Source organism: Streptomyces sp. NPDC088124, from assembly GCF_040685895.1.
In the GTDB taxonomy this organism is placed as follows: domain Bacteria; phylum Actinomycetota; class Actinomycetes; order Streptomycetales; family Streptomycetaceae; genus Streptomyces.
Map to the genome: position 1 here is coordinate 57,672 of NZ_JBFBJB010000016.1, position 52,758 is coordinate 110,429.

General features: G+C 72.3%; 72 protein-coding genes and 1 pseudogene (2 of these 73 running past the window's edge). 68 read left to right on the forward strand and 5 right to left on the reverse strand.

The window, feature by feature from the left end:
• Together AB0P17_RS15275 and AB0P17_RS15280 are read left to right on the forward strand one after the other, a co-directional pair.
• On the forward strand, window positions 1-156 hold the 3' portion of the coding sequence (locus AB0P17_RS15275) for a DeoR/GlpR family DNA-binding transcription regulator (RefSeq protein WP_365811100.1). The gene continues 696 nt to the left of window position 1, outside the view; 156 of the gene's 852 nt are visible here — the last part of the coding sequence; the start codon falls outside the window, past its left edge; the stop codon is at window positions 154-156.
• A gap of 25 nt (window positions 157-181) precedes the next feature.
• Window positions 182-646 (forward strand): SRPBCC family protein, encoded by a 465-nt coding sequence (locus AB0P17_RS15280; protein ID WP_365811101.1) that lies wholly within the window; start codon window positions 182-184, stop codon window positions 644-646.
• A gap of 125 nt (window positions 647-771) precedes the next feature.
• Here AB0P17_RS15280 and AB0P17_RS15285 read toward each other — a convergent pair whose 3' ends face one another.
• Window positions 772-1,869 (reverse strand): PLP-dependent cysteine synthase family protein, encoded by a 1,098-nt coding sequence (locus tag AB0P17_RS15285; protein WP_365811319.1) that lies wholly within the window; start codon window positions 1,867-1,869, stop codon window positions 772-774.
• Window positions 1,870-2,184: 315 nt separating this feature from the next.
• Here AB0P17_RS15285 and AB0P17_RS15290 point away from each other — a divergent pair, with 315 nt between their 5' ends.
• A complete protein-coding gene (locus AB0P17_RS15290; RefSeq protein WP_365811102.1) occupies window positions 2,185-2,502 on the forward strand; it encodes a hypothetical protein in 318 nt (105 codons plus the stop codon).
• A gap of 293 nt (window positions 2,503-2,795) precedes the next feature.
• Window positions 2,796-3,320 (forward strand): ATP-binding protein, encoded by a 525-nt coding sequence (locus AB0P17_RS15295; RefSeq protein WP_365811103.1) that lies wholly within the window; start codon window positions 2,796-2,798, stop codon window positions 3,318-3,320.
• 91 nt (window positions 3,321-3,411) lie between these two features.
• Here AB0P17_RS15295 and AB0P17_RS15300 read toward each other — a convergent pair whose 3' ends face one another.
• On the reverse strand, window positions 3,412-4,629 hold the full coding sequence (locus AB0P17_RS15300) for an ROK family protein (RefSeq protein WP_365811104.1): 1,218 nt from the start codon (window positions 4,627-4,629) through the stop codon (window positions 3,412-3,414).
• Window positions 4,630-4,748: 119 nt separating this feature from the next.
• On the opposite strand from AB0P17_RS15300, the pseudogene AB0P17_RS15305 reads away from it, so the two are divergent.
• Window positions 4,749-5,153, forward strand: a pseudogene (locus AB0P17_RS15305) (MFS transporter); the annotation flags it as partial.
• Window positions 5,154-5,216: 63 nt separating this feature from the next.
• Here the strand turns inward: AB0P17_RS15305 and AB0P17_RS15310 are convergent.
• Window positions 5,217-5,609 carry a helix-turn-helix domain-containing protein gene (locus AB0P17_RS15310; RefSeq protein WP_365811106.1) on the reverse strand — a complete coding sequence of 131 codons (393 nt, stop codon included), beginning with the start codon at window positions 5,607-5,609 and terminating at the stop codon, window positions 5,217-5,219.
• A gap of 141 nt (window positions 5,610-5,750) precedes the next feature.
• Here AB0P17_RS15310 and AB0P17_RS15315 point away from each other — a divergent pair, with 141 nt between their 5' ends.
• The 24 genes from AB0P17_RS15315 (at window position 5,751) to AB0P17_RS15430 (ending at window position 19,750) form a co-directional block, all read left to right on the forward strand.
• On the forward strand, window positions 5,751-5,972 hold the full coding sequence (locus AB0P17_RS15315; RefSeq protein ID WP_365811107.1) for a helix-turn-helix transcriptional regulator: 222 nt from the start codon (window positions 5,751-5,753) through the stop codon (window positions 5,970-5,972).
• 306 nt (window positions 5,973-6,278) lie between these two features.
• Window positions 6,279-6,662 carry a hypothetical protein gene (locus AB0P17_RS15320; protein ID WP_365811108.1) on the forward strand — a complete coding sequence of 128 codons (384 nt, stop codon included), beginning with the start codon at window positions 6,279-6,281 and terminating at the stop codon, window positions 6,660-6,662.
• Window positions 6,659-7,249 carry a hypothetical protein gene (locus tag AB0P17_RS15325; protein WP_365811110.1) on the forward strand — a complete coding sequence of 197 codons (591 nt, stop codon included), beginning with the start codon at window positions 6,659-6,661 and terminating at the stop codon, window positions 7,247-7,249. Before AB0P17_RS15320 ends, AB0P17_RS15325 begins: the two co-directional genes overlap by 4 nt.
• Window positions 7,246-8,274, forward strand: a complete 1,029-nt coding sequence (locus AB0P17_RS15330; RefSeq protein ID WP_365811111.1) for a hypothetical protein — start codon at window positions 7,246-7,248, stop codon at window positions 8,272-8,274. Before AB0P17_RS15325 ends, AB0P17_RS15330 begins: the two co-directional genes overlap by 4 nt.
• Window positions 8,271-8,555 carry a hypothetical protein gene (locus tag AB0P17_RS15335; protein ID WP_365811113.1) on the forward strand — a complete coding sequence of 95 codons (285 nt, stop codon included), beginning with the start codon at window positions 8,271-8,273 and terminating at the stop codon, window positions 8,553-8,555. Before AB0P17_RS15330 ends, AB0P17_RS15335 begins: the two co-directional genes overlap by 4 nt.
• Window positions 8,552-8,854 (forward strand): hypothetical protein, encoded by a 303-nt coding sequence (locus AB0P17_RS15340; RefSeq protein WP_365811115.1) that lies wholly within the window; start codon window positions 8,552-8,554, stop codon window positions 8,852-8,854. The genes AB0P17_RS15335 and AB0P17_RS15340 overlap by 4 nt, the downstream gene beginning before the upstream one ends.
• Entirely contained in the window at window positions 8,855-9,598 is a 744-nt protein-coding gene (locus tag AB0P17_RS15345; RefSeq protein WP_365811117.1) for a WhiB family transcriptional regulator, read from the forward strand.
• A complete protein-coding gene (locus AB0P17_RS15350) occupies window positions 9,591-9,758 on the forward strand; it encodes a hypothetical protein (RefSeq protein ID WP_365811119.1) in 168 nt (55 codons plus the stop codon). Before AB0P17_RS15345 ends, AB0P17_RS15350 begins: the two co-directional genes overlap by 8 nt.
• Window positions 9,755-10,084 (forward strand): hypothetical protein, encoded by a 330-nt coding sequence (locus tag AB0P17_RS15355; protein ID WP_365811120.1) that lies wholly within the window; start codon window positions 9,755-9,757, stop codon window positions 10,082-10,084. Before AB0P17_RS15350 ends, AB0P17_RS15355 begins: the two co-directional genes overlap by 4 nt.
• A complete protein-coding gene (locus tag AB0P17_RS15360) occupies window positions 10,081-10,269 on the forward strand; it encodes a hypothetical protein (protein ID WP_365811122.1) in 189 nt (62 codons plus the stop codon). Before AB0P17_RS15355 ends, AB0P17_RS15360 begins: the two co-directional genes overlap by 4 nt.
• Window positions 10,266-10,643 carry a hypothetical protein gene (locus tag AB0P17_RS15365; protein ID WP_365811124.1) on the forward strand — a complete coding sequence of 126 codons (378 nt, stop codon included), beginning with the start codon at window positions 10,266-10,268 and terminating at the stop codon, window positions 10,641-10,643. The genes AB0P17_RS15360 and AB0P17_RS15365 overlap by 4 nt, the downstream gene beginning before the upstream one ends.
• Window positions 10,640-12,442 (forward strand): hypothetical protein, encoded by a 1,803-nt coding sequence (locus AB0P17_RS15370; RefSeq protein ID WP_365811126.1) that lies wholly within the window; start codon window positions 10,640-10,642, stop codon window positions 12,440-12,442. Before AB0P17_RS15365 ends, AB0P17_RS15370 begins: the two co-directional genes overlap by 4 nt.
• Entirely contained in the window at window positions 12,432-12,758 is a 327-nt protein-coding gene (locus tag AB0P17_RS15375; protein WP_365811127.1) for a hypothetical protein, read from the forward strand. The genes AB0P17_RS15370 and AB0P17_RS15375 overlap by 11 nt, the downstream gene beginning before the upstream one ends.
• Window positions 12,755-13,234, forward strand: a complete 480-nt coding sequence (locus AB0P17_RS15380) for a LuxR C-terminal-related transcriptional regulator (RefSeq protein ID WP_365811129.1) — start codon at window positions 12,755-12,757, stop codon at window positions 13,232-13,234. The genes AB0P17_RS15375 and AB0P17_RS15380 overlap by 4 nt, the downstream gene beginning before the upstream one ends.
• Window positions 13,234-13,818, forward strand: a complete 585-nt coding sequence (locus AB0P17_RS15385) for a hypothetical protein (protein WP_365811131.1) — start codon at window positions 13,234-13,236, stop codon at window positions 13,816-13,818. The genes AB0P17_RS15380 and AB0P17_RS15385 overlap by 1 nt, the downstream gene beginning before the upstream one ends.
• A complete protein-coding gene (locus tag AB0P17_RS15390) occupies window positions 13,815-14,264 on the forward strand; it encodes a hypothetical protein (protein WP_365811133.1) in 450 nt (149 codons plus the stop codon). The genes AB0P17_RS15385 and AB0P17_RS15390 overlap by 4 nt, the downstream gene beginning before the upstream one ends.
• Window positions 14,261-15,160, forward strand: a complete 900-nt coding sequence (locus AB0P17_RS15395) for a hypothetical protein (RefSeq protein WP_365811134.1) — start codon at window positions 14,261-14,263, stop codon at window positions 15,158-15,160. The genes AB0P17_RS15390 and AB0P17_RS15395 overlap by 4 nt, the downstream gene beginning before the upstream one ends.
• Window positions 15,161-15,228: 68 nt before the next feature.
• On the forward strand, window positions 15,229-15,738 hold the full coding sequence (locus AB0P17_RS15400; protein WP_365811136.1) for an NUDIX hydrolase: 510 nt from the start codon (window positions 15,229-15,231) through the stop codon (window positions 15,736-15,738).
• The gene (locus AB0P17_RS15405) at window positions 15,735-16,058 is read left to right on the forward strand and encodes a hypothetical protein (RefSeq protein WP_365811138.1); all 324 of its coding nucleotides are present in this window, start codon (window positions 15,735-15,737) and stop codon (window positions 16,056-16,058) included. The genes AB0P17_RS15400 and AB0P17_RS15405 overlap by 4 nt, the downstream gene beginning before the upstream one ends.
• Window positions 16,059-16,061: 3 nt before the next feature.
• Window positions 16,062-16,343, forward strand: coding sequence for a hypothetical protein (locus tag AB0P17_RS15410; protein WP_365811140.1), 282 nt, complete (start codon window positions 16,062-16,064; stop codon window positions 16,341-16,343).
• A gap of 1 nt (window position 16,344) precedes the next feature.
• On the forward strand, window positions 16,345-17,676 hold the full coding sequence (locus AB0P17_RS15415) for a hypothetical protein (RefSeq protein ID WP_365811141.1): 1,332 nt from the start codon (window positions 16,345-16,347) through the stop codon (window positions 17,674-17,676).
• Window positions 17,676-17,942: a hypothetical protein gene (locus AB0P17_RS15420; RefSeq protein ID WP_365811142.1), complete on the forward strand. Its 267-nt coding sequence runs from the start codon at window positions 17,676-17,678 to the stop codon at window positions 17,940-17,942. The genes AB0P17_RS15415 and AB0P17_RS15420 overlap by 1 nt, the downstream gene beginning before the upstream one ends.
• Window positions 17,943-18,054: 112 nt before the next feature.
• Entirely contained in the window at window positions 18,055-18,879 is an 825-nt protein-coding gene (locus tag AB0P17_RS15425) for a hypothetical protein (RefSeq protein WP_365811144.1), read from the forward strand.
• Between the two features lie 154 nt (window positions 18,880-19,033).
• Window positions 19,034-19,750, forward strand: coding sequence for a site-specific DNA-methyltransferase (locus AB0P17_RS15430; RefSeq protein ID WP_365811146.1), 717 nt, complete (start codon window positions 19,034-19,036; stop codon window positions 19,748-19,750).
• A gap of 105 nt (window positions 19,751-19,855) precedes the next feature.
• Here AB0P17_RS15430 and AB0P17_RS15435 read toward each other — a convergent pair whose 3' ends face one another.
• On the reverse strand, window positions 19,856-20,893 hold the full coding sequence (locus tag AB0P17_RS15435; protein ID WP_365811148.1) for a helix-turn-helix domain-containing protein: 1,038 nt from the start codon (window positions 20,891-20,893) through the stop codon (window positions 19,856-19,858).
• 158 nt (window positions 20,894-21,051) lie between these two features.
• Window positions 21,052-21,360 carry a hypothetical protein gene (locus tag AB0P17_RS15440; protein WP_365811149.1) on the reverse strand — a complete coding sequence of 103 codons (309 nt, stop codon included), beginning with the start codon at window positions 21,358-21,360 and terminating at the stop codon, window positions 21,052-21,054.
• Window positions 21,361-21,554: 194 nt separating this feature from the next.
• Between AB0P17_RS15440 and AB0P17_RS15445 the strand changes: the two genes are divergently transcribed.
• The 39 genes from AB0P17_RS15445 to AB0P17_RS15635 all read left to right on the forward strand — a co-directional run.
• The gene (locus tag AB0P17_RS15445) at window positions 21,555-21,926 is read left to right on the forward strand and encodes a hypothetical protein (protein ID WP_365811151.1); all 372 of its coding nucleotides are present in this window, start codon (window positions 21,555-21,557) and stop codon (window positions 21,924-21,926) included.
• 156 nt (window positions 21,927-22,082) lie between these two features.
• Complete coding sequence (locus tag AB0P17_RS15450) at window positions 22,083-22,373, forward strand: hypothetical protein (RefSeq protein WP_365811153.1); 291 nt, start codon at window positions 22,083-22,085, stop codon at window positions 22,371-22,373.
• On the forward strand, window positions 22,366-22,527 hold the full coding sequence (locus AB0P17_RS15455) for a hypothetical protein (RefSeq protein WP_365811155.1): 162 nt from the start codon (window positions 22,366-22,368) through the stop codon (window positions 22,525-22,527). The genes AB0P17_RS15450 and AB0P17_RS15455 overlap by 8 nt, the downstream gene beginning before the upstream one ends.
• A gap of 112 nt (window positions 22,528-22,639) precedes the next feature.
• A complete protein-coding gene (locus AB0P17_RS15460; RefSeq protein ID WP_365811157.1) occupies window positions 22,640-23,143 on the forward strand; it encodes a hypothetical protein in 504 nt (167 codons plus the stop codon).
• 29 nt (window positions 23,144-23,172) lie between these two features.
• Window positions 23,173-24,432 (forward strand): helix-turn-helix domain-containing protein, encoded by a 1,260-nt coding sequence (locus tag AB0P17_RS15465; RefSeq protein ID WP_365811159.1) that lies wholly within the window; start codon window positions 23,173-23,175, stop codon window positions 24,430-24,432.
• Window positions 24,429-25,103, forward strand: a complete 675-nt coding sequence (locus tag AB0P17_RS15470; RefSeq protein WP_365811161.1) for a hypothetical protein — start codon at window positions 24,429-24,431, stop codon at window positions 25,101-25,103. Before AB0P17_RS15465 ends, AB0P17_RS15470 begins: the two co-directional genes overlap by 4 nt.
• A 12-nt stretch (window positions 25,104-25,115) precedes the next feature.
• Window positions 25,116-25,571, forward strand: a complete 456-nt coding sequence (locus tag AB0P17_RS15475) for a hypothetical protein (protein ID WP_365811162.1) — start codon at window positions 25,116-25,118, stop codon at window positions 25,569-25,571.
• Window positions 25,571-26,440, forward strand: coding sequence for a hypothetical protein (locus AB0P17_RS15480; RefSeq protein WP_365811164.1), 870 nt, complete (start codon window positions 25,571-25,573; stop codon window positions 26,438-26,440). Before AB0P17_RS15475 ends, AB0P17_RS15480 begins: the two co-directional genes overlap by 1 nt.
• 81 nt (window positions 26,441-26,521) lie before the next feature.
• The gene (locus AB0P17_RS15485; RefSeq protein ID WP_365811166.1) at window positions 26,522-26,734 is read left to right on the forward strand and encodes a hypothetical protein; all 213 of its coding nucleotides are present in this window, start codon (window positions 26,522-26,524) and stop codon (window positions 26,732-26,734) included.
• A gap of 242 nt (window positions 26,735-26,976) precedes the next feature.
• Complete coding sequence (locus AB0P17_RS15490) at window positions 26,977-27,738, forward strand: hypothetical protein (RefSeq protein ID WP_365811168.1); 762 nt, start codon at window positions 26,977-26,979, stop codon at window positions 27,736-27,738.
• A gap of 126 nt (window positions 27,739-27,864) precedes the next feature.
• Complete coding sequence (locus AB0P17_RS15495) at window positions 27,865-28,086, forward strand: helix-turn-helix transcriptional regulator (RefSeq protein WP_365811169.1); 222 nt, start codon at window positions 27,865-27,867, stop codon at window positions 28,084-28,086.
• Between the two features lie 29 nt (window positions 28,087-28,115).
• Entirely contained in the window at window positions 28,116-28,364 is a 249-nt protein-coding gene (locus AB0P17_RS15500) for a hypothetical protein (protein ID WP_365811171.1), read from the forward strand.
• 180 nt (window positions 28,365-28,544) lie between these two features.
• Complete coding sequence (locus tag AB0P17_RS15505) at window positions 28,545-28,757, forward strand: hypothetical protein (protein WP_365811173.1); 213 nt, start codon at window positions 28,545-28,547, stop codon at window positions 28,755-28,757.
• Between the two features lie 120 nt (window positions 28,758-28,877).
• Window positions 28,878-29,111 (forward strand): hypothetical protein, encoded by a 234-nt coding sequence (locus AB0P17_RS15510; RefSeq protein ID WP_365811174.1) that lies wholly within the window; start codon window positions 28,878-28,880, stop codon window positions 29,109-29,111.
• Window positions 29,112-29,189: 78 nt separating this feature from the next.
• Window positions 29,190-29,594: an HNH endonuclease gene (locus tag AB0P17_RS15515; RefSeq protein WP_365811176.1), complete on the forward strand. Its 405-nt coding sequence runs from the start codon at window positions 29,190-29,192 to the stop codon at window positions 29,592-29,594.
• 29 nt (window positions 29,595-29,623) lie between these two features.
• Complete coding sequence (locus AB0P17_RS15520) at window positions 29,624-29,848, forward strand: hypothetical protein (RefSeq protein ID WP_365811178.1); 225 nt, start codon at window positions 29,624-29,626, stop codon at window positions 29,846-29,848.
• A gap of 116 nt (window positions 29,849-29,964) precedes the next feature.
• A complete protein-coding gene (locus AB0P17_RS15525) occupies window positions 29,965-30,444 on the forward strand; it encodes a phage terminase small subunit P27 family (protein ID WP_365811179.1) in 480 nt (159 codons plus the stop codon).
• A complete protein-coding gene (locus AB0P17_RS15530) occupies window positions 30,416-32,218 on the forward strand; it encodes a terminase TerL endonuclease subunit (protein WP_365811181.1) in 1,803 nt (600 codons plus the stop codon). Before AB0P17_RS15525 ends, AB0P17_RS15530 begins: the two co-directional genes overlap by 29 nt.
• A 25-nt stretch (window positions 32,219-32,243) precedes the next feature.
• Window positions 32,244-32,471 (forward strand): hypothetical protein, encoded by a 228-nt coding sequence (locus tag AB0P17_RS15535; protein WP_365811182.1) that lies wholly within the window; start codon window positions 32,244-32,246, stop codon window positions 32,469-32,471.
• On the forward strand, window positions 32,471-34,438 hold the full coding sequence (locus AB0P17_RS15540) for a phage portal protein (protein ID WP_365811184.1): 1,968 nt from the start codon (window positions 32,471-32,473) through the stop codon (window positions 34,436-34,438). Before AB0P17_RS15535 ends, AB0P17_RS15540 begins: the two co-directional genes overlap by 1 nt.
• Window positions 34,435-35,397, forward strand: a complete 963-nt coding sequence (locus tag AB0P17_RS15545; RefSeq protein WP_365811185.1) for an HK97 family phage prohead protease — start codon at window positions 34,435-34,437, stop codon at window positions 35,395-35,397. Before AB0P17_RS15540 ends, AB0P17_RS15545 begins: the two co-directional genes overlap by 4 nt.
• 3 nt (window positions 35,398-35,400) lie before the next feature.
• Window positions 35,401-36,726: a phage major capsid protein gene (locus AB0P17_RS15550; RefSeq protein ID WP_365811186.1), complete on the forward strand. Its 1,326-nt coding sequence runs from the start codon at window positions 35,401-35,403 to the stop codon at window positions 36,724-36,726.
• Between the two features lie 12 nt (window positions 36,727-36,738).
• Window positions 36,739-36,951: a hypothetical protein gene (locus AB0P17_RS15555; RefSeq protein ID WP_365811188.1), complete on the forward strand. Its 213-nt coding sequence runs from the start codon at window positions 36,739-36,741 to the stop codon at window positions 36,949-36,951.
• Window positions 36,952-37,067: 116 nt separating this feature from the next.
• Window positions 37,068-37,505 carry a hypothetical protein gene (locus AB0P17_RS15560; RefSeq protein WP_365811189.1) on the forward strand — a complete coding sequence of 146 codons (438 nt, stop codon included), beginning with the start codon at window positions 37,068-37,070 and terminating at the stop codon, window positions 37,503-37,505.
• A complete protein-coding gene (locus tag AB0P17_RS15565; protein ID WP_365811191.1) occupies window positions 37,495-38,055 on the forward strand; it encodes a mobile element protein in 561 nt (186 codons plus the stop codon). Before AB0P17_RS15560 ends, AB0P17_RS15565 begins: the two co-directional genes overlap by 11 nt.
• Window positions 38,055-38,408, forward strand: coding sequence for a hypothetical protein (locus AB0P17_RS15570; protein WP_365811192.1), 354 nt, complete (start codon window positions 38,055-38,057; stop codon window positions 38,406-38,408). The genes AB0P17_RS15565 and AB0P17_RS15570 overlap by 1 nt, the downstream gene beginning before the upstream one ends.
• Window positions 38,409-38,420: 12 nt before the next feature.
• A complete protein-coding gene (locus AB0P17_RS15575) occupies window positions 38,421-38,708 on the forward strand; it encodes a hypothetical protein (protein ID WP_365811194.1) in 288 nt (95 codons plus the stop codon).
• Window positions 38,709-38,899: 191 nt separating this feature from the next.
• Window positions 38,900-39,124, forward strand: coding sequence for a hypothetical protein (locus tag AB0P17_RS15580; protein WP_365811196.1), 225 nt, complete (start codon window positions 38,900-38,902; stop codon window positions 39,122-39,124).
• 78 nt (window positions 39,125-39,202) lie between these two features.
• Complete coding sequence (locus tag AB0P17_RS15585; protein ID WP_365811198.1) at window positions 39,203-39,973, forward strand: Ig-like domain-containing protein; 771 nt, start codon at window positions 39,203-39,205, stop codon at window positions 39,971-39,973.
• A gap of 76 nt (window positions 39,974-40,049) precedes the next feature.
• The gene (locus AB0P17_RS15590; RefSeq protein ID WP_365811200.1) at window positions 40,050-40,394 is read left to right on the forward strand and encodes a hypothetical protein; all 345 of its coding nucleotides are present in this window, start codon (window positions 40,050-40,052) and stop codon (window positions 40,392-40,394) included.
• Entirely contained in the window at window positions 40,391-40,756 is a 366-nt protein-coding gene (locus AB0P17_RS15595) for a hypothetical protein (RefSeq protein ID WP_365811202.1), read from the forward strand. The genes AB0P17_RS15590 and AB0P17_RS15595 overlap by 4 nt, the downstream gene beginning before the upstream one ends.
• Window positions 40,757-41,213: 457 nt before the next feature.
• Complete coding sequence (locus AB0P17_RS15600; RefSeq protein WP_365811204.1) at window positions 41,214-45,749, forward strand: phage tail tape measure protein; 4,536 nt, start codon at window positions 41,214-41,216, stop codon at window positions 45,747-45,749.
• A 9-nt stretch (window positions 45,750-45,758) separates the two neighbouring features.
• The gene (locus AB0P17_RS15605) at window positions 45,759-46,631 is read left to right on the forward strand and encodes a hypothetical protein (protein ID WP_365811321.1); all 873 of its coding nucleotides are present in this window, start codon (window positions 45,759-45,761) and stop codon (window positions 46,629-46,631) included.
• Entirely contained in the window at window positions 46,631-47,791 is a 1,161-nt protein-coding gene (locus tag AB0P17_RS15610) for a phage tail protein (protein ID WP_365811205.1), read from the forward strand. The genes AB0P17_RS15605 and AB0P17_RS15610 overlap by 1 nt, the downstream gene beginning before the upstream one ends.
• Window positions 47,788-48,732, forward strand: coding sequence for a hypothetical protein (locus tag AB0P17_RS15615; protein WP_365811207.1), 945 nt, complete (start codon window positions 47,788-47,790; stop codon window positions 48,730-48,732). The genes AB0P17_RS15610 and AB0P17_RS15615 overlap by 4 nt, the downstream gene beginning before the upstream one ends.
• 14 nt (window positions 48,733-48,746) lie before the next feature.
• Entirely contained in the window at window positions 48,747-49,364 is a 618-nt protein-coding gene (locus AB0P17_RS15620; protein ID WP_365811208.1) for a hypothetical protein, read from the forward strand.
• Between the two features lie 3 nt (window positions 49,365-49,367).
• A complete protein-coding gene (locus AB0P17_RS15625) occupies window positions 49,368-52,031 on the forward strand; it encodes a right-handed parallel beta-helix repeat-containing protein (RefSeq protein ID WP_365811209.1) in 2,664 nt (887 codons plus the stop codon).
• Between the two features lie 54 nt (window positions 52,032-52,085).
• Window positions 52,086-52,310 carry a hypothetical protein gene (locus AB0P17_RS15630; protein ID WP_365811211.1) on the forward strand — a complete coding sequence of 75 codons (225 nt, stop codon included), beginning with the start codon at window positions 52,086-52,088 and terminating at the stop codon, window positions 52,308-52,310.
• Window positions 52,311-52,312: 2 nt separating this feature from the next.
• Window positions 52,313-52,758: the beginning of a peptidoglycan-binding protein gene (locus AB0P17_RS15635; RefSeq protein WP_365811213.1), read on the forward strand. It continues 454 nt past the right edge of the window; only the first 446 of its 900 coding nucleotides appear in the window; its start codon is at window positions 52,313-52,315; the stop codon falls past the right edge of the window.

A 52,758-nucleotide genomic window follows, 5' to 3' on the forward strand; every position in this document is an offset into this window, starting at 1 on the left:
GGACTGAGTTCCTTCGCGACGCTGGACCAGGTCGACACACTGGTGACCGACGCGGGGCTGTCGGAGCAGGCACGCGCGGAGATCGAGGAGCGGCTGCCGGGGCTGGTGGTGGCGGGCGACCGGGACGACTCCGCGGAGGGTCCGGGCGGCGACTGACACCGCCCCGGCCTACGATCACCGGATGAGCGTCTTCCGTATCGACCGGACCACTCCGCTCTCCGCCGAGGACGCCTGGCGCCGGCTCACCGACTGGCCCGCGCACGCCGCTCAGGTGCCACTGACCCGGATCACCGTTCTGACGCCGGGCCCGACCCGTGCCGGAACGGTCTTCGTCGCGCGCACCGGGCTCGGCCGCGTCGCGTTCGACGACCCCATGGAGGTCGTCCGCTGGCAGCCGCCCGCGCCGGGCCGCGCCGGCCACTGCCGGCTGGAGAAGCGCGGGACCGCGGTCACGGGCTGGGCCGAGATCCATGTGCGCCCGGAGGGCGGTGCCGGGGAAGCCGCGTACGGGGGCCCCGCCCGGGTGCGCTGGGAGGAGGAGCTGCGCGTCGGCCCGCTCCCCCGCCTCCTCGCCCCGCTCACCGCGCGCGCCGGCCGCCTGGTGTTCGGCCGGGCCGTCGACCGGCTGCTGCGCGGGCAGGGGTGACACCCGCGCGCGGAACGGGCGGGGAGCGCCCGTCAGCCCGAGGGGGACGCCGGTAGGCCCGGCGGGGAGCGCCGGTCAGTCCCGGGGCGGGGAGCGCCGGTCAGTCCCGGGGCGGGGAGCGCCGGTCAGTCCGGCCAGACGCCGGACTCCAGGAAGCGGTCGAGGGTCCGCGCGTACGGGGTGATGTCCAGGCCCTGGCCGGCGAGCCAGGCGTCGGAGTAGTACTTGTCGAGATAGCGGTCGCCCGGGTCGCAGAGCAGGGTCACCACACTGCCGGTACTCCCCCGCGCGACCATCTCCGCCACGATCCGCAGCGCGCTCCACAGCCCGGTGCCGGTGGAGCCGCCCGCCTTGCGTCCGATGGCCCCCTCCAGCGCCCGTACGGCGGCGACGCTCGCGGCGTCCGGGACCTTCATCATCCGGTCGATCGCGCCGGGCACGAAGCTCGGCTCCATCCGGGGGCGGCCGATCCCCTCGATCCGGGAGCCGCGGGTGCTGCGCGCCCGGTCGTCGTGGCGCGTCCAGCCGTCGAAGAAACAGGAGTTCTCGGGGTCGGGCACACAGATCCGGGTGTCGTACTGCATGTAGTGGACGTAGCGCGCGATGGTCGCGGAGGTGCCTCCGGTGCCCGCCGTGGCGACGATCCACGTGGGCTCCGGGTAGCGCTCCAGTCTGAGCTGCTGATAGATCGACTCGGCGATGTTGTTGTTGCCGCGCCAGTCGGTGGCGCGCTCCGCGTAGGTGAACTGGTCCATGTAGTGGCCGCCGGTCCGCTCGGCCAGCCCCGCGGACTCCTCGTAGATCGCGCCCGCGTCGTCCACGAAGTGGCAGCGTCCGCCGTGGAATTCGATGAGCCGGCACTTCTCCGCGCTGGTGGTGCGCGGCATGACCGCGATGAACGGCACGCCGATCAGCTTGGCGAAGTACGCCTCGGAGACGGCCGTCGAACCGCTGGACGCCTCGATGACCGGCTTGCCGGGTCTGATCCAGCCGTTGCACAGGCCGTACAGGAACAGCGAGCGGGCGAGCCGGTGTTTGAGGCTTCCGGTCGGGTGCGTCGACTCGTCCTTGAGATAGAGATCGATGCCCCACTCCTCGGGCAGCGGGAAACGCAGCAGGTGCGTGTCCGCGGAGCGGTTGGCGTCGGCCTGCACCTTGCGCACGGCGTCCTTGAGCCAGGCCCGGTACCCGGCGTCACTGCGGTCCACGTCGACCGTCGGCATGGCCCGTCCGCCGACGGGCTCGGGGACGGGCTCCGGGACGGGCCCCTCCGCCGGCGCCGTCGTCCCTGTCGGCCGTCCGCTCGTCTCTCGCCCAGTCATGCGTGCCGCTCCTCTCTGTCTCCACTGTCCCCGCTGTCCCCCTACCGGTCCCCAGCGGCACCGTACCTCTACCACCTGCGCAGACGCTTGCTTCGGTACCCCATAGGAATCGCTGGTGCGGTGTGCGCCCCACGCGCTCTGGTGCCGGGCGGCATACTTGTGCAAACTGCCTTGAGGGGACGTACGGGGAACGGGTACGGAGGGGGCTGGAACGCCATGGCGGAACCGGAGTTCGACGCGCGCGGCGTGCGGATCGAGCGGTGGCCCCGCTCGCTCACCAAGGCCGGCCAGGTGCTGGTCCAGGACGGCAGGCTGGCGCTGCTGACCAGTTACGGCCGAGTGATCGACAGCGCGCCGCTGCGCGCGGTCCGGGCGGCGCGGCCGTGGTTCGCCGGAAGCGGCAGCATGGTCGCGACCGTGAACGGCACCCGCTACCGGCTGACCATGGGGCAGCGGGGGCGCAGGCCGGACGCGACGGCCCTGGCCGGGCGGCTCATGGAGGCGGTCAGCAGGGCGAGCCACCCGGGGCCCTGAAAAGGGCCGACGCGGAGAGACGCGCCGACGGACCGGTGCCGGTCCACGCCGGTTCGCGCCGACCTACGCCTGCCCATGTCAGTCTGTGCCGGTCTACATCGGTTCGCGTCGGTTCACGTCGGTCTGTCGCGAGTTGCGAAGCCGGGGCCGCTGGTTCACTCTGATCTCACATCACTCAGAGTTCACCGGCGGTGACGCTGCGATCCAGCCCCCGCCGGACGGGAACGGCGGCGAGCCGGTCGCCGGTCCCGCCCCTTCGTGTTCTTCCGGACCTCATTCGGGGAGTCGCGGCCGTGATCAGTCAGCCCAGCCGGCACTGCACGGTGGAGCTCCAGGCCCTGCCGTCGCGGATCGGTCAGATACGCAGAATTATCTCCGCGCAATTGCGCTACTGGCACCTCGATCTTCTCATCGACCCAGCGGCTCTCGGGGTGACCGAGCTGCTGACCAACGTCCACCGGCACGCGCACCCGGACAAGAGATGCACCGTCGATGTCGAGCTGCTGCTCGAACGGCTCACGGTCTCGGTCAGCGACCACGATCCGCGCCTGCCGACGGTGCACCACGCCGCGTGGTCGGACACCGGCGGCCGCGGCCTCGCGCTGATCGCGGCGGTGAGCGAGAGCTGGGGCATCCATCCCCGGGGCGACACCGGGAAGAGCATATGGTTCACGCTCCCCGCGCCGCCGGTCGCCCTGGCGCTGCCGCTGCGACCTGTGTACGGCGCGATCACCGACGGCCCGTTCCCCGCGACGGAGTTCGGCGCCGTGGCCGGTCCGCACGGCCCGAACCGGGCCCGCTCGGCCGTGTTCGGCTGACCCTGGCACCCGGCCCTTGCACCCGGCCCCTGACACCCGGCCCCTTGCACCTGATCCCCGCTCCTTGCCCGCGCTCCGCGCCCGCGGGACGTCAGCGTCCGAGCGCGCCGAGCGGGTCGTCGAGCACCGGCTGCCACGCCAACTCGGCGGCTCCCACGAGGCTGTTGTGGTCCAGGGTGCACGGCAGGATGGGTACGCCGCCGCTGCGGCCCCACAGACTGCGGTCGGCGACGACCGCGCGCAGCCGGTCCGGGTCGGCGTCGAGCAGTTCGCGGTGGAGCCCGCCGAGGATGATCCGGTCCGGGTTGAGGATGTTGACCAGTCCGGCGAGCCCCAGGCCGAGCCGGTCGATCAGCTCCGCGGCGGCGCCCCGTACGGTCGGGTCGGCGTACTCCGTACGGAGCAGCTCGCGCGACTGCTGGAGCAGCGAGCTCTCGGGGCCCGGGGTGCGGCCCGCCGCGGTGAGGAAGGCGAGCGGGTCGGCCTCGACGTCGAGACAGCCCTTGCTGCCGCAGTAGCAGGAACGTCCCTCGGGGTTGACCGTCAGATGGCCGACCTCCAGGGCGAGGCCCGAACTGCCGGTGTGCAGTCGGCCGTCGAGGACGAGCGCGCCGCCGACACCCCGGTGGCCGGTGGCGACGCAGAGGAGGTGCTGGGCGCCGCGTCCCGCGCCGTGCCGGTGCTCGGCGAGCGCGGCCAGATTGACGTCGTTGCCGGTGAAGGCGGGGCCCTCGATCCCCGCGGCGCGGACCCGCTCGGCGAAGATCTCCCGTACCCGCGAGCCCACGGGCCAGGCGATGTGCAGCGGGTTGAGCGCGGTGCCCTCCGGTTCGGCGACCGCGGAGGGCACGGCGAGGCCCGCGCCCACGCACCGCCGCCCCGCGGCGCGCAGCAGTCCGGCGCCCGTCTCAACGACCGCGCCGAGGACCTGCGCCGGGTCCGCCGAGGCCGTACCGCGGCCGGGAGCGGTCGCGACGATCCGGCCGCCGAGCCCGACCAGCGCGGCCCGGAAGCCGTCGGCGTGGACCTGGGCGGCGAGCACCACGGGTCCCTCCTCGTCGACCGAGAGCCGGTGCGAGGGCCGGCCCTGGGAACCGGCGGCGGCCCCGGGCCGGGAGTCCACCCGGATCAGGCCGAGCGCCTCCAGCTCGGCGGCGACCGCGCCGGCCGTGGCGCGGGTGACGCCCAGCTCCGCCGTGAGGACGGCGCGGGTGGGCGCGCGGCCCGTGTGAACCAGTTCCAGCGCCGGGCCGAGCGCGCCGCGGCCCCTCTCCAAGCGTGTCCTGGCCGTGGTCCCCTTGCCGTTCATGGAGGCGAGTCTCCCATGATCCGAAGGAGTGGCGGACTTCCGGCCGGAAAGGGCGGCGGAGTCCGCGGGACGGCCCATGGCGCCTTGTACGGACGGCTCCTGGCCCCTATCCTCACTTTGTGCCGCTTCTAAACAAAATGCGCACGGCTCTCTCCGGCGACGCGGCCGGAGCGCCCCGGGCGCGTTCCCCCCTCAGCCGCCTGCGCACCGTCCTGACCGTGATCTTCGCCCTCGACGGCTTCCTGTTCGCCGGGTGGGTGGTCCGCATCCCGGCGATCAAGCAGCAGACCGGGGCGTCGGCGAGCGATCTCGGCCTCGCCCTGCTCGGTGTCTCCGCGGGCGCCGTGGTGACCATGATGTTCACCGGCGGGCTCTGCCGCCGGTTCGGCAGCCATCCGGTGACGGTGGTCTGCGCGGTGCTGCTCTCGCTGAGCGTCCTGCTGCCGCCACAGACCCACTCGGCGCTCACCCTCGGACTGGTGCTGCTGCCGTTCGGCGCGGCCTACGGCGGGTTCAACGTGTCGTAGACACTAACAACTTCGGGCAGACGAAAGCCCTGGCTGACACCGTTGTCGGCCAGGGCTCAGCTATGCCGTGCGGCGAGCATCCTCGCGACTCGACCTCAGAATCTCGATCATGGTGCGCCGATCCTCCTCCGACAGGTCCAGCTCCCAGACCGCCCGCTCGTACCGGTCGGCGAGGTTGATGTAGGGCTTCGGCTGCGGCTCCGCAGGCTCGACTCGCTCGAGGTCCACACCTTTGGTGTACGAGCGGTTGATGGCCCCCGGAGCCAGCTCGAGCGCCTGCTCCCATAGAGGGCGCTTACCTCGACTGATGACAGTGCGGCCGTTCTCTGCGGCGCTGACGGAGTTCACAGTGATGCCGATACGGCTCGCCAGAGCCTGCTGAGTCAGGTCGAGTTCCTCGCGGCGCTCCGCGAGGTGCTTGCCGACCAGTGTGGGGGTGCCGGACTGGGTCATGTCAGAGAACTTTCGCAGGTGGACTCTAGAAAATCTACAACTCTTGTCCACTACTTGCAGCACTCCGGGAGCGCGGGGGCGCATGAGTCCATCTTTGGTATGAGACTTGTACAAGTTTAGTACCTGTGCTTATCTTCACTCATGCCACTTCGATCGAATGGGGCGGAGATCCGACGTCGCCGCGAGCTGATGGGCATGACGCTCACGCACTTCGCGGAGAAGGCCGGGTACTGCCTGAACCACGCCAGCATGGTCGAGATCGGCCGATCCAACGGCGGCCCGAAGTATTTGACGGCCGCCGCGCACATCCTCGGCTGCGAGATCGCCGACATCACCGAACCGCCGCGCAAGGCCGCGGCATGACACGCCGGGTGTGTCGGACCGTCGATGACGCGTGGGCCGCCGGTTGGGATGCGCCGTGCGAGCACGGCGTCACCGACCTGAGGGACTGCCCGCGCTGCCGGCTCACCCCTGCCGAAATCGGGAGTCTCGCCGTTCTGCTGCGGCCTGGCCCCGACGAAACCATCCCCGCGCGCAACGCGGCCTGAACACGCCGCGGGGGTCACTCCGACTCCCCAGCCCGAGCGACCCCCCGGCCCTCATCCACAGAAACGAGGACCAGTGATTCACCCTACCCATCCGACGCAACGACAGGGCCAGCCTCTGGCCGTGCCCGTCCCCCTGACGGTCGCCGACGGTGTGCACCCGTACCCGTACGAGCCGCTGGCGTTGACCGGTCACGACCAGGCGGTGGAGGCCACGCGCCAGGCCGTGGCTGCGGTCACCGCGGACCCGTACAGCACGTCCCAGACTCTCAGCAGCCCCGGCGCCTACACCGCGAGCATCTACTACGGCGAGGACCTCGACGCCGTGCGCGCGTTCGCCACGCACTTCGGTTGCGACGAGGTCAGCACCATCCCCGTGGAGAGCACCGAGGGCAAGACGGACGTGACGGCAACCGCGATGGTCTCCGGCATCCCCGTCACCGCCTGGACCCGCGTGCCCACCCGCCAGGTCGACACACCGGCATCCGAGACGGAGGCCGGCCGATGACGACCGCCATGGAGTCCTACCTCGGCTGGGACCTGCTGCCCCACCGCGACGACTGCGCCCGCCCGGAGTGGTCGGTCGACGTCCGTACCGAGCACTCCGCGCTCCGGCGCCGGCACGACGGTGTCGCGCACGACTGCCCGAACGAGGAGTGCGGGCACGGCGACCACTACTCGCGGACCACCGTGCGCATCGTGTGCCAGTCCTGCGGCACGGCCCACGTGATGACCGGCGAGGAGACCCCGGAGCGGACGTCCACGGCCGCGCTCGGCTACGGCCAGGAGCCCCGAAAGGCGGCCGGCCTCTACCTCTACCCCGGCGCACCCGTCCTCTACGGGTGGGAGAGGAGCGAGCCGTACGAGTACCTGGTCACCGCCGCCCGCGTCGACCGCGTCCAAGTCGGCGATGTCGTGGGGCTGATCACGCAGAGCCGGGGCAAGCGCGGCGCGGTCCGCTGGTCGGCATGCGCCGCGCCCAGCCCGGAGGGCACCTACGGCTACCGGCCCCTCCGCTGGACCCGCGCCCAGGCCGACCTCCGCTCCATCGCGGCCGCCGCGAAGTGGATCGCCGGGGCGGGTGAGTCGGCATGACCGAGCTCCGCCACGCGACGCAGCCCGCACGCACGCCGAAGCCGGGCCCCGCCCCGGCGTCGTCCGGGCAGATCGCCGCCGCCCGGGACGCGCTGGGCCGATCCATCGCCCTCCTCGACAAGATCCGCGAAAAGGGCGGCCAGTGGCCGCCCCGCCGCGCCCAGCGCCTCTACAGGTCCCTGGGCTACCGGGGCATCCCGCTGCGGATGTCCGTACTCGGCGACCTCGACCGCCTGCACCGCCTCGGCTACCTCAACGCCGACACACACAACCCCGACCACCCCGTCTACACCCTCCGAACGACCAGCCAGACGCCCGCGCTCCGGGAGAAGACCACCCCCACCGCCGCAGCGGCGGGGACTGCGGTCACTCCCGGCTCCGCGGCGGCCGTCGAGGCGGACACGCTGACCGCGGTGGCCCGGGCGCTGCGTGAGCAGCCGACGGGGCGGCAGCTCCTGGACGGCCTGGACGAACTCGGCGAGGCCGTCGTCCTCGAGGACACGGCCGCCGTCGTCGACTGGGTGTCGGCCCTGTCGCATCTCCTGGACAACCACCGGGCCGTGCCGCTCGGCCCGGCCGCGGAGGCCGACGTCTCGAAGGCCGGGCACGAGACGGTGATCGCGGACCGGATCCGCGCCCACTGCGGCACGAACCGTCTGTCCGCGGACCAGGCGGCGATCGAGATCGTGGCCTGGCACATCCGCCCGCTCCTCGACCACATCGCCGCGCTGGAGGACAAGCTCGCCGCCCCCGTGACCAGGTACCGCGCGGAACACGAGTCGTTCCCGGTCGCCGAGTACACCAACAAGGCCGCGGTAGTCGCGCATCTCGAGGATCTCCTGGTCCAGGAGGAGGGCGAGGCTGTCCGGCCGCGGATCGTGTGGTCCGACCCGGATCAGGACGAGGAGGTCCCCATCTGGGACGTGCACCTGCGCGACCCGGCCACCGGGGACCTGATCCCCACCGGGTACATGGTCACCGCGATCCCGCTCCCGCACGACTACGACGCGGAGGCCGAGGGATGAGCGCGGACACCCTGACGTACCTGATCATCGCTGGCGCCGCCGTCGCGACGGTTGTCTCATACGCCGCCGGAACCGTTCTGGCCTGGGTGAAGCGGCTGGCCGGCCTTACCGCACCGGCGCCGCGGGGCCGGGAGATCATCGGCCGGTTCACCCCGGGCCCGCGTCCGGTGCCGCACGACTACGTGCCCGTCCACACCCCGCAGACCCGTACGTCCGGCCCCCTGCGCGCCCTCGTGGTGGCCGGGCGCCGGCTCCTGGCAGCAGCACGGGAGTCCCGATGAAGACCACCGCGAAGAAGAAGACGCCGGCGGCGGCGAGTCCGGCGCAGCAGACGTGGAACCACGGCCGCGTCGGCGCGCCGGTACCGGGCCAGGTGCTGGCCGCGCCGGGGTCGTGCACCACCGAGCGGTGCGGGGAGGTCGCGGACTCGATGGACGAGTCGGCCGCGTCGTTGCGCGGCTGGGTGCGGGCCGGTGTGTACGGGTCCACCGAGCCCGACCGCGTCTGGTGTTCGGGCCAGTGCGCCGCGTACGGGATCGCGCTCGCCGAGCTGCGCGTGACCGGCGGGAGGGCACTCTAAATGTCCACCCTCACGCCGTCGGCCGTGGATTTCTCGCAGGCCGAGTGCCTGACCACGCCTGGCCCGTTCGGTGCGGTCCCCGGTGTACCGGAGGCCCCGGAGGCCGCGCTGAAGGTCTGCGCCCGCTGCCCCATCCGGGCCGCGTGCCTGGAGACGGCGATGGAGCAGGAAGGCGCCGCGCGTGCGAGTATCCGTGCCGGTATCCGCGGCGGGCAGACAGGGCAGCAGCGCGCCGCTCTGTACCGCAGGCGGGCCCGGGCACGGCTGGCCCAGGTGCCCGTCCCCGGTACGGGCACCCGGTTCCGGTCCGCGTCGGACGACGAGATCGTCGCGCTGCTGCGCACCGGGATCGGCGACCAGGCCGTAGGGCGGGTCATGGCCGGCCGGGGGACGACGGCCAGCATCAAGCGGATCGCGCGGCTGCGCCGGGAGCATGACATCCCCCGGGGTTCCCGTGGGGTGGCGGCTCCGCCCACTCCGGCCGCGTGGAGGCAGCACACCCGTCCGGCGCCCGGCGGTCACCTCCTGTGGACGAGCACGGTCTTCGGCTCGGCGGCGTCCCCCGTGCTACACCACGGCGGCTCCTCCTACAGCGTGCGGCGCCTGTCCTTCCATGCGGTCCACGGTCGTGCACCGGTCGGGCAGGTGAGCGCCGGGTGCGGCGTCCAGCACTGCTTGACCGGTGAACACCTGACGGACGGACAGATCCGCGCTGCCGCAGAACAGGGAGCACGCCATGGCTGATCTGGTGATAGCGCACCCGTTCCTGCTGCTCCTGATCGCGGGCGTGGCCTGCGCGGCGCTGGTGGCGGCGGGCGTGCTCCTGGTCGTCGGTCTCGTGGCTGGGGCGTGGCGGTGGGGTCTGGCTCCGCTGATACGGCGCTGCCGCTCCGGGCCCGCGTGAGCGGCGCCCCGGCCCGCCGGGCGCCAGGACTGCCGGTGTTCTGCGGAGTGCTGATCCCGCAGAACACCGGGCCCGGGCTCCCGTGCTGGTGGTACGCGCAGCTCTACCCGTGCGGCTGGTGCTGCCAACGACACACTCCGGCTGCCCGGGCCGGCCGCCCCGAGCCCCCGCCGGGCCCGGGCTGGCCCATCGCCGCACACACCACCCCGTCCCCTCTCAGCACCTCCTCCCTGATTGACGAGCGTGCCGTCGCCTCCGGCAAGCGCCGCTCCTCGACCTCCACCTACCGGGCCGCCCAGGCGGCCGAGGAGAAACGGAAGCGATGACCATCACCGCCGCGGCGGCCCCGGCTGGCGGGGATCCGGCTCCGGAGCGGCTGCTGCCGACCCGGGGCCGGGCCCCCTGGGCGAACCGGGCCCGGCCCTGCCGCCACTGCACCATCCCCACCCACCACCGCGACCACCAGGGCCAGCCCGCCCACCCCAACTGCCTGCAGAAAGAACGCACATGACCAGCACCAGCCGACGCGGACCCACGGTCCTGCGGACCACGCCGCTCGCCCGCCTCGAGCCGTGGGAGCCGCCGCTGCGCTCCTACTGGGAGGCGTACATCCTGCGCGCCCCCATGATCGCCCACTACAAGTTCACGGCGCTCGCCCTCGCCACGTACACCGACCACGCGGGTCTCATCCGCGAGGACGCGCCGGTCGGCGTCGACGAGCTGGCCGCGCAGACCATGCTGGCCCACTACAAGGTCGAGCACGCCGTCCTGATGCTGGAGTACCGGCGCCTCATCCACTGCGCGGACGGCCGGCCCGCCCGGCTAATCCTGCCGCGGTCCTCCCTCGCCCTCATCCGCAAAGCCCGGGAGCTCCAGGCCCGGTGACCGCCGCTCTGCTCGCCCCTGCTGAGCCCCGCCGCACTCGCGGCGGGGCCGGTGGCGTGCGCCACAACAGGCCACGCCGCAGGAGCGAGCAGACCGTGTGGGTCCCCGAAGCCCTCTTCCGCGGCACGCACTTCAACGACGAAGCGGCCACCGTGTATGTGAAGGTCGCCGCGCTGGACGCCCGCCGTACCTGGCCGGGGTCCCGTGCGGACACCGACCCGTGCACCGCGTCCGTCGCCGAACTCGCCGCCACCCTGGGCCTGTCCGTCTCCGCGGTCGAACGGGGCCTGAAACTCCTCAACCGGCCCGGCCCCGACGGCGCCGCGCCCTGGCTGAGCACCAAGCAGCGCACCCACACCGGCGGCATGGGCCGCACCGCGAAGCGTCACGCCCGCCTGGTACCCCGCGACGAGGCGGCCCTGGAGGTCTCCGTGACCGTCGCCGAGGCCCTGACGCCGCGCCGGTTCCGCGCCTACCTGCACCTGGCCCGGGCCACCGCGAAGGGCCTGCCCGTCACCGGTGCCGAGCTGGCCGGCGAACTCCACCACCAGCCCGGCAGCAAGCACGCCGGCGAGCCGCTCAGCGAGACGACCGGCCGGCGCATCATGACCGAACTGGACGCGGCGGGCTGGATCACCCTGGACCACCGTTCCGGGTACCAGGGCCGTCACCTCGTCACTGTCAACCGCCACCCGCTGCTCGCCGCCGAGGCGCCCGTAGACGAGCAGCTCGCCCTCCCGCTCGACCCCCCGGCCCCCGGCCCCTCCGCCGGGACGGCCCCGTCCGCGATCACCACAGACGGATCCGGTGCCGCCGATCATGACGGGTCCCTCGCGTCTAAGGAAGACAGCACTTACTCCACTGACGGGACCTCGCAGCTCGGTGGGGGGTGCCGCCGTAGGCGAGGTACCAGTAAGTGGGCCACCGGTCCTGTGGAAAACCCCGGTGGTGTCCCTGACAGCCTGCGTTCCGGTCACCGCGAAAAGCGCAGCAACGGCGGGGGCCCAGACCGGCCGTACGACGGTCCGGGCCTGACGGTCTCCGCCCGCATCTGGCAGGTCCTCACCCCCGTGCACCACGTCTACGACCACGCCACCGTCTGGGAGCAGCGGGAGATCGCCCGCCGGATCGGACGGCAGCTCTCCGGCGGGATCCCGCCGGAGCGGCTCACCCACCGCATCACCCACCGCTACGCCGTGGCCCTCGACCCCTACCGCGGCCCGGGCGGCATCGGCCGGTGGATCCTCGGCGTCGCCCTGAAACCCGGCAACCAGTGCGGGCTCGCGATGTGCGAGGACGGGGCGACCTGGCCCACCCGTGAGCCGTGCCCCGGCTGCGCCGAGATCGCCCAGGACCGCGCCGCCGCGTCCGCACGGCTGCGGCGCGAGGCCGCCGAACGGGACGCCCGGGCGCAGCAGCGGCGGGCCGAGGAGCGGTGGGCAGAGCGCACCGCCGCGTGGGGACGGCGCCTCGAGGAGGACGCCCGGGCGCAGCGGGAGCAGGAGCCTGCCGTCCCGCCGCCAACAGCTCTGCCGCACCCGGTACCGGCCGGCCAGGGCGGCCCGGTGGACGAGCGGTGGCGGCCGGGCCTGCCACCCCCGCCCCCCTCCTCGGCCCCGGTGCTGACCCGCGCGGAGAAGACCCGGCTGCGCGCGGCCGCCACCACGGAGGAGGTGCGGGCCGCGGTCGACCGCTACGGCCAGGCCGCCGCCATCGACCTGTACGGCCACGCCCTGGTCCTCCCGCACCTCAACCGTCCTGATCCGTACGGCCTCGAAGGAGAAGCCCGTGCTGAGTAACGCCGGTCTGGCCCGGTGTGATCGCTGCGGCGATCCCATCCGCTGGACCCTCACCGACAAAAACCGGGCCCGCCAGGCCGTGAACCCGGAGCCGGACCCGGAGGGCACGCGGGCGGTGTGGACGACGGTCACCGGCACCGTCATGTCCCGCGCCCTGGACCGGGAGCGGCCCACGCTGGAGGCCGCCGAGTGGCAGGCCCGCGTCCACGTCTCCACCTGCGGCAACCCGCCCACCCGGAAGCCGCGCAGCAGCGGATCGGCGCAGCGCCGCCGGTCGGGTGTCCGGCCGGCGCGGTGGCAGGGGTGGACCCGATGACCGGCCGGTGGCTGGTGTCGGGGGTGCTGCGGGATTACGACCTGGTGATCCTGTCCGGTCTGGCGCGCGGGCAGAGCGTGCCGGAGATCGCGGCCGCCGCCGGCGTGTCCGCCGGGACCCTCCGCAACCGTGTCCTGGTCCTTCGGCAGCGGATGGGGGCGCTGTCGTGCGCGCACGCCGTGGCCCTCGCCTACGAGCACGGCTGGCTGAACGGGCTGACCCGTGAGCCGGCCGAGCCGGTCCGCCTGTCCGGTCATCAGCGGCGCGTGCTGCGCATGGTCGCGGCCGGCCTGACGAACCAGCAGATCAGCCGCCGTCTCGGCGTCAGCACGGGCATGGCGGTCATGCAGGTACGCCGTATCTACCGCGTCATGGGCACCGCCCGCACCGGCAGGTCCGCCGGTGCCACCCGCGCTCACACCGTCGCCCTCGCCTACCAGCACGGCCACCTCACTCTCACGGACAGGAGCACCTGATGCCCGGACCCGGAACCCGCCCCGGCCGTTACGCGAGCCGCGAGCAGATCGAGCAGCTCCTGCGGGACGGCGGATCGAACAGTGCGATCGCCCGTGAGCTGCACTCCGACAGGCACCGCGTCGCCGCGATCCGTCGTGACCTCGGACTGCCCAACGTCCCGGCGCAGCCGCTCACCCTGGAGGAGAAGTGGCGCGCCCGGACCCGGCCGGCCGACGGCGGCCACCTCGAATGGACCGGGGAGCGGCAGTCGACCAGCGGGACGCCCGTCATGCGGTACGAGGGAAGGACGTTCACCGCGGCCGCGATCGCCTTCCGTATCCGGACCGGCCGCGCCCCGGACGGCTACGCCCGCGCCGAGTGCGGCCACCACCAGTGCGTTGAGCCCGCCCACGTGGACGACACCGCGACGAGGATGACGACGCGCGAGCAGCTGCGGTACCTCACCGGGCGCGGCGAGCGGAAGCCGGTCTGCCGCCACGGCCACGACCAGGCGGTGGAGGGCCGGTTCGAGTCGGACGGCCGTCCGTACTGCGAGGCGTGCAAGCGCGACCAGCGCCGCAGGACCGCCGGGCGCGCCGTATGACGCCCACCGCCGCCGACGTACGGCGGGCCCGGATCCTGGCCGGCCTGGCCGCCGGGGAGAGCTACACCACCATCGCGGACGGTCTCGGCGTACGGACCGGAACGGTCGGGGACTGGGTGTACGAGCTGACTGCGCGGGTCGGGGTGCCGGACCGGGCGGCGCTGGTCTCGTACGCGTACCACGTCGGCTGGCTCGCCCTCCCGGACCGGCCGGCCACCACCTTCCCGTGCCCGCTGCCCTATCTGCGGCGCGCCCTGGTGTGTATCGCGCTGGGCATGACGGACCGGCAGACCGCCGCCCGCCTCGGCATCAGCCTGCGCACCGCCCAGACCTACGGCGAACGCCTGCGCGCTCATTACGGAGCCCGGCACCGCGCCCACGCCGTCGCACTCGCCCACCAGCACCACCATCTGCCCACCAACCTCACGACCAGGAGCAGCAGTTGACGAACACTTCAGCCCCCGTCCGGTACGCCGGGTGGGCGGACGTCCCCCACGGCTACATGACGAAGACCGTCCTGGGGGAACTCGATCTGCCGCGCCGCCCGGGCGGGCCGGTGCGCGCCACCGTCACCGCCCGGGACTTCCGTGACCGGGAGACGTCCGTGGACCTGTACCTGGTGAGCGAGTCGGTGCCGACGGCGGCGAGCACCGCGCAGCTGGCCGCTGCCCGGGCCCGTACCGGAACGGACACCCGATGCTGCTCGGACTGCGGTGCCCGGCCCGACCGGCCGTGCATCCTGCAGGAGGACGGGGCGGTGCTGTGCGGGTGCTGCGCGCACATCCGGCACCTGCGGGCCGCGCAGCGCCAGGCCGCCGAGCAGAGCGCCGACGCCTCCCGGTCCGCGGCCCGGCTCCTCGCCGACGAGCGCCTGGCCGTCGTCCACGTCGACCTCACCGAGCGGGGCACCACCCCGGCCGGCAACCTCCGCCCGCCGTCCGCCGCCCGTGTCACCGCCCTCGGTCCGCAGGGCCAGCCGCTGTGCGACGTCACCGTCCGGCTGGTCGGCCCCCGATCCGCCGGTATCCCCGACGGAGCCGTGTCCCCGCAGGACGCGGCCGCCGCCCTGGCGGTCCTCGCCGACCGGGTGCTCCTGCAGTGGGAGGGCGGCACTCTCAGCCCCGTCGCCGGCGCACTCAGCGCCGCTGGCATCGAGCCGCCTTTCCCGAACGGGCACGGCGCCCGCCGCGCCCTGTGGGGGCTGGCGTACCGGTGGCGGGCCGATGTCGACGTCCGTACCCGCAGTGTCCGCCAGGCCGTACCGCCCGGGCGTGCCGACCGGATGCTCTGGCTCCTCCAGCAGATCGCCGCCGACGCCACCCCCGAACCGCCTACCCCATGAGCCACCGGCCCGGGGCAGCCCCACACACGCGGCTGCCCCAGGGTCCCCACGTACAGGAGCAGACACTCATGAGCAGCACCAACCCCGGCCACGCCTCCCTGGTGGCCGTCGACGGCCGGGACGCCCTCGCCTACATCATCATCCGCCCCGGCTCCCAGCCCGGCGCCGTGTCCATCGAGTCCGGCTCGCAGGGCCTGGAGAAAGCCGTGGCCGCCGAGGTGCTGCGGCGCGTCGCCGACGAGTGGGGCAGTCTCCCCGAGGACCAGGCGACCCGCCAGGTCCTCGCCGAGATCGCCGACGAACGCCGCCGCCAGGACGACAAGTTCGGCGAGCAGAACCACCCCGCCGGCACCGGGCAGCACCCGGAAACAGTCGACGCGGACGTCGCCCGGATGGCCTGCCAGCAGGCCGCGGAGGGCGGCTACCTCGACTGGATGCACATCCTCCGCGAGGAAGTAGCCGAGGCATTCGCCGAGAGTGATCCGGCCCGGCTGCGTGCCGAGCTGGTCCAGGTCGCCGCCGTCGCCACCGCGTGGATCGAATCCCTCGACCGCCGCCCCACCGGAACCACCCCGTGAGCGACCAGCAGCGCGAGGCCGCGCGCCGCCACCGCGCCTACGAGCTGCTGTTCGCCGCCGGCTGCCTCGCCCTGTCCGCCGTCGCCCTGTGGTGCGCGGACCACGGCCTGTGGTGGCACACCGTGCTGTTCGGCGGTGTCGCCCTGGTCCTCGCCGACGGCGCAGCGCGCTCCGGCGCCGACTACCGGCACGCCCGGGCCCGCGCCATCGGCACCACCACCGGCGGGCCGTGCTGCGCCACCTGGCCCGCCTCCCGCCACACCGTCCATGGCGCCCGCTGCACCCACACCAACCCCCCGTACGAGAGCAAGGAGCACTGACCCATGCCGACCGAGCAGACTGATCCGCCGAGCCAGGACTACCGCGGCCAGGAACTCGCCGCCGGCGACGCAGTCGCCTACGTGAGCCAGGGCGGTCTCATGCCCGGACTCCTCTTCACCGGGCAGATCGCCCTGATCCACAAGAACGAGATGTGTATCAAGTCCGACAGCCTCATGAGCAGCCTCATCACCCTGCGCGGCGAAGAGCGCGAGGCATTCGGCGGCCGGCCCGCCCGCATCCGCTACGCCACCGTCCACCGCATCGCCGACCAGCCGGAGCACTGACATGACCGAACGTTACGAGGCCGCAAGCGAAGCGGCACGGAACCTGCTGAACGGTTTCGACGACATCGACCTCGCCGAGATGGTCGCCGCCCGCGACCGCGCCGACGTCCAACGGCAGCAGCAGATCGTCCAGCGGGAGGCGGAGCGGGACGGGGCGTACCGGGAGCGGGCGCACCTGGTGGCGTGGCTCGCAGCTCTCCACCCGGCCGTCATCGCGCCCGCGTCCGACGTCGACGAGGACGGCTGGCAGATCCTCTACCTCACCGCCGGCACCTGGCAGATGTCGTGGCACATCGCACCCCGCGACGCCGAGCTGTTCGCCGGCGTCGAGCACGTCGACGCCGACGATCCCCGCGCCCAGTGGGACGGCCACACCACCGAGCAGAAGTACGACCGCATCCGCCACCACGCCGACGCTGTCCGCACGGCCCCGCCGTTCGCCCGCGCGTTCCGCCTCCACCACCACGGGCGCGTCCTCCAGGGCGCCGAGTTCCCCGGAGGGCAGACCGTGCTCCTGGACCTCCCGGACGCCTACTTCATGACCGGCGCGCCCTCCCTGGACCAGCTCCTCCTCGGCTACCCGCACGCCCGGATCGAGTGGGCGTCCGCCAGCATGTGCGGCCAGTCGGTCCCCGGCCTGATCGGTGCGATGCCGCTCGGACCGTGCGTCCCGCGGCACCAGCACGACGATGCCGTGCACCAGGACACGAACGGCACCACATGGAGCAGGAATGCGCCCGCCGACGACACCGAGGCGCAGCGGGTGGGTACGGTGGCCGCCAGCCACGAGGCGGCGCCCGGCACCGAACAGGTGGCCCGGGCAGTACGCCGCGACTCCCTGCGCGTCCTGCTCACCCGCGTCGAACACGGCCTCGTCCTCTCCGAGGACGAGGCCCGCACCCTGCGGTGGCACGTGAAAGCCGAGATGGACGAAGCCGACGCCGCGCGACGCAGCGCCGAAACAGCCCGGGACACCACCCTGCGGGAGGCCATCGAGACAGCCCAGGCGGAGGCCATCCGCCTCGAGGAGATGGCGGGCATCGAGCCGGCGCGCGGCGCCCGCTGCGTCTCCTACCTCCTGAACAAACGCCTCAGGAAACAGTCCGCGCAGCCTCACGCCGACGGCCGGTCGACGGTGCGGGGAGCGGGCCAGTTCGCGTGCACCACGCCCTGTGTGCGCGGCGTATGCGGCAGCTCCTGGACCGACCAGCGGTGCGGGACATGCTGCGAATGCAACCTCACCTGCGACGGACCGCCCGACAGCAACACCCTCTCCTCCGGCCGCACGAACACTCCGGTCCGTACCGACACCCACCCCGGGGAGCAGCGCTGATGGCCCGTCGTATCCGCCACAAAGACATCGCCGGCGCGCTCGCCGACGCCGGGCATCAGCCGTCGGAGTGGATCGACGGGGACTGGGACCCGGGATTCCGGACCGCCCAGTCCGGCCCCCGCCTCGTGCACGTCTACTACGACGGCCCCGGCGAAGCGGACCAACTCGGCATCTACACCGAGGTCCTGCGGGGCCTCGGCTACGCCGTGGCGCCCGAGCAGCAGGAGCGCGGCGGCCGCCGCCGGCTCGCCGTCACCCTCCCCTGAACACCCGCCCCGGAACACAGCGCGGGGGCGCGCCACACATGTCTGACCAGGACCGGCGCACCCCCCCGAGGTGATCATCAGCCTACGCCCCACCGCCCTTATGGAGCGCACGATGAGCACCACCCGCACACCCCGCCCCGCCACCGCCCAGCACCTGTGGACAATCGCCCGCCACTGGCCCGACCTCGCCGAGGCGCTCACCACCCGTACGGCGACCTGGCCCCCGGCCATGGGCATCGCCGCGCTCGCCCACCCCGCCGACAGCGAGGAAGCCGAGGCCGCGACGTGGCGCGCCGAAGCGCTCCGGCTCCTCGAGCGGTCGCCGGACCAGCCCGGCTGGACCGCAGCCCCCCTCCACCTCGGCGTCCTCGACACGATCGCCACGGTCGAGGGCGCGCTGATCGAACTCGCCGACCAGACCGCCGACGCCGTGCAGCGCCCGCAGACCTCACCGCCCCCGCCACGCCGCGCCACCACCCGCCCGGGCACGGCCGGCGCCCCGGGCGGGTTCGACTTCCCGGCCCACGCCACCACCGTCCAGGCCCGTCGCGTGCAGGAACACGAAGACCGCCGACGCGCGCTGGCGGCGATGCGTGACGCACGGGATCCGCGCCGCTGGCAACTCCCCGCCTCCGGCCAGGGCGCGCCCCAGGCTGACTGGGGGCGGCGTACGGGGGACCGGGCCGCGCTGTGGCTGCTCGCCCGGGTCCAGCACGCGCCCGGGCCCGTCCGCCGCCGCCTCAACCCCCTGGAGACCGCCCGGATCACCACCGTCGCCGCCACCGCGGCCCGCATGGTCGAGCGCGCCCTCGACCTCGGCGCAGAGCGCGCCCGCATCGCCGTGCCCTGCCCGCACTGCGGCGGCACAGTGACCATGTACGGGGGCTCAGGCGTGGCGCCTGGCGCTCACTGCGCCGGCTGCGGCCGCACTTGGTGAGTGCCAGCCAGATGCCTGGCGGGCAGGACGCCGTGCTCCCACCAGGTCGCGACCAAACGGTCACACATCGAATGCATGCTCTATTTGATCATGGTCGGGTAGGCACCGACCCGCTCGCCACCACGGCGTACGCGGCCCGCCACCAGGAGGCGCTATGCCCGCATGGACCCTGCACCAGGGCGACGCCCTCACCCTGCTGCCCACCCTCGACACCCCCGTCGACGCCGTCATCTGCGACCCCCCGTACAACTCGGGCGGCCGCACCAACGCCGAACGAAAGAGCCAGGGCGCCCGCGACAAGTACGTTGCGGGCGACGCCGGACATCTGCTCGCCGACTTCGACGGGGACAACCGCGACCAGCGCGGATACACCTACTGGCTCGGCCTCGTCATGGCGGAGACGTACCGGCTCACCCGCCCCGGCGGCAGCGCGCTGGTCTTCACCGACTGGGCGCAGCTCCCCGCGACGTCCGACGCCATACAGGCCGGCGGGTGGACCTGGCGCGGCATCATCCCCTGGCGCAAGCCCATCAGCCGGCCCGTGAAGAACGGGTTCCGCCGTGAGTGCGAGTACGTCCTGTGGGGCACCAAGGGCGAACCGCTGCGCCACGCCCCGACGATCTACCTGCCGGGCTGGCTGGAAGGCTCCCAGCCCCGAGGGAAGGCGCGGGTACACATCACGCAGAAGCCGGTCGACGTGATGCGGCAGCTCGTCCGGATCGCGCCGCCCGGCGGGCTGGTCCTGGACCCGTTCGCCGGCAGCGGCACCACCGGCGTCGCAGCCCTCCTCGAGGGCCGGGCATTCCTCGGCATCGAGGGCTCGCACGACTACGACGCCGTCGCCCGCGAACGGCTGGCCGCCGCGGCGTAACCGGTCAGGCCGCGCCCGGCCTTCGAAAACAAGGGGCTGCTGAGCTTCGGCGTCGCGGAGGCCTCGCGCTTTCCGGTGGTCAGCCTTGCCTTCAAATCGAAAGGCTCACGCCCGCACGTGGGCGGCGTCCGGATGGCACACCTCGCACTGGCCGCCGTCAGGGCCCCGCCGGAACTTGGGGTTGTACCGGGCCGCAGGGTGATCGCCGCAGCCGCACCACTCCGGCAGGGCGTCCGCCGCCCGCGCCAGACGCTGCGGCGGCAGCTTGTCGAGCAGCCGCCGCCGTACGAGCCCGGCCGGGGAGCCGATCTCCGCCGGGAGCCCGGCCGTCAGCGCCTGCCGCAGCTGCGCCTCCGTCCCGGCCTCCAGCCACGGCACGGCCAGCGGGGCGAGGCGGATCAGCTCCCGTACGCCGAGCTGGAGCCGGGGCTCACTGGCGGCGATCCGGGACAGCGCCTCGTACGCCTGCCGCTCCGTGCCGACCAGGGCGTCGGGGATTCCTGTCTTCGGCGCAGCGTCCCGCCCGCCCTCCCTCGTCGGCGCCCCGGCGTCCGCCGCCGTCGACGGGTGGGGAGGGAGGGGAGGCTCTACGGGGATGATCACAGGGGAGGTTCGGGGGTCTGCCAGTCCCCCCGTGCCGGACTGTGAGTCCCCCCGTTCGGGATTCTCAGTCCCCCCGTGCCCGGATCCACGGGGGGACTGAGAGTCCTTGGGGCGAGGGGACTGTGAGTCCCCCCGCGCGGCGGGCCTGGATTTGCCAAGGTCGCTGCGCCGATTCTTGGGCGGCGGCGGGGCGATGTCCGGCCGGTCCTCCGGGGTGAGCGGGGGCAGTCCGGCCTGCGCCCGCTCCGCGTTCATCCGGTCGGCGTTCGGGAACCAGGCGTACGGGATCATCAGGTCGTAGACGACCGGTCGGCGGTCGGCCCGGATGTAGCGGGCGGCGGACTGGTCGCCCGGCGCAATCAACCCGCGCTTCGCAAGGCGGGCGAGAACGCGCTGGACGGTCTTCGGGTCAGCCATCACAGTGGCGGCGATCGTGTCCCGGGAAGGGAACGCATCACAGCCGTCGGCACGGCCCGCACGCTCGCCGAGCGTGACGAGGACCAGGCGCTCCAGGCTGTCGGCGACGGGCGCGTCCTTCAACGCCCACAGGATCGGGTCAAGACTCACAGGGCGGCCCGCGAGCAAAAGGGCATGTTCGATACGCTCAAGGCGGCACTTCCTTGCAGGGGTGCACTGGATCGGCGGGTTGCTGCCCGCTGGTTCTTCGGCCGGGCGACCTCGACATCGCCCGGCCGTTCCTATTCGGCTGTGGAGCCGTCGGTCTTCTTCGGCGGGCGCTTCGAGCCACGCAGGCCAGCGCCGATCTGCTGTGCTCTGGCCGCCGTCACGTTGCCGATGATCAACGCAATCTCGGGCCAGGTCTTGCCCTGCCGTTCCCTGAGCGACTGCACCCGGCTCTGCCTGAGCTGTCTCAGCCGCGCGTGATACGCGGGCCAATCGCGCAACGCCTCCGACACGGCAGCCGTACACGCCGCGTCGTCCTCCATGGCCTCAAGGTCCTCGATCGCCTTCATCAGCCGTTTCACCTCCTCGGGCTGGTCCTTCAAGCCCGCTCTCCCTTCTGCCTTGAGAGCGCGACCGGACAACACAAACCCTAGGGCTTGCATCACGCGCCATGCAAGCCCTAGGGTTTGCATGGCGAGGCCGCCTCTCAGCCTCGCTGCAACAGAACGGCCCCGACCGGTGTGTGGAAGCCCGGTCGGGGCCAGCCAGACCGCCTGAATCCCCAGGAGGAATGACCATGCGCGATCGTATCCGCGCCGCCGCCACGACCGCAGCCCCCACCCCGTCCGGCATCCGCGCCCCCCAGACCGGCCGGCGCGCCATCGCCACCGGCTGGGTCCGCGGCCGCCCCGGCCCCAGCTACCCCGCCCAGGTCCTCAACGCCCTCGCCGACCAGCTCACCCCCACCGCCGCCGAGCCCGTCACCGTCGAGGTCTGGACGGACGCCCTGCACACCGCCGGCCGTACCGTCCTCGCGACGGTCCCCCGCATCGTCTGCACGGCGACCCTGGACCACGTCATCGCCACCCTCCCCGCCCCGCGTATCAGCCAGGGCGAGACCTGCGGCGAGTGGGCCCTGCGCCTCCGTACGGCTGCGCGGTCGATCTGATGGCCACCAAGCAGGAGCGCATCGACGCGCTGCACAAGGAAGCGGACGCCGACTACGCCAGTCCCGAGGCGCAGGAGGCACGCGCCGCTATCACCAAGGACGCCAAGGCGGAGGCCGAGGAGCAGGCCGACCGCGCACAACGGGAGGGCAAGCGCCATGAGCGAGACCATCACCCCCGCCGTCCGCGAGCTGATCTCCGCGGTCGCCGACGCCCTTCGGGTGCCCCGTGCGGCCCAGTCGACCGACCGCGAGACGTACCACTACCTCATTGAGGACCGGGTCGTGTCCGCTCGCGTCGCCGTCGAGATCGCCCTTGACGGCGGGTGCGTGGACTGGTGCACCCAGTGGCTGCGCAAGGAGACGACGGCCACCCCGGTCACCTACGCGCCCTACGTCCGCCCGGACGAGCCGGCCGCCGACCAGGACGGCGGTGCCGACCGTGGCTGAGCCGCAGGGCATCACCATCACCGAGGCCGTCCGCCGCCACGAGGCCGCCCAGGCCGCTATGCGGGCCGAGGCCGAGCGCCGCCTCGCCGCCGCGCAGGCCACCGCGGACGCGCGCGCCGCCGCCTCCAACGCCGCCGCGGCCCAGTCGTCCTGACCGTCTGACCGCTGCCTCCCCCGCCCGTCCGCCCGTCACGGCGTACGGGCGGGGTCGCAGGGAGCCGTCCAGCCGGACCGCGCCACCCCTACGCCACGCCCTGGAGGGCCTCATGTTCCGCATCACCCGCACCAAGACCCAGACCGCCTTACGCGCCGAGCTCGACCAGGCCCACGCCGACCTGGCCGAGCTCCGGGCCGTCGCCGACGCCCTGCGCTCCGGTGCCGACCGGGCCGCCGACGCCGCGAGCCGCGCCGAGCTGACCGCCGAGCGGCTCCGCGACCAGCTCGCCGCCACGACCTCCACCAGCACCCGCACCGAGGGAGAGCTGACCGTCCTGCGCGCCCAGCACCTCCTCGACACCGAGGACCGTGTCGTGCTCCGCGCCCTGCTGCGCACCGCCCGCAAGACCCAGGCCACCGAACGGGTGCACATCGTCTTCCGTAAGGGCGAGGTCCACAGCGTCCACGTCACCGCCGAGGACGCCGAGGACGCCGCCGAGCGGGAAGGCGCCGCCGGCAACTGGGCCGCTGTACCGCCCGGCACCGCCCAGCACACGGACGGCCCCGCGCCCTGGTGCATCCAGCGCTTCCCCCTCCAGCGGACCCAGCCCTGACCCGCCCCCTGCCCGGAAGGCCCCTGACCGTGAAGACCCGCACCGACCGCCGCACCCGCTACATCCCGCACACCGAGGCCGGCGAGACCCGCACCATCCCCGACCACTACACCGAGGAGACCCCCGTCCCGCCCCGGGACTGGGACCACATCCTCCTCAAGACGGCCCTCGCCGCCGCCGTCGGCTTTACCGGCATTTCGGTCATCTGGTCCGCGGTCTCCGGCGGCGGCCTCCTCGCCACCACCGCCACCCCCTTCGTCGCCTACCCCGTCGCCCTCGCCTACGACGCCGCCTGGATCACCTGCCTCATCCTCGAATGGCTCGCCCGCCACGACCCCGACCGGCGCGCCCTCCCGCGCCGCATCGGCCACGCCGCCCTCGCAGTCGCCATGGTCGTCATCTACGCCCACGGCCACCTCGCCGGCCAATCCGTCGCCGGGGCCGCCGGAGCAGCCGTCAGCCTCATCGCGAAAGTCCTGTGGATCCTGGTCCTGAGCCAGTTCACCTTCGAGCTGCCCGAACGCACCCGGGCCTGGGTCCGCGTCTCCCGCGCGGAGATCGGCGCGGAACTCGCGATCACCCAGCAGCGCCGCCAGCTGGACCGGATGCGCAGCCAGTCCCACGCCCTCCAGCTGGCGTCCGGCTACACCGCAACACCCCCCGTAACGGCGACCGTTGCACGCGACGCGACACCCCCGCCGCCCGCAACACCCCCTGCCGTCGCGCCCGTCGTGCCGCCGAAGGTGCTGCCGCCCGCAGCCCACGCTGCGGCCGCCGAGCGCCCCGCCCGCAACACCGGGCGCAGCGCCGCACGCCACACCCGTCGCGCCCGTCGCACCACCCCGCCCCCGGCGCCCGTCGCACCATCCGCCACCCTGCCGCCACCGCCCCCGCCCAACCAGATCCCGCCCGGCACCACCCTCCTTCCCGTCATCTGCGCGCCGCGCAACACCACACCCGCCGCGCCCCTGCGCCCGGCCGCGACACCCGTCCCGCCTGCGACGCAACACCCCGCACCGCCTCTGGTGGACCGTGTTGCGGCTGCCGCGACGCACGCCGTCGCACCGGTCGGCGACACCGAGGCGCTGCTCACCGTCGCGGACGTCGCACGGCTGCGCGGCGTCAAACCGGGCACGGTCCGCTCCTGGGTCAACCGCGGCAAGCTCACCCCCGCCACGCGCGACAGCGACGGCCGCACCGTGTTCCACCGCGACGCCGTCGCAGCCCTCGACACCGCCCCCGCAACACGGCCCGTCGCACCGTCGCAGATGGAAGGCGGCTACGCGTGAGCACCGAGCACCAACGCCCCGACGACACCGACGGCGACGGCGAGCACGCCCTACGCGCCTGGCTGCGCCGCCGTATCGACGGCCCCCGCGCCGACGAGCAGCCCGAGCCCGAGCCCCTCGTCCGTATCCACGTCGTCCCGGACCGTACGGCCGTCGCCGAGGACGAGCCCGGTGACGGCGACGAGGACCAGGACGAGGGGGAGGAGCAGGAGCCGGAGGCGCCCCGGCGCGGCCCGTACGAGTGGTGGTCCCTCGGCCGCCGCACCGTACCCGCCCCGGCCGCCACCGCGCCCGAGGAGCTCGCCCCCGGCGTGCACGTCACCGTCAACCAGCCCGTCCAGCCCGCCCCGGTGGCGGCGGCGCCGGTCGACGAGCGTGCCCAGCAGCGCCGCTCCCTCATCCGCCGCTGGCTCCTGTTCCACGGCGCTGCCGCCGGCACCGGCTGGTACCTCGGCCTCGGCCCCTCCATGGCCGCCCTCCTCGCCGACAGCGGACAGTCCGCCCCCGCCGTCGGCGTTGCTCTCATCCTCGTCACCACGATCTTCGGCGCCTACCTGCCCGGCCTCACCTTCATCCCCCCGCCGCTGCGCCCCGTCGCCGTCTGGGTCTGCCGCATCCCCGCCGCCACCGCCGCCCTCGCCCTGGCGCTCCACGCGCCCGGCACCCTCTAGGAGCCCCGCACCATGTACGTACTCGCCGCCTCCGACACGGGGCCCGCGCTCGGCGCGCTCGGCGCTGGGGGCATCGCCCTGGCCATGGCCTTCCTTCTCGTCCTCGGCGTCCAGGGCAAGGGCAAGGTCAAGCTCAAGGACAACCCGGCTCTGATCTGCGGGTTCATCGCCGGGACCGCGTTCAGCGCGGCCGGTGCGATCTGGTCCAACCCCGAGCGGCTCACCGGGCAGGGCCTGGCCGGCCTAGGCGTCGGCACCGGCGACGACGGTGTGTTCGGCAACGTCGGACTCGGAGCCGTCTCCCTGATCCTCCTGATCCTCATGCTGTGCTGGTCCCTCACCCCGTTCCGCGGCGTCGTCCTCGGCCTGGTCGCCGCCGTCGTATGGCCCGCGGCCGGAGGCGGCACCATCTGGGCTGTTCCCAGCGAGCTGGCCGGCGGCGTCCTGATGATGTTCGGCGGTGCCTGATGGAGCACTGGATCGCCTTCTGGACCGCCTTGTGGGTCGGCTCCGCGCGCATCTCCCGCCGCCTGGTCGAGTGGCTGCTCGGCATCCCCAAGACCGCCACGAAGACCAAGACGAAGAAGGCCGAGACCAAGACCGACGCCGCGACCGAGTCCGCCGAGGACGCTCCGGACGAGACCGAGGCGGAGGCGGGGGACCAGCAGCGGCCGGCCAAGAAGACCACGGCGAAGAAGCCGGAGCCCAAGTCGGACCAAGCCGCCGGGGGAGGTATCGCCGTACGCCTCGTGTGCCTGCTCCTCGCCTGCGGGTTCATCAAGGGCCTGCCCTACACCACCGCCATCGCCCAGGCGTTCGCCCTCGGATGGCTGCTCCTCGCTCTGATCCTCGGCTACGCAGCCACCCCGGCGGCCGCCGAGGCCGACGGCTCCAAGGCGGACGCGAAGACCGACCCGAAGGCCGCTCCGCACCCCTGCGAGACCCTCTCCCCGGAGTACGTCACGGCCCTCCTCCACGCCGTCTACACGACCGGCTCCGGGGTCCACCTGACCACCCTCGCCGAGCGCCTCCAGGTCCTTCACCCCGAGGCAGTCTGGCGCACCCGGGATGTGCGCTCCCTCCTGGCCCGCGTGGGGGTCTCCACCAAGGCAGTCAGGGCGGGCGCCTCCAACAGCCCGTTGGAGGGCGTCCATCGGGACGACTTCCCCCCTCTCCCGGGCCACCCCCCTGTTGGCGTTGTTGCCGCAGGTCAGACCGCCAACAACAACACCAACAACAGCGACGGAGAGGGGCCCCGAGAGGGGATCTCGATCATGAAGGACCCCGGGCATCCGACCCGGTACGACGTCCACCACCACGACCGGCCCGCGGTCTGACGGCTGCCCGATCCGCCCGGCAGGACCGGGTGGTGAGGAGAGCCGGAGCAGCCCGCCCGGACGCGAGAGAGGACGACACGGATGTCCAGCAGCCGCCACCACTTCCGCACCCAGCCCGACGACCAGACCCGCGCCGAAATCAAGACCGACATCACGAACTCCCGCCGCGCCCAACGTGACGCCGCCGCCAACGGACAGCACCGCCTCGCCGAGACCATGCGCCAGGCCACTGACGAGCACTTGGACGAGCTGGCCGATCTGGACGCCGGACGCTGGCGCCCGAAGCACGCCTGACCAACCCCCGGGGCGGCCTCCGCCTGCCAGCACCGGCCGCCCCGGGCCCCATCACCCACCAGGGAGACAGGACCCCGATCATGACACTCGCCCGGCTCACCGCGACCGCCCTGCGGTACACCTGCCCGCAACTCGACTACTGCCCCCCGTGCGCTGGCCACTACCCGCCCAGCCACTTCCCCTGTGGGTGAACCCCACCGATACCCACCCGTAGATCCACCGTCCAAGGAGACGATGACCCGATGAAGATGACTGACCCTCACCACCCCTACTTCGTGGCCGTCAAGAACGGCCTCGGGGATCTGTACGACCCCGAGCAGTCGTGGGCCGAGTACGCCTCGGACGGCGAGGTCATGCTCATGGAAATCGTGATCCAGATCGCCCCCGACCACGTGACCGCGGCCGGGTGGACCGGCCTGCTGCTCTTCTGGGACCAGGTCCACGGCTGGACATGGGCCTACCAGCACGGCGACAGCAGCACCTCGCAGCCCGCGCAGCTGCTCACGGGCGCGCTGGTAGCCGACCCGGCCGACGTCGCCCGCGCCACCCATACCCTCCTCACGCCCGGCGGCCCGCCGCTGCTCCCTATCCCCGGCTCTGCGCGCCCTCATGACGGACACCTCACGCCCGAGCTGGAGAGGGCCGTGGGCCAGGAGACCGACGAAGACCCGGGCGACATCGACCGGCCCGACGCGGCGGCCCTCGCTGCGTACGCCGACGTCGTCTCGATCCGTACGCTGTCCGCCGCCGTGGACGCGTCCGGCCTTCCCGACATCACCGTTGGGACCGGCCTCCACTGCGCCGTCAGCGTCTGGATGACACCGGAGGCGGGAGAGGCCCTGGGGCACCGGCTCGGCCTCGCCGCCGACGCGATCCTGCCGCTCGGCCTCGCCGCCGTGGGCATCCGGACGACGGGCGGCGCGGCCATGCCACACGGAACAACGCTGCACCTCGACAGCACCGGCGCGGCGCGCCTGGCCGAGCTGCTCAACGGCTCCTCCTGACCACTGTCAGACCCCCGCCGTACCGTGAGACGCATCCCATCCGCGCTTCATGGCTGCGGCGCTGCTGGACCCGAGGCCCCGCCACGTGCGGGGCCTCACCCATATCCCGACCATCACGGAGACACCATGCGCCTCAAACCACACCAGCAGATCATCCTGAGCCTGGCCGCCAACGGCCGTACGGACGCTCAGATAGGCGAGTTACTCGGCGTCGGGCCATCGGCCGTCACCCGGCACCTCACCGCGATCTACCGCAAGCTCGGAGCCACGAACCGCGCCCACGCGGTCGCGCTGGGGCTGATCACGGGGGAGCTGACGGCTGAGGACGTCCAGCCAACCGGCACGTGACGGAGGCCGTGCTGCGTCACGATGGGCGGATGATAGACCACCTCTGCGCCGCCGCAGCAGCGGCCCACAGCGACGCTCCGTGCGACGGCGACCGCTTCGGCCTCGTGCTCCGCTACGAGCCCACGGACTTCGGCGGCACGATGGGCTGCCCGCACCACACGGCACTGCTCCAGGCGCAGCACCCCGGCAGCGTCATCGTGCCCGCCGCCGAGTCCATCCGCACGATGAGCGTCTTCGCCAACCACCCGGACCTGGTCGCGATGGATGAGGACGGATGACGCACAGGGGCTGACTTTCGGCCACAGTGGCGCGTACTGTGACATCCCGGCGGCGCCGCGAGGCTCGTACGTCTTCCCGCGCACGAGACCTTCCCGCCACGCTGCGCCGCCGGCCCCCGTAGACCGCGGCCCCCGCCAGACCCCCGTTGGCGGGGGCCGCACCGCGCGATACTGGACCGCATGCCGAAGAAGCTCGAACACGTCGCCACCGCCAAGCACCTCACCCTGGACGAGCTGGCCGCGTTCGTCGCCGACGCCTACGCCTCCGGCGCCACCGGCACCGAACCCGTGAGCGCCACCGTGGGCTTCAGTGCCAAGCTGCGCACCGTCCACCTCATCGTCCCGGCCGACCCCATCGGCACGCCCGACAGCCCCTCCACCGAGTCGGCTTGACTCTGTGTGACTGATCCGTGCATCATGGGCCGCAAGTCCGGCGTGCCCGGACACAAACTGCAGGCCCCGCCCTCATGGTCGGGGCCTTTGTCATGCCCGTCTCGCCTGCGGAGCAGCCCCATGCCCACGCTGACCACCGAACAGGTCACCACCCACACCATCACCCTCACCGAGGACGAACTGCGTGCGCTCAGAGAAGCCGCCGGCATCGCCCTCAAGGCCAAGCCTGACTCAGAGCACGTCGACCAGTGGGCCGCGTTCGTTCGCCTCGGCAAGCCCGCCACCCGCAGTGCCGCACGGGCCGACTTCATCGACGCCCACAGCAACCCCGGCATGATCCACACCACCCCCTGACCCACCCCGCCCCCAGGACACCCCCAGGGGCCAGGAGGGCCACCCCCGCCCCTGCTCCCGAGTCCTGGGACGTCCCTCATGCCGATCGCCCCTCCCTCGCGCTGTACCGATCCCGAGTGCCATCAGCTGGCCACCAAAGGCTCACGGTGCGACGAGCACCAGCCCATCCCCTGGCGAGGCAGGGACAACAAGGCCGAGCGGTACGGCATCAGCTCGGGCGAGTGGCGCACGCTCAAGCGCAGGGTGACAGCACGTGACCATGGCTGCTGCTACCTGTGCGGTGCCGAGCCCGTCGACCCCGACCTGTACGACGAGGACGACCGCTCCACGCATCCGCACGAGCTCGACCACATCGTCCCCATCAGTGAAGGCGGCGCACGGCGCTCCCTGGACAACCTGGGCTTGGCCTGTACTGCCTGTCACGACACCAAGAGCCGGGCCGAGGCCGCGCGCGCCAACGCGCGCCGCCGACGCCCCCGCTGACACTCTCTCCAGCACTCAAGGAGGCCCCTATGGCTGCCCTGACGACCGCGCAGCGCCTGATCGACTTCCGTCGGGAGCTCGAAGGCTCCGGCGAAGGCTTCACCCAGGATCTGCTGGCGGACCTCGTCCGCGATGCTTCCCACACGATCGTCGTGCGCGAGGGCCTGCTGACCCGGCCGGAACTGCCCCCGCCCGCCGAATCGGAGGCCCCGGGCGGCCTTGAGGGGGTAGGGGAGTCGAAATCACCAGCTTGATCTTTTGGGGGCCCGCCGCGGTCAACTCGGAACACGCGCGCTCAGAATTGTGAAATCGAGTTGGGCCCCGTGACGCTCCGTCACGTCGTAAACGTGCAGGTCAGAGGGGGTACGTCATGGCGCGGACCGCTCAGCCTCCCGCCCTCAAGCTGCTCTCCGGCCGTGCGGCCGGCCGCGACTCTGGCGGGCGGCCCGTCAACCCGGGGCCCGGCTTCCGCCGGCTCCCCCCGAAGGCCCCGACGTGGCTGTCGAAGGAGGCCGCCGCCGAGTGGCGCCGTGTCGTCCCCGGCCTGCAGCGCCTGGACCTCCTCAAGCCCGAGGACCGGGCGATGCTCGCCGCGTACTGCGAGACCTGGTCCGTGTACGTCACGGCGACTCGGGAGGTGACCCGTGACGGCATCACCAGCCTGGTCGTCTCCACCCGGCCCGACGGCTCCACCACGGAGCGGATCGTGCCGAACCCGGCGGTCGCGATTGCCCGGAACGCGGGCCGGGAGCTGCGCGGTTTCGCCGCCCAGTTCGGCCTGACACCCAGCACGGAGCAGGCCCTTGCGAGAGGGGCCGACGATGGCGACGAGGACGACAACCCGTTCTGACCGGGCGCGGCGCCGGCAGAAGAACGAGGACCAGGAGCCGAAGCAGCCGGCCGTGCCGGAGGCGTTCCAGGACGCCGAGCTGCTGGAGCGGCTGAAGCTCAGCCCGGAGGTCGCCTGGTATCTGACGTCGCGCGGGATACCGCTGCCGGACTGCCCGCCCCTGATCCAGACTCCGTCGCCGGGCGAGGCCCCGGGCGCGGTGTTCGATCCGGAGCGCGTCGACAAGGTCATCAAGTCGTTCAGTCTGCTCCGGCACACACAGGGGCAGTGGGCGGGCAAGCCGCTGATCCCCGACCCGTGGCAGGTCGCCTACGTCCTGGCGCCGGTGTTCGGCTGGGTCTGGTGGGACCAGGACGCCGACGCGTACGTGCGCGTGGTGCGCGAGCTGTACGTCGACGTGCCCCGCAAGAACGGCAAGAGCACCTTGTCGGGCGGCATCGCCATCTACATGACCTGTGCGGACGGCGAGTCCGGTGCCCAGGTCGTCGCCGCGGCGACGTCCGAGCGGCAGGCCGGCTTCGTGTTCGCGCCGATCAAGCAGCTCGCCGAGCGGGCGCCGGCCCTCAAGGACCGCGTCCAGGCCATGAAGAAGAAGATCGTCCACAAGCGGACCGGCAGCTACTTCGAGGTCATCGCCTCGGTCGCGGACGCGCAGCACGGTGCGAACCTCCACGCCGCGGTGGTCGACGAGCTGCACATCCACAAGGACCCCGAGCTGGTCGAGACGATCGAGACCGGCACCGGGTCGAGGACACAGCCACTGATCGTGATCATCACGACGGCCGACGCCGGGAAACGGGAGTCGATCTACGACCGCAAGCGGATGCGCGTCGAACAGCTCGCCCGCCGGGTGTTCACCGCCCACACCGTCTACGGCGTGATCTGGGCCGCGGAGAAGGGAGACGACCCGCACGTGGAAGCGACCTGGCGCAAGGCCAACCCCGGGTACGGGATCAGCCCCACCCGCGCCTACCTGCGCACCGCGTCGGCCGAGGCGAAGCAGTCCCCGGCGGACCTGGCGAAGTTCCTGCGTCTGCACCTGGGGCTGCGGACCAAGCAGGACACCCGGTTCCTCACCCTGGAGGCGTGGGACCGCAACGCCGGCCTAGTCGACGAGGCGAAGCTCAAGGGCCGCGATACCTGGGGCGGCCTCGACCTCGCGAGCACCAGCGACCTGTGCGCGCTGTGCTGGCTGTTCCCCGACGACGAGAAGGGGACCCTGGAGGCCCTGTGGCGGTACTGGACGCCGGAGGACAACCTGCCTGCCCTGGACAAGCGGACCGCGGGCGCGGCATCCGTGTGGGTCCGTGAGGGCTGGCTGACGACGACGCCGGGCAACGTCGCGGACTACGACTGGATCAAGCAGCAGATCCGCCGGGACCGCGACACGTTCAAGGTGCGCTCCCTGGGCTACGACCCGTGGAACGCCTCGCAGTTGACCAACGACCTGGTCAGCGAGAGAGCACCGATGGTCAAGGTCAGACAGGGGTTCCAGACCATGAGCCCGGTCCTCAAGGAGATCCAGCGGCTCACCCTGCAGGGCACGCCCGAGGCGCCGGCCCTGCAGCACGGCGGGAACCCGGTCACCCGCTGGTGTGTCGACAACCTGGCCGTCGCGATGGACCCTGCGGGCAACGTCAAGCCCGACAAGGCCAACGCCGGCGACAAGATCGACGGGGTGTCCGCGCTGGGCACGGCCATGGCGGAGATCATCGCGAGGCCCCCGCGCCGGAAGTCCCGGTACGCGGACGAGGACGAAATCATGGTCGTGTAGCGGCCGCAACTTTGGGAGGTCGCTCATGTTCGCCTGGCTGGCGTGGCGCCGGATCGGCGCCCGGAAACGCGTCGTGGTCAACCTCGCAGACAAGGCGTTCTCCGGGATCCTGTGGAAACAGGCCGGGCCGCTGCTGGTCCTGCGGGACGCGCGGCTGCTGCACCCGGGGGCACCCGAGGTCCCGGTCGACGGCGAGGTCGTCATCGAGCGGGCCAGGGTGGAGTTCACGCAGGTCCTCGGCGGTGAGAGCTGATGGCGTTCGTCGTCTCCTCCGGGCAACTGGCGACGACCGGGGGCGGTGTGACGCAGGGGTGGGCACCGCCCCCGCTGCGGGCCGCACCATGGGAGTACGCGACGATCTGGCGCAAGCAGCCCCAGGTCCGTACCGTGATCGGGTTCCTCGCCCGGAACATCGCGAGCATCGGCATCCACACCTTCCGCCGGCTGTCCGACACCGACCGGGAGCGGCTGTCCGACCACCCGCTGGCCGAGGTCCTCGCCGCGCCGCTGCCGCGGGTGACGCAGTTCCGGTTCATCGAGCGGCTGGTCTCGGACTGCGCCCTGTACGACGACGCGTACGGGATCAAGCTGAAGCTGAACGGGAAGCTACGGATCCTCCCCGTACCACCCACGCTGATCCACCCGTACGGCGGGAACTGGATCGCCCCGGAGTACTACCAGACCCCGGGCGGCCGCCAGTTCGGGCCGGACGAGGTCCTCCACATCCACGGCTACAGCCCCGACAACCTGGTCTCGGGGACCTCGCCGATCGAGTCGCTGCGCGAGCTGCTCCTGGAGGCCGACGAGTCGGCGAAGCAGCGGGCCGCGATGTGGCGCGGCGGCGCCCGCATGACCGGTGTCATCGAACGCCCCCTGGACTCCCCGGAGTGGAACGACAAGGACAAGCGGCGCTTCCGGGAGATGTGGAGAGCGTTCACCCAGGGCGGCGGCGCGGAGGGCGGCACGCCGATCCTCGAGGACGGCATGCGGTACGTGCCGGTCGGGTTCAACCCGGAGCAGGCCCAGTACATCGAGTCCCGCAAGCTGACCCGTGAGGAGTGCTCGGCGGCGTACTTCATCCCGCCGCCGCTGATCGGGATCCTCGACCACGCCACCTACTCCAACATCAAGGAGCAGCACGCCCACCTCTACCAGGACACCCTGGGGCCGTGGCTGGTGATGTTCGAGCAGGAATTCGGGGTGCAGCTCCTGCCGGATCTGCCGGGTGACAACGCGGGTGTGTACTGCGAGTTCAACATTCAGTCGAAGATGCGCGGCTCGTTCGAGGAGCAGGCGGCCGCGGCGTCGACGGCGACGGGTGGTCCGTGGATGACGCGGAACGAGATGCGGGGCCGCAACAACCTTCCGGCGGTGGAGGGCGGGGACGAGCTGATCGTGCCGATGAACGTCACCGAGGGCGGCCTCGCCTCACCGAGGGACACGGCGCCCGACAGCACCGGCGCGCCGAAGAGCGGGCGGGGGCCGGGGGTGAAGAGTGCGCGTCCGTCGGGGCTGGGGACGGCGGCCGGCGAGCGTGACGCGCTGTCGGTGTCGCTGGTGCGCTGGACGGAGAAGGCGGCGAAGGGGCTGCTGGCGGCCGCCGGTGCGAAGAGCGCCAGCCCCGCGGCCGGCGGTCCGCTGGCCAAGGCGGTGATGCCGGATCTGCTGGAGCTGTGGGCGGCCGGCCATGAGGACCGGCTCGCGCAGCTCCAGGTCCTCCTGGCCGACCACGGGTTCCGCCTCGCACAGATCGGCGCGTGGGACGTCCTCGACATCTGGAACCCGGAGGCGGAGGGCTGGTCGGCGGACGTCATGTTCGCGTGGATCCTCGCCGCCGCCGAGACCCACGCCGAGCAGCACGAGCAGGCCGGCACGGACGCGATCGCTGCCGTCCAGGACGAGCCGGGCGACGACTGGCAAACAGCCCTGCAGTCCGCGGCCGCCGGATGGGCCACCGCGGCCGCCGTACGGGCGGTGACGGCGTCGACGGAGCTGCGGTCCTTCGGCGGGCACGACGCGGCCGGCGCGTCCGGGCTGACACGGAAGATCTGGCGCACCGGCGGCGCCAACCCCCGCCCCTCCCACAAGGCGCTGGACGGCGAGTCCGTGGGCCTGGACGACGTGTTCGGGAACGGGCTGCGCTGGCCGGGCGACAGCGGCGGGGAGACGAAAGAACTCGTCAACTGCAAGTGCGACCTCGACTATGCGAAGGAGGGATGACCGTGCGCACGAAGGACTTCACCGCGCGGGTGAAAGCGGCGGGCACCGCCGACGGGCTGAACGAGGGGCAGTTCATCGCGCTCGTCTCGGTGTTCAACAACGAGGACAGCATGGGGGACGTCGTCCGGCCGGGCGCCTTCACCGAGACCCTCACCGAATGGTCTGCCGCCGGCGATCCGATCCCGGTGATCTGGGCGCACAAGTGGGGCGATCCGTTCGCGCACGTCGGGACCGTCGTCAAGGCCACCGAGACGCTGGAGGGCCTGGAGGTCCTCGGGCAGATCGACGACCTCGGCGAGAACGAAACCGCCGACCAGGTGTACCGGTTGTTGAAGGGCCGCAGGGTCAAGCAGTTCTCCTTCGCGTACGACGAGACGGAGTCGGCGTGGGTGAAGGACTCCGAGCACCGGTGGGGCGGCTACTGGGAGCTGCGCAAGCTCAAGCTCCACGAGGTCGGCCCGTGTCTGGTCGGCGCGAACCAGGAGACCGAGCTGATCGCCGCGAAGGCCCGCGGCCTTGCGCGCGGCGCGAAGGCCGGCCGGGTCCTCTCCCAGAAGAACTTCGACACCCTCACCGAGGCGCACACCGCGATCGGCGAGGTCCTGGCGGCGGCCGAACCCGAGAAGAACCAGAGCCCCGCCCCGCAGAAGACCACCACCGACCCGGAGCCCGGCCGGCCGGGTCCGGCGGCCGAGGGCACCGAGCCCTCCGCCCAGCCGGACACCCCGCCCGCCAAGGACACCGGGCCGGACGACGACCTCGAGGCGCGGATCGCCCGGATCGTCGCCGCCGAACTGGCCAAGACCCAGACCGGCGGCACCACCAGCACGACCGAAGAGACCATCGACGACCCCCGCGAAGCACCCCTTGAGGATGCCGCCAAGGCCGCCGACGCCTCACGTCTGCGCACCGAGTTCCAGCTCTTCGAGCTGGAAACCTCGCTCACGGAAATGGGGTAGACCATGGCAAAGTCCATGCAGGAATGGATCGACGAGGCGAAGCACTACGCGCTCCAGGCGCGCGAGATCGCCGCCAAGGCCGAGAAGGAGGACCGGGACTTCACCCCGGAAGAGGCCACCCAGTTGCGCGAGTACATGGGCAAGGCCACCGCGGCGAAGGCCGAGATCGAGAAGCTCAAGGGCAACGACGAGCTCCGCCGCGCGCTCGCCGACCTCGGCGACGACATCGCCCTCGACGCCCACACCGACACCGACGGCAACCGCAAGACCGCCAGCGGATTCCAGCTGCCCAGCAAGAAGAAGACCCTGGGTGAGCAGTTCCTCGACAGCGCCGAGTACAAGGCGCTGATGGCCCAGGCCACCGACGGCCGCTTCGGCGCGAAGCAGCGCATCCAGTCGGGTCTGGCCGGGTTCAAGTCCCTGGTGACCGGGGCCTCCGACACCAGCGGCGGCGCGTTCGTCGTGCCCGACCAGCTCGGCCTGCAGGTCGGCCTCGACGCCTTCAAGCGGCCGCTGCGCCTGCGGGACCTGGTCACCAACGGCACGACGACGTCCGACTCCATCGAGTACGTGCGCATGACGTCGTTCACCAACAACGCGGCCCCGGTCGCCGAGGCGACGTCGGCGGCGAACCCGACGGCGCCGGGCGGCGCCGGCGCCCTGGTGCCCAACGCGGGCGGCGGGTACAAGCCCGAGTCCGGCCTCGCCGCCCAGCGGATCAACACCAACGTCAAGACGATCGCGCACTGGATGCCGATCACCAAGCGCGCCATCTCCGACGCCGCGCAGGTCCTGACTCTCATCGACGCGTTCCTGCGCTACGGCCTCGAGGAAGAGCTCGAGGACCAGATGGTCCAGGGCGACGGCACCGGAGAAAACTTCGAGGGCGTCTCGAACGTGTCCGGCGTGCAGTCCCAGGCGTGGGACAGCGACGAGTTCACCACCCTGCGCAAGGCGCGCACCAAGGTCCGCACGGTGGGCCGCTCGATCGCCAACGGCTACCTCCTCAACCCGGCGGACCTGGAGACGCTGGACCTCAAGCAGGACAACGAGGCCCGCTACTACTTCGGCGGCCCCGGCGGCGTCGGCTCCGCGCAGACCCTGTGGGGCCTGCCGGTCATCGAGACCGAGGCCGTGCCCGCCGGCACCGCCTACGTCGGCGACTGGCGCAAGGCCATCCTGTGGGACCGCGAGCAGGCCACGATCCAGATGACCGACAGTCACATGGACTTCTTCATCCGGAACCTCGTCGTGGTCCTCGCCGAGATGCGCGCCGCGTTCGGCGTGATCCAGCCCAACGCGTTCGTCGAAATCGACCTCGCCGCCTGACCGGAGGACCCCATGCCGTACCTGCACCCGGTCGCCGGGAAAGCCCGTGAGGGCAAGCCCGCGGCCGCCGTCACCAACGCCACCGCGGCGACCGCCGCGGCGGCGGCCGGCGCGACCCCGACCAAGGCCGAGTACGACGCGCTCCTCGCCGACACCAACGCGCTGCGCACCAAGCTCAACGCGCTCCTCACGTCGCTGCGTACGGGCGGCGTCATCGCGCCGTGACGCTCTTCATCCGTCAGACCGCGACCGGCCGGTGCCCCGCATGCGGCGCAGCACATGCCGCGTGCGGAGGCCCGTCGGACGCGGTCCCCGTCGATGCATATCTGGAGGTGGCCACCGTGGGTGGACCGCTGCACAAGTACCGGTACACGTCCCCGGCCTCCGGGGCCGAGACCGTGCTGAAGCTGAACGACGCCGATGCCGCGCGGCTCGGCCTGACCGAGGACGATCTCCTCCCCGACACCGTGGGGCTGCGCGGCGAGCACGGCCCGGAACTGCTGTCCCTGCCCGACGGCCAGGACCCGGCCGGCGCTCACGGCGACGGCCAGGAGCAGGAACCGCCGGCACAGAAGGAAGAGACGCCGGCGGAAACAGAGGCGGCGCCGCCCGCGCGGAACAAGGCCCGCACCACCGCGGCGACCAAGAGTGCCGGGCGCCGCAGGAAGCCGGCCGGGGACGGCCACGGTGCGGACCCTGCCGTTGACGTCGCGGTCACGGCAGGCGCCGGCCCGGCCGGGAACGACGGCGGGGACGGCGGGTCGGGCGGTGGCGACTGACGAATTCCTCGCCGACCCGGCCGAGCTCGCCGTCAAGCTCGGCCGGAACGCCGACGACCCGAAACTCCTCTACGCGCTGCGCGCCGCGTCCCGCCGCTTCCGCGGCCAAGTCCGCCACCCCGTCACCCTCGTCGAGAACGACGCGGTGGTCCTGGACGGCACGGGCAGCGAGTCACTGCTGCTGCCGGTGTGGCCGACCACAGCCGTCGCCTCGGTCCGCCTGGACGACGTCCTGCTCACCGAGGGCACCCACTACGACTGGTCCGAGGCGGGCATCCTGCGACGCCTCGGCTGCTGGTGGCCGGACCGGCTGCGGTGCCTGGCCGTCGTCTACAGCCACGGCTTTGCCCCGATGCCGGACGTTCCCGGCGACATTCAGGAAGTCGTCCTGGAGCGCGCCGAGACCGGGTTCACGCTCTTGGCCGGCGTGCAGTCCAAGGCGGTTGGCGGGCAGTCCGTGACGTTCGGCGCGCAGGCAGCGACCGGAGCAACCGAGGCGTGGACCCAGGCCGTCAACCGGTACAAGATCCGCACCAGCGGTGATCCCTGATGTGGTTCGACCAGCAGGCCGTACGCGTACGCGCGGGGCGTAAGCCGGACCGGGGGAACCCGGACGGGACGGTCCTGGACTGGTCGCCCGGCGCCGTCGACCGGGCCGACCTCCCGCCGCTGAACATCCAGCCCCGGATCCAGGTGGAGACCACGGGGGACGAGCGGACCGAGGTCGTCACGGGGTGGCGGATCCAGTCCGACGAGGGCGTCGACCTGGACGTCACCGAGCTGGACCGCATCGAGTGGGACGGCAAAACCCTAGAGGTCGACGGCGATGTCGCGCGCTGGCCCGACCCGCTCGCCGGCGGACTCCACCACGTCGAACTCAACGCCAAACGCGTCACCGGATAGGAGGACGTCCTCATGCTGCAGCGACTCGAACTCGACACGCGCGGGATCCGTGAGTTCCTGGGCGGCCCGGAGGTACGGCAGATGGTCGACGGCGCGACCGCCGGCATCGCCGCCCGCGTCCGCGCGAAACTCCCGCCCGGCACCCCGGTGACCGTGCGGGCCTACACCACCGACCGTGGCGCCGCGTCCATCACCATCGCCGACGTGCGGGGGATGGCGTGGCAGGCCAGGGACGGTGTCCTGACCCGGTCCGCGGGCGAGGCCGGGATCGAGGTCCGGGACTGGAGACGCGGCCGGTGAAGCTGCTCTCCGGGTTCCCGGATGTTCAGGCCGCGGGTGCGGCGGTGCTGCGTGAGGCTCTGGCAGGGCGGCCGGAGCCTCACGCAGCAGGGGCAACCGTCGGCACCCGCGTCCCACCCGACCGCTCCCCCGAACTCCCGCGTCTGCCCTACGTCCTTGTCCGAAAAGACTCCGATCTGCCCCATCCGTCGATGGCGAACGCCAGGTGCACGCTGCGCTGCACCGTGTGGCACACCGGGGCGGACGAGGCGCACGACCTGGCGATGCTCTGCCAGGGCCTGTGGATCGTCCACTCCGGGCCCGTCATCCGCGGCATCCGGCCGGCGACCGGCCCGCTCCCGGCGGTCGACCCGGGCACCGGCATCGACCTGTCGACTTTCACGGTGCTCGCCAACGTCGCGCCCGTACTGCTCTGACCCGAACCGACATCCCGCCCGCCGTCCTGCGTACGGCGGGCGGCGGCGTACTGCTGATCTATCTGAGAGGAGGGCGCCGTGGCCGGCGACCCGACAAAAGCGAATCTGTGGACCGACGCGGACGTATACGTGTCGTTCAACCTGGCGGCCGCGCTGCCCACGGATGTGAACACCCCGTTCGGTCCGGACTGGCAGCTCGTCGGCCTCCTCGACGGCGACGAAGGATTCCCCGAAGGCCGCGAGGAGGACACCGACGACAAGTTCGCCTGGGGCGGCATCCTCGTCAAGACCAGCCGCAACCACTTCAAGCTGACCAAGAGCTTCACCGCGCTGGAGGACAACGCGACCGTCCGCCGGCTCGTATGGCCGGGCAGCACCGACACCGAGATCCGGGTGCCCAAGCCCGAGAACGTCCTGATCGGTTTCGAGACCCGCGAGGGCCAGAAGAAGCGCCGACTCATCAGCGCCCAGTACGCCGAGTGCAACCTGGACGGCGACCGCGGCGAGAACGAGACCGACCTCGAGTCCGCAACCATCGCCGCCACCATCTTCCCGACGTCGGACGGTGTCCTCTTCCACCGGCAGGCCACCCCCGTCCTGGAGTCGATCAGCGTGCTCCCGGCCACGCTGTCCGTGCCCGCCACGGAGATCGGCGCCCTGGTCGCCACCGCCACGTACGGCGACGAGTCGACCGGCGACGTCACCGCCGAGGCCACCTGGTCCTCCTCCGACCCGACGAAGGCGACGGTGACCGCCGGGTTCGTCACGGGGATCGCGGCCGGCAGCGCCGTCATCACCGCCTCCTACGGCGGACAGACCGACACCTGCACGGTCACCGTCACCGCCTGAGCCGCCGGGGCGCGGAGTTCTGTCGCGGTTCGCCGCGCCCCGGCACCACCCCGAACCGCGACGGAAGGGAACCGCGATGCGCCTGGAACTCAGCGAGCAGGACATCCGCCGCAAGGCCGTCCAGCTCGGCGTCATCACCGAGGGGCAGCCGCTGCCCCCCGAGCAGCGCTCCCGCGTCGCCGCGGCGCTGATGCAAGAACGCCTGCCCCGGGCGAAGAAGGGCGCGGACGTACCGGTCGCCGCATCGATCCGGATCCAGCCCGGCGGCGAAATCGAGATCGACGGCCGCCCCTTCCCTTGGGTGGTCCAGGCCGAGTCGATCGAGGTCACCCTCGACCCGTCCGGCATCGGCACCGTCCGCCTGACCATCCCCACCGAGTCCGTAGAGATCCTCAAGACCGAGAGCGAGCCCACACCGTGAGCACCACCCGAACCGCGATCAGCAAGCCGGCCGACGACGACGTCTTCGACTTCGACCTCAACGCCGTAGAGGCCGAGAGCGAGCTGCGGCCCTTCCGCTTCCTGTGGAAGTCGAAGACCGACCCCAACAGGCGCCTGACGATGCAGCACATGGAGGGCCTCAACATGTGGCCCCTCCTGGCCGCTGCCGACCAGGGCGACGTCGCCGCCATCATGAGCGTCTTCCGCATCGCGCTCGGCGATGACTGGAAGGCCTTTCACGAGACGCCGCTCCCGCAGTACAAGATGCAGGCCCTGTTCAAGGCGTACCAGAAGCACTGCGGGCAGAAGCCGGGGGAATCGGCGGCCTCGTCCGACTCCTGAGGGAGCACGGCGAGGCCGTCCAGGCCGACCTGCGCGAGCACTACGGCGTACGCCTGGCCGACCTGTTCGCACGAGATCTCACCGGCCGGCGGCTGCTGACCTGGCGGGAGCTCGGCGGATACATCCGCCAGCTCCCCCCGGGCGCACGCACCCGCCTCGCCTCCGGCGACAAGGACGGACTGTGGGGACTCGGTGAACACCTCACCGCCCTCGCGATCGACGAGCTGCGCACCGCGAACTGGCAGCGGGCGAACGAAGGCCTCCCACGGTCCAAGCGCAGCAGAACACCGACGCCGATCAGCCGGCCCGGGCAGAGCGCCAAGGGCGTGGACAAGAACAGCTCCGAACGGATCGCACGCCGCGCCGCAGCGAAACGCCGGGCGGCAGCGCGGCGCAGCGCGATCGCCCGGGGCGAGATCACCTGACATCTGAACAGCGAGACCGACGGGGGTGCCCTGTGGCGAATGTGGGCTACGCGACTCTGCAGGTCATCCCCTCGGTGCGCGGTATCGGGGACGAGCTGCGCCGTCAGCTCGTCGCGCCGGCCGGTGACAGCGGGCAGCAGGCGGGCGACGCCGCGGGCGGCGGGTTCTCCGGCACGTTCAAGGGCGCCCTCGCCGCGACCGGTGTCGTCGCCATCGCCGCGGCGCTGGGCGCCCAGTTCATGGAGGGGTTCACCGCAGCCCTGGAGCAGACCGACACGAAGAACCTCCTGGCCGCGCGGCTGGGCTCCTCGGGGCCGGAGGCGAAGCGTCAGGGCGATGCGGTCGGGAAGCTGTTCACGTCCGGGGTGACGGAGAACTTCGAGCAGGGCGCCGAGGCCGTTCGGGAGGTCGTGCGCGGGGGCCTGGTTCCGCCGGACGCGACGGTCGCGCAGCTCGAGTCCATCGGCACGAAGATGACCGACGTCGCCAATGTGTTCGGCACGGACATGAACCTGCAGTCGCAGGCCGTGTCCGCGATCCTGAAGAACAAGCTTGCGCCCGACGCGACGTCCGCCCTGGATCTGATCACGGTCGGGTTCCAGAAGCTCGGGCCCAACGCGGACGACCTCCTCGAAACGTTCCAGGAGTATCCGGTCCAGCTCAAGAAGCTGGGCCTGGACGCGCAGACCTCCATGGGCCTGTTCCAGCAGGGCATGCAGGGCGGCGCCCGCGACACCGACATCGTCGCCGACGCCCTGAAAGAATTCGGCATCCGCAGCATCGACATGTCGCAGGGGTCGCAGGACGCCTACAAGGCCCTCGGGCTCAACGCGGAGACCATGTCCCTGCAGATCGCCAAGGGCGGCAAGGGTGCCTCGGACGGCCTGCAGACCGTCCTCGACAAGCTCCGCGATATCAAGGACCCGGTCGCCCGGGAGGCCGCCGCCGTCGGCCTGTTCGGCACCCAAGCAGAGGAACTCGGATCCAGCTTGTTCAAGTTGGATCCGGGCAAGGCCCGGTCCACGTTCGGGGACGTCGCCGGCGCGGCCGAGAACCTCGGCGAGACGCTGCGCAGCGGGCCCAGCTACCAGATCAAAGCGTTCACGCGGACGATGAAGCAGGGCCTGGTCGACTTCATCGGCGGCACCGTCCTGCCCGCCCTGTCACGGGCGGGGGGTGTGATCCGTACGGTCCTGGCCGGGCCGCTGCAGATCGTGCGCGGCGCCGTCACGGCGATGGGCGCGGCGTTCAAGGCAGGCGGCAACGACGTCACCTCCTCGGGTCTGGCGGGGGTGTTCGAGCGGATCGGGCTGTCCGCGCGCGTCCTGGTCGACGAGGTCGGCGGCGGGTTCCGTGCCATGTTCGCCGCGTTCAAGGCGGGCGGATCCGACGTCACCTCCAGTGGTTTCGCCGGGGTGATGGAGCGGATCGGGCTCGCCGCGCGCGGTGTGGCCGACCTGGTGCAGACTCGCCTCGTGCCCGCGCTGGCCGGGGTGGGGAACATGATCTCGACACGGCTGCTGCCCGCGGTCACCAGCCTGGTCGGCGGCGTACTGAGCACCGCCGCCGCATTGTTCGGGCGGATCGCGACCATCCTGATCGGCACCCTCTGGCCCGCGATCATCCGCGTCTACTCCGCGTTCATGGGCGCCCTGCAGCCCATCCTGCGGGCCGTCGCCGACTTCGTGATGCAGCGCGTCGTGCCGGCCGTGCAGATGATCGGCGCCAAGTTGTCCGAGCTGGTGGCCCGGGCGCAGCCGGTGATCTCCGTGGTGACGTCCGTGGTGTCCTGGCTCGGGCAGATGGCCGCCGCGGTGACCGGGTTCGTGGTGCCGGTCCTGCTCCGACTGGCCGGGCCGATCTTCTCGACGGTGTTCTCCATCCTCGGCATGGCGATCGGCTTCATCGGAGGCGTGATCGGCGCTGTCGTGACCTTCGGCCGGGCGGTCGGTACTGTCGCCGGTGCCGTCGGATCGGCGTTCATGTGGCTGTGGAACAGCGCCATCGGCCCGGCGATGTCCGGGATCCGTACGGCCATCACGGTGGCCTGGTCCATCATCCGCCCCGTCCTCGAGGTCGGCGCGGCCGTCGTCCGCAAGAGCCTGGGGCTCGCGTTCTCCTGGCTCTACAACAGCGTTGTCAAGCCGGTGTGGAACAACATCAAGACGGCGATCAGTACGGCGTGGGGTGTGGTCCGGCCCGTCCTGGCGGCCGTGGCCGGGTTCCTCCGCGGCACCGTCGGCGCCGCGTTCTCCTGGCTGTACAACTCGATCGTCAAGCCGGTGTGGAACGGCATCAAGTCGACGATCAGCGGGGTCTGGAACAACGGCCTGAAGCCCGTCTTCGACCGGCTCAAGTCCACGGTCGGCACGATCGGCGGCAGCTTCCGCACGGCCAAGGACGCCGTGGCCAAGGCGTGGGCGGGCATCCGGGACGCCGCCAAGGGCCCCGTGAATTTCGTGCTCGGGACGGTGTGGAACGACGGCCTCCTGCGCGCCTGGAACGCCATCGCGGGCTGGGTCGGGCTCGACGAACACAAGCTGAAGAAGGTCAAGCTCCTCGCCCGCGGCGGCACGGTCGGTACGGAGCCGGGGATCTACAACCGGCCGACCGCGATCGTCGGCGAGGGCAACCCGCGCCACCCCGAGTACGTCATCCCGACCGACCCGAAGTACCGGGCGCGGGCGCTCGCCCTGCACGCCGCGGCGGGCACCCAGCTCCTCGCGGGCGGCGGCGTCATCGGCACGGTCAAGGACTGGGGCTCCAAGGCCATCGACAAGGTCTCCGGCGTGGTGTCCGGGGCGGTCGACTTCCTGACCGACCCCGGCAAGGCCATGGGGAAGCTGTTCCGGCCGATCCTCGACAAGCTCGCCGGGATCACCGGCGGGAAATGGGGCAAGGCCATTTCCCGCGTGCCGCACCTGGCGGTCGACGGCATCAAGTCGATGGTGACGAAGCTGATCGGCGAAGGCGCCGGAGCGGGCGGGGACGTCGGCGGGTCGGGCGTACAGCGGTGGGCGCCGGTGGTCCTGCAGGCGCTGCGCATGGTGGGGCAGCCCGCGTCCCTCCTGCAGACCGTCCTGCGCCGCATGAACCAGGAGAGCGGGGGCAACCCGCGGGCGATCAACCTGTGGGACTCCAACGCGAAGGCCGGCATCCCCAGCAAGGGGTTGATGCAGACCATCGACCCGACGTTCAACGCCTACGCGGGCGCGCTGCGCGGCCGCGGGGTGTGGGACCCGCTCGCCAACATCTACGCGAGCATGCGCTACGCCCTCTCCCGGTACGGGTCGCTCGCCGCGGCGTACAACCGGCCGGGCGGGTACGCGAACGGGGGGAACCCGAAGCCGGGTGAGACGTTCTGGGTCGGCGAGCGGGGCCCCGAGCTGATGCGGCTGGGCAGCAACGGCGCGACGATCTGGGACTCGGCGACGTCGATGAGCATGGCGGCGGGACTCGGACCGCTGCGGGGGTTCGCCAAGGGCACCACCTCGGCGGCGAAGGCCCGGGCGGCGCGGGAGGCCGAGGCGCGGCGTGCCGCGGCCGCGCTCAAGCGCTCGCAGGCCAAGGCGAAGAGCGAGCTGCCCGACGATCTGACCGCGTTCCGCAAGGCATTGACGGGCAGTTCGTCGGACATCGCCAAGGCGGCGGCCGCGCTGACGAAGGATTTGAAGGCGGCTGGCGGGGCCGGGGTCGGGCTGGCCAAGTCGACGGACAAGGCCGCCTCCAAGCTGCAGCAGATGGCCGGTCAGCGGGACGCCGTCAGAGCCAAGGTCAGCGAGGCGAAGGCGTACGCGGGCGAGCAGACCAAGGCGATCAACGACCTCATCGGACTCGCGCAGTTCGGGGAGGCCGGGTCGATCGGTGAGCTCCTCGCCGGGATCGCCGGCAAGCAGTCCACCGTGCGCGCGTTTCAGACGGCGATCGGGACCGCGCAGAAGAAGGGGGCGTCGAAGGACGTCATCTCGCAGCTGGCCGGGATGGGTGCGGACAGCAAGCTCGCCGGCCTCGTCGCCAACGCGTCGATCAACGACGTGAAGGCGCTCAACTCCCTCGTGGCGCAGGGCGGGAAGCTCTCGTCGTCGTACGGCCGGAACATGGCCGACTTCATGTTCGACGCGGGCAAGGACGCCGGTAAGGGGTTCCTGACCGGGCTCCTCGGCCAGGAGAAGGCGATCCAGGCCGCCATGATCAAGCTGGGCAATGCGGCGATCTCGGCGATCCGCGGCAAGAAAGGCCTCAACGCCCGCAGCCCCGCACGGGCGTTGATTCCGACGGGGCGGGACGCGGGGGCCGGGCTGGTCGTCGGTATGGACTCCACCGCCGCGGCGGTCGCGGCCGCCGCGGTGCGCATGGCGGACGCCGCCGTCCCGGCCGGCCGGATCGAGCCGGCCATGGCCGCACCGTCCGGGATGACCGCGGCCGCAGGCCTGCAGGGCGGGCAGCGCGTCCGCCTGGTCGTGCAGGGCCGGGAGTTCGAGGCGTATGTCGAGGAGCTCGCCGACGAGCGAACCGCGGTCGCACTGACCGCGGCCAGGCGCCGCTACACCTCCAGCAGAAAGGGATAGCCCGTGCCGATGATCGTGGACCCCGGTGCGCCGGAGGTCACCCCGCCCGTCGTGGTCACCAGCCCGGACGGCTGGCTCCGCGCCACCGTCGACGAGCTGCACGCCGGCGTCGTCTTGTCCGTCAACTACACCGCGAGTACGCCGCTGCCGGGGGTGGCGGGGGTCCGCAAGGTCCGCATCATGAGGAAGGACACCGCTGCTCCGGTGGCGGTGCCGGTGCGGTCCGCGGACACCGCGTGGGCGGTCGGCGGCGCCGGCAGCGCCTACGACCACGAAGCCCCGTTGGGCATCCCCGTCATCTACACCGCCGTCCCGCTGTTCGAGGACGGGACCAGCGGGCCGTCCTCGTCGCTCGCACTCACGGTGCCCGCCCCGGCACCGCCGGCCGACGTGTGGATCAAGTCCCTGGACGAGCCGGGGCTGTCGGCCCGGGTCACCGTCCTGGCCTGGCCCGCCCTGAAGTGGAGCTCGCGTATCGACACCGCCGAGGTCGAAGGGTCGCCGTTTCCGGCGGCCGCGCAGGACGTCTACGGCGCCGCCGGCAGCTCCATCACGATCGACGCGGAGGGCGAGGAGATAGCGGCACTGGAGCGACTGCTCACCACGCCGGGGGTGCGGCTGATCCAGACCGGCCCGGCCAGCCACCGCACCGACCAGTACGTCCTGTTCTCCGACCCGGAGCAGACCCTGGACGGGGCACCGGACGCGTCACGCACCTACAGCGCCGGGGTCCTGCAGGTCGCCCGGCCGGCCACCGCCGGACAGCCCCTGCGCATCCCCGGCTGGTCCTTCAACGCGCTGGCCGAAGCGTTCGAGACGTTCGACGCGGTCACCGCCTCGTACTCCTCGTTCGCGTCGCTCGCCGTCAACGGGGCCCTGTGATGCTGCCGATCCCGGGGGCGGCGCTGGAGGCCCTGGCGGGCGCGTGCGGGCGCCCGGTCCGCGCCGAGTGGTCGAACGACGGCGGGCAGACCTGGACGGCGTGCGGGGTGGCCGGGGGCTCGGCGAGCATCACTGCGGACCGTACGGCGGAGGTCCGCTACACCGCGGCGGCGACCCTGACCGGTGTCGGCCTCGGCACCGACGGCATCAACCCCATCTCCACCAACGTGCGCCTGTGGCAGGGGATCCAGGCGGCGCGGAGCCGCCCCGTGTGGATCCCCGCCGGCCGCTACACCGCCGCCCGGCCCCGCAAGGGACGCACCGGAATCACGGTCGAGCTCAACGGCCTCGAGGACGAGATCCGGGCGGCCGGCTTCCCGAGCACACGGACCATCGGCCCGGACCCCGCCCGCGCCCTGGTCACCGAACTCGTCGGGGAAGCCCTGCCAGGGATCCCGGTGGCGTGGCGGCCCGGCATCAACCCCGACGCCCAGGTCCCGCAACTCGTCGCAACGGAGGACCGGTGGGCCGTCCTGAGCTCCGGCCGCGACGAGGCCGGCGCGGCGACGGGGATCGCGGCGGCGCTGGCCGGGGAGATCTGGGCGGACGCCCGCGGCATCATCACCCTCGGCCCCGTCCCCACCCTGGCCGACGAGGTGGTGTGGCGGGTGGGCCGGGGCCCGGGCGGCGTCCTGGTCCAGCCCCAGCCCCAAGCATCGGCCGAGGGGCTCGCGAACCTGTGGGTCGTCTCCGGTGACGCCGGCAGCGGCGCCCCCGTCATCGGCCCCGTCTACGCCTGGGACGACGACCCCGCCTCCCTCACCTACGCCGGCCCCGACCCGGTGACCGACCCCCTCGCGCCGCAGCGGCTGGGGCTGCTGCGGGTGCGGGTGCGGGTGGGTCGCTACGCGTCCAGCCTGATCACCAGCATCGGCCAGGCCGAAGAGATCGCCCGCGCGAAACTCGCCGACTCGCTCGGCGTGCAGTCGACGCTCTCCCTGACCGCCGTGTGCAACCCGGCCCTGGAGGCCGGCGACGTCATCGAGGCCGAGGTCGAGCCGGGGGTGTGGGAACGGCACCTGGTCGACTCCCTCTCCTACACCCTCGGCGCGGCCTCCATGTCCCTGTCCACCCGCACCACCACCCGGAGGCTCACATGACCGGCACCACCGGCGGCGCGGCCGGTGCAGCGGGTGAGTTCGGGGACGCGCTCGCCCAAGGTTCCGGACCGCCCGGCATGACCACCGTCTCCGGACAGGTCGTCGACAAGACCGAGAACGGCGTCAACATCAGGGTGGGGGACGCGCTCCTCCTGGACGTCGCCTGCCGCGACTCCTACCGCGACCGGCGCCCCGGAGACTGGGTCGCCGTCCGCCTCGGCGCCGTCCCCGTGGTCGAGGGCCGCCTCGGCCCCGACCCCGCGGACACGGACGCCGACCGGATCCGGCAGATCGCCGTCGACGCCGCCCAGGACCTGATCGCCATCAGCGCCTACACCTGGGGCACCGCAGCACCCGGCGCCGAATACCAGCAGGTCACCACCCTCTGGACGAAGAAAGACCCGAACGGGGTGGGCGTGCTGTACGCGCAGATCGGCAGCGCGGACACCTCACCCACCCCGCCGCCGACCCGCCCGCCCAAGACCGTGACCATCTCGCCGTCGGACGCCGGGTCGTGGCGCGCCGGCCGGCCGGACGAGTACGCGCAGAACCCGACCCAGGGCGACTGGACAGGCGGCGGAAACCGGAGGGGCGCCTGGTTCTACGGGACGTCGATCGCCGCCGCCTGCTCGGGCAAGACGGTCTCCTCGATGCGGGTGCAGTTCACGCGGCGCCGCGGCTCCGGCGTCAACGCAGGCCGCCCCATGCACCTGTACCTGCACGGCTACACCTCCGCGCCCTCCGGACAACTCAACCTGGGTGACGGGCCGGAGGAACTGCTCACGCTGTCCGTGGGAGCGACCGGCACGGCGACCCTGCCCGCCTCCTGGCGGACCGCCCTCGCCTCCGGGAGCGCCCGGGGCCTGGCCGTCTACGCCCAGGGCCGCGGCGACTACGCGTCGTTCACCGGCGGCCGGATCACCATCACCTTCTCCGCATAGGGAGCGAGCCCCTCATGACCATCGGCTACGCCGAACTGCCCATCCCCGAAGGGCTGGACGGACCCGACGTCCCCGCCAAGGTCGCCGACCTGGCGGAGGCCATCGACCCGCACCTGTGGCAAGACGCGATCGACCTGGCGGACCGGAACGCGCGGTACGCGGGCGCGCCCGCGCTGACCGTCGTACGGGCCCTGGACGGCTCCGTCTGGCTCAAGACGTCCAGCGTGTCCAACACGTGGGCGACGGTCTACGAGCCGCTGCCGCCGTGGCGGACGCTGTCCCTGCTGGCCGCCTATCAGCCCGGCACGCTGCTGCCGCAGGTCCGGGTGATCGGACAGCGGGTCCACACCCGCGGGCGGATCGTCCGCGTCGACGGCGGACTCATCGTCGGCACCAACGGCGTCCAGGTCGGGACCCTGCCGGACGACGCGATCCCCACGCAGGCGTCCGCGGCAGACGCCTACTACTCCCTCACCGGTCCTCCGCTGATCGGCGCCGGCCGCTACGAAGCCTGGTCGGTGAACGAATCCGCGCCCGGCGGGATCGTCTTCTTCAGCCAGGACGGCGCCCAGGAGGGCGGCACCGTCGGCTGCGTGTGGATCGACATCTCCGGCTCCTACTGGAAGGACTGACCGATGGCGCTCTACACCTACGGCGGCACCCCCTCCGACGTCCTCACCACCACCAGCGGCGACGTCGTCCCCAACCGCGCCGTCAACGTACGCGTCGCCGGGACCGGTGAACTCGTCACGGCGATCTATGAGGCGGACGGTGTCACGCCGATCGGGCAGCTCCGCTCCAACCCGGCGTCCAGCTCGGCGCCCGGGGCCATCCGTACGTTCAGGGTCGACAGCGTGACCGCGATCGAGTACGAGCACCTGGACGGCGCCGGGAACCCCGTGCGCTGGTACCAGGCCGCCCGCGAAGCCGCGACCGGCGCCCTCGAGCAGATCGAGGGCAAGTTCGACAAGGCCGGCGGCACTCTCACCGGCAAGGCGCAGGTGTCGGTCGCGACGCCGTCAACGGTCGCCCTGGCAGCGTTCGTCACCGGGGACGGCTTCGACCGGTGGCGGCTGACCGCCGACGGGAAGCAAGCGTGGGGACCGGGCAACGCCGCCCGTGACGTCACCCTGGAGCGGACCGGGCCCGGTGTCCTGTCCCTCTCCGGCACGCTGAAAGCCGACCAGGTCGACCTGTCCGGGCAGCGCGTCTACAACGCCCTCGCCTACGGCGCGAAGGGCACCGGGATCGTCGACGACGCGCCCGCCATCCAGGCCGCCCTCGACGCCGCGTACGCGGCCGGCGGCGGCATCGTCCTCCTCCCCGGCGGACTCACTTACGGCGTCGGCACGTTCCTCGTCGTCAAGGCCAAGACCACGGTGTGGGCGTACGGGGCAACCATCCGGTCCATCCACGCCAACCGCGGCGTGCTCCGCAACTTCATGCCCGACGACAGCTTCACCGCCTTCAACGGGCACTCCCGCATCGCGATCTATGGCGGCATATGGGACGGGAACGCGTCCGACGGCGCCGGGTCCGGCCTGGTCACCGGCACCACGAATATCGCCTGCTTCATCCACTGCCGGGACGTCCTGGTGCGCGACGCCGTGTTCCTCGACACGTCCAGCGCGCATGCGTTGGAGTTCAACGCGGTCGACGGCGCGCAGACCCTGAACTGCCGCTTCGAGGGCTTCCGGGACAACTCGGGGAACGGGTCCCGACTCTCTTCCGAGGCGATCCAGATCGACCTCGCCAAGTCCGGCAGCAGCAGCATCCCGGCCTACGACGGGACCCCGTGCCGCAACGTCCTGATCTCCGGCTGCTGGTTCGGGCCGTCCGCGCGCCTCGGCGCTTTCGGCCGGGCGATCGGCTCCCACGCGGATTCCCCCGGCCAGTACTTCGAGAACATCGTCATCCGCGACAACGTCATCGAAGGCGCCCTGGAGGTGGGGATCCAGGGATGGTGCTGGCGGCGCGCGGTCATCAGCGGCAACATCATCCGGAGCACGGCGAACAGCGGGATCTACGTGTCGGTGCCGTCCCCCGGCACGGTCTACACCTCCTACGGCATCACCATCAGCGACAACGTCATCGAGGGCGCCCAGGCCGACTCGGGAATCCGGGTCCTCGGCTACGACACCGCCCCGATCACCGACGTCGTCATCACCGGCAACACGATCCGGGGGGCGGCCGGCACGACGGCGAACGGGGTCCAGGCCCAGGGAACGCCGGGGGTTGTCGTCGCCGGGAACCTCGTCGACGGCGTGCAGTCGACGGGGATCTTCCCGCAGTACTCGGACGGCGCCAGCCTCACCGGGAACACGGTCCGGGGCACGTCTTCCAACGGGATCAACGTGGCGGGATGCACGGCCGCATCGGTCACGGACAACGTGGTCGACACGACCGGCAGCAACCACGGCGTGGTCATCGGCGGCGGCACCGACGGCCGGAACGGGCCCGGCGCGCTGGTGTCCGGCAACCGGGTCCGCGCGGCATCCGTCGCGGGGATCCGTGTCTCCCAGGCCGGATGCCACATCACCGGCAACAAGGTGATGAAGGGCTCAGGGACGACAGCGAACGGGGTGTCGCTGACGTCGACGGCGACGGACTGCACGATCGTCAACAACGACCTCTCCGGCAACGCCTGGGCGACCGCCACGGCGATCGTCACGTCGACGGCCGCGCCGGTCACCGGCCCCGGCGGCATGACCGCCCTGCCCGGCTCGAATGTGGTCGACCAGGACCTGACGCCCCTGCCTGCGCTGGAGGCCGCGATCTCCCCGGCTGGCCGTTACGAGACCACCTCGCGGCTGCGCTGCGGCGGCGAGTCCCAGCCCTCCACCGGCTGGCTCTACCTCGTCCCGATCTGGCTCCCCAAGGGCCTCACGGTCGCCAACTTGACGTTCGTCTCGGGCAACACCGCGGCGGCCGGGCTCACGAACCAGTGGTTCACGCTCCACAACTCGGCCAGGGTCGCGCTCGCCCGTACGGCGGACGCCACCACCGCGGCGTGGGCGGCGGCCACCGCGAAGACGTTGAACATCGCTCAGGCCACGGGCGGGACGGCGTCCTCGTACACCACCACGTACGCGGGGCTCCATTACCTCGGCGTCATGATCGCCGGAACAACCCCGCCGTCCCTCGCGGGAGAGGGCCGGCTCATCGCGGGCGGAGCCGCCGCGCCCGGCCTCGGCGCGACGAACTCCGGCCAGACCGCCCCGCCCACCGTCACCAGCGGCGCGTTCACCGCCGCGGCGTTCAGCGGCGCGGCCATCCTCGCCTACGCCTACACCGGCTGACCCCCAACCCCGCGCCGCACCGGCCCGGGGCTCTCCGATGCCCAAGGAGGGCACATGTCCTACAACCTGGACCTCACGAACCGGTTCACCTACCACCCGCCCGTCGGCGACCAGGCCGAGCAGTACGAGCAGATCCGCGCTGGGGCCCTCACGTTCGCCCAGCTGCTCGCCGAGCTCTGCCCGTCGTCGCCCGAGCTGACGCGCGCCATCAACGCCGTCGACGAGGCGGTCATGCTCGGCAACGCGGCGATCGCCCGGCACGAGCGGACGGAGGGCTGACCATGGCCACACCGCTTGCCCCCGAGAGACTCCTCGCCTCGCTGCGCGCCGAGGGTGTGAAGGTTCAGGAGGTCGGCTCCTGGCATACGCACAACCGCAACCACAAGGGGACCTGGGGCCCGGTGAACGGCGTGATGATCCACCACACCGTCACGGTGGACACCGCAGCCTCCGTAGGGCTCTGCCGCGACGGATACGCGGTGCTGCCGGGGCCGCTGTGCCACGGCGTCATCGACAAGACCGGCACCGTCCACCTGGTCGGCCACGGCCGCGCCAACCACGCGGGCGGCGGCGACCCGCAGGTCCTCGCGCGGGTGATCGCGGAGGACTACGGCGACCGGCCGCCCGCGCCCCGCTACCACGAGGGCAGCCCCGGCGCGGCCGACGGGAACGCCCGGTTCTACGGGTTCGAGTGCGTCAACCTCGGTGACGGGAAGGACCCGTGGCC

Coding starts and splice junctions, on each gene's coding strand:
- AB0P17_RS15280 (WP_365811101.1), top strand. CDS start 182: ATGAGCGTCTTCCGTATCGACCGGACCACTCCGCTCTCCGCCGAGGAC.
- AB0P17_RS15285 (WP_365811319.1), bottom strand. CDS start 1,869: ATGCCGACGGTCGACGTGGACCGCAGTGACGCCGGGTACCGGGCCTGG.
- AB0P17_RS15290 (WP_365811102.1), top strand. CDS start 2,185: ATGGCGGAACCGGAGTTCGACGCGCGCGGCGTGCGGATCGAGCGGTGG.
- AB0P17_RS15300 (WP_365811104.1), bottom strand. CDS start 4,629: ATGAACGGCAAGGGGACCACGGCCAGGACACGCTTGGAGAGGGGCCGC.
- AB0P17_RS15310 (WP_365811106.1), bottom strand. CDS start 5,609: ATGACCCAGTCCGGCACCCCCACACTGGTCGGCAAGCACCTCGCGGAG.
- AB0P17_RS15315 (WP_365811107.1), top strand. CDS start 5,751: ATGCCACTTCGATCGAATGGGGCGGAGATCCGACGTCGCCGCGAGCTG.
- AB0P17_RS15325 (WP_365811110.1), top strand. CDS start 6,659: ATGACGACCGCCATGGAGTCCTACCTCGGCTGGGACCTGCTGCCCCAC.
- AB0P17_RS15330 (WP_365811111.1), top strand. CDS start 7,246: ATGACCGAGCTCCGCCACGCGACGCAGCCCGCACGCACGCCGAAGCCG.
- AB0P17_RS15335 (WP_365811113.1), top strand. CDS start 8,271: ATGAGCGCGGACACCCTGACGTACCTGATCATCGCTGGCGCCGCCGTC.
- AB0P17_RS15340 (WP_365811115.1), top strand. CDS start 8,552: ATGAAGACCACCGCGAAGAAGAAGACGCCGGCGGCGGCGAGTCCGGCG.
- AB0P17_RS15345 (WP_365811117.1), top strand. CDS start 8,855: ATGTCCACCCTCACGCCGTCGGCCGTGGATTTCTCGCAGGCCGAGTGC.
- AB0P17_RS15350 (WP_365811119.1), top strand. CDS start 9,591: ATGGCTGATCTGGTGATAGCGCACCCGTTCCTGCTGCTCCTGATCGCG.
- AB0P17_RS15360 (WP_365811122.1), top strand. CDS start 10,081: ATGACCATCACCGCCGCGGCGGCCCCGGCTGGCGGGGATCCGGCTCCG.
- AB0P17_RS15365 (WP_365811124.1), top strand. CDS start 10,266: ATGACCAGCACCAGCCGACGCGGACCCACGGTCCTGCGGACCACGCCG.
- AB0P17_RS15380 (WP_365811129.1), top strand. CDS start 12,755: ATGACCGGCCGGTGGCTGGTGTCGGGGGTGCTGCGGGATTACGACCTG.
- AB0P17_RS15385 (WP_365811131.1), top strand. CDS start 13,234: ATGCCCGGACCCGGAACCCGCCCCGGCCGTTACGCGAGCCGCGAGCAG.
- AB0P17_RS15390 (WP_365811133.1), top strand. CDS start 13,815: ATGACGCCCACCGCCGCCGACGTACGGCGGGCCCGGATCCTGGCCGGC.
- AB0P17_RS15400 (WP_365811136.1), top strand. CDS start 15,229: ATGAGCAGCACCAACCCCGGCCACGCCTCCCTGGTGGCCGTCGACGGC.
- AB0P17_RS15410 (WP_365811140.1), top strand. CDS start 16,062: ATGCCGACCGAGCAGACTGATCCGCCGAGCCAGGACTACCGCGGCCAG.
- AB0P17_RS15415 (WP_365811141.1), top strand. CDS start 16,345: ATGACCGAACGTTACGAGGCCGCAAGCGAAGCGGCACGGAACCTGCTG.
- AB0P17_RS15420 (WP_365811142.1), top strand. CDS start 17,676: ATGGCCCGTCGTATCCGCCACAAAGACATCGCCGGCGCGCTCGCCGAC.
- AB0P17_RS15425 (WP_365811144.1), top strand. CDS start 18,055: ATGAGCACCACCCGCACACCCCGCCCCGCCACCGCCCAGCACCTGTGG.
- AB0P17_RS15430 (WP_365811146.1), top strand. CDS start 19,034: ATGCCCGCATGGACCCTGCACCAGGGCGACGCCCTCACCCTGCTGCCC.
- AB0P17_RS15445 (WP_365811151.1), top strand. CDS start 21,555: ATGCGCGATCGTATCCGCGCCGCCGCCACGACCGCAGCCCCCACCCCG.
- AB0P17_RS15450 (WP_365811153.1), top strand. CDS start 22,083: ATGAGCGAGACCATCACCCCCGCCGTCCGCGAGCTGATCTCCGCGGTC.
- AB0P17_RS15460 (WP_365811157.1), top strand. CDS start 22,640: ATGTTCCGCATCACCCGCACCAAGACCCAGACCGCCTTACGCGCCGAG.
- AB0P17_RS15475 (WP_365811162.1), top strand. CDS start 25,116: ATGTACGTACTCGCCGCCTCCGACACGGGGCCCGCGCTCGGCGCGCTC.
- AB0P17_RS15480 (WP_365811164.1), top strand. CDS start 25,571: ATGGAGCACTGGATCGCCTTCTGGACCGCCTTGTGGGTCGGCTCCGCG.
- AB0P17_RS15485 (WP_365811166.1), top strand. CDS start 26,522: ATGTCCAGCAGCCGCCACCACTTCCGCACCCAGCCCGACGACCAGACC.
- AB0P17_RS15490 (WP_365811168.1), top strand. CDS start 26,977: ATGAAGATGACTGACCCTCACCACCCCTACTTCGTGGCCGTCAAGAAC.
- AB0P17_RS15495 (WP_365811169.1), top strand. CDS start 27,865: ATGCGCCTCAAACCACACCAGCAGATCATCCTGAGCCTGGCCGCCAAC.
- AB0P17_RS15500 (WP_365811171.1), top strand. CDS start 28,116: ATGATAGACCACCTCTGCGCCGCCGCAGCAGCGGCCCACAGCGACGCT.
- AB0P17_RS15505 (WP_365811173.1), top strand. CDS start 28,545: ATGCCGAAGAAGCTCGAACACGTCGCCACCGCCAAGCACCTCACCCTG.
- AB0P17_RS15510 (WP_365811174.1), top strand. CDS start 28,878: ATGCCCACGCTGACCACCGAACAGGTCACCACCCACACCATCACCCTC.
- AB0P17_RS15515 (WP_365811176.1), top strand. CDS start 29,190: ATGCCGATCGCCCCTCCCTCGCGCTGTACCGATCCCGAGTGCCATCAG.
- AB0P17_RS15520 (WP_365811178.1), top strand. CDS start 29,624: ATGGCTGCCCTGACGACCGCGCAGCGCCTGATCGACTTCCGTCGGGAG.
- AB0P17_RS15525 (WP_365811179.1), top strand. CDS start 29,965: ATGGCGCGGACCGCTCAGCCTCCCGCCCTCAAGCTGCTCTCCGGCCGT.
- AB0P17_RS15530 (WP_365811181.1), top strand. CDS start 30,416: ATGGCGACGAGGACGACAACCCGTTCTGACCGGGCGCGGCGCCGGCAG.
- AB0P17_RS15535 (WP_365811182.1), top strand. CDS start 32,244: ATGTTCGCCTGGCTGGCGTGGCGCCGGATCGGCGCCCGGAAACGCGTC.
- AB0P17_RS15540 (WP_365811184.1), top strand. CDS start 32,471: ATGGCGTTCGTCGTCTCCTCCGGGCAACTGGCGACGACCGGGGGCGGT.
- AB0P17_RS15545 (WP_365811185.1), top strand. CDS start 34,435: ATGACCGTGCGCACGAAGGACTTCACCGCGCGGGTGAAAGCGGCGGGC.
- AB0P17_RS15550 (WP_365811186.1), top strand. CDS start 35,401: ATGGCAAAGTCCATGCAGGAATGGATCGACGAGGCGAAGCACTACGCG.
- AB0P17_RS15555 (WP_365811188.1), top strand. CDS start 36,739: ATGCCGTACCTGCACCCGGTCGCCGGGAAAGCCCGTGAGGGCAAGCCC.
- AB0P17_RS15570 (WP_365811192.1), top strand. CDS start 38,055: ATGTGGTTCGACCAGCAGGCCGTACGCGTACGCGCGGGGCGTAAGCCG.
- AB0P17_RS15575 (WP_365811194.1), top strand. CDS start 38,421: ATGCTGCAGCGACTCGAACTCGACACGCGCGGGATCCGTGAGTTCCTG.
- AB0P17_RS15580 (WP_365811196.1), top strand. CDS start 38,900: ATGGCGAACGCCAGGTGCACGCTGCGCTGCACCGTGTGGCACACCGGG.
- AB0P17_RS15590 (WP_365811200.1), top strand. CDS start 40,050: ATGCGCCTGGAACTCAGCGAGCAGGACATCCGCCGCAAGGCCGTCCAG.
- AB0P17_RS15605 (WP_365811321.1), top strand. CDS start 45,759: ATGATCGTGGACCCCGGTGCGCCGGAGGTCACCCCGCCCGTCGTGGTC.
- AB0P17_RS15610 (WP_365811205.1), top strand. CDS start 46,631: ATGCTGCCGATCCCGGGGGCGGCGCTGGAGGCCCTGGCGGGCGCGTGC.
- AB0P17_RS15615 (WP_365811207.1), top strand. CDS start 47,788: ATGACCGGCACCACCGGCGGCGCGGCCGGTGCAGCGGGTGAGTTCGGG.
- AB0P17_RS15620 (WP_365811208.1), top strand. CDS start 48,747: ATGACCATCGGCTACGCCGAACTGCCCATCCCCGAAGGGCTGGACGGA.
- AB0P17_RS15625 (WP_365811209.1), top strand. CDS start 49,368: ATGGCGCTCTACACCTACGGCGGCACCCCCTCCGACGTCCTCACCACC.
- AB0P17_RS15630 (WP_365811211.1), top strand. CDS start 52,086: ATGTCCTACAACCTGGACCTCACGAACCGGTTCACCTACCACCCGCCC.